General features: G+C 44.9%; 49 protein-coding genes, 5 tRNA genes, 1 pseudogene and 1 other annotated feature (1 of these 56 running past the window's edge). Of the genes and pseudogenes, 37 read left to right on the top strand and 18 right to left on the bottom strand.

Translation table 11 applies throughout. The features are described from left to right. Window positions 1-95 carry the 3' portion of a phosphate-starvation-inducible protein PsiE gene (locus tag ABUE30_RS11945; RefSeq protein ID WP_408624012.1) on the top strand. 307 nt of this gene lie to the left of the window's left edge, so the window shows 95 of its 402 coding nt (coding positions 308-402); its start codon lies beyond the left edge, outside the window; its stop codon occupies window positions 93-95. A gap of 54 nt (window positions 96-149) precedes the next feature. Here ABUE30_RS11945 and ABUE30_RS11950 read toward each other — a convergent pair whose 3' ends face one another. Continuing rightward, complete coding sequence (locus ABUE30_RS11950) at window positions 150-1,658, bottom strand: glycoside hydrolase family 28 protein (RefSeq protein ID WP_408624013.1); 1,509 nt, start codon at window positions 1,656-1,658, stop codon at window positions 150-152. Between the two features lie 503 nt (window positions 1,659-2,161). Between ABUE30_RS11950 and mazG the strand changes: the two genes are divergently transcribed. Next, complete coding sequence (mazG, locus tag ABUE30_RS11955) at window positions 2,162-2,962, top strand: nucleoside triphosphate pyrophosphohydrolase (protein ID WP_408624014.1); 801 nt, start codon at window positions 2,162-2,164, stop codon at window positions 2,960-2,962. 56 nt (window positions 2,963-3,018) lie between these two features. On the opposite strand, the gene acs is transcribed toward mazG, so the two are convergent. After that, window positions 3,019-4,935, bottom strand: coding sequence for an acetate--CoA ligase (acs, locus tag ABUE30_RS11960; protein WP_408624015.1), 1,917 nt, complete (start codon window positions 4,933-4,935; stop codon window positions 3,019-3,021). A gap of 462 nt (window positions 4,936-5,397) precedes the next feature. Here acs and ABUE30_RS11965 point away from each other — a divergent pair, with 462 nt between their 5' ends. The 11 genes from ABUE30_RS11965 (at window position 5,398) to rpoS (ending at window position 14,867) form a co-directional block, all read left to right on the top strand. Further along, a complete protein-coding gene (locus ABUE30_RS11965; protein WP_408624016.1) occupies window positions 5,398-7,035 on the top strand; it encodes a CTP synthase in 1,638 nt (545 codons plus the stop codon). 47 nt (window positions 7,036-7,082) lie between these two features. Beyond that, window positions 7,083-8,381, top strand: coding sequence for a phosphopyruvate hydratase (eno, locus tag ABUE30_RS11970; RefSeq protein ID WP_408624017.1), 1,299 nt, complete (start codon window positions 7,083-7,085; stop codon window positions 8,379-8,381). Window positions 8,382-8,535: 154 nt separating this feature from the next. Further along, window positions 8,536-8,826 (top strand): cell division protein FtsB, encoded by a 291-nt coding sequence (gene ftsB / locus ABUE30_RS11975; RefSeq protein ID WP_408624018.1) that lies wholly within the window; start codon window positions 8,536-8,538, stop codon window positions 8,824-8,826. After that, window positions 8,819-9,505, top strand: coding sequence for a 2-C-methyl-D-erythritol 4-phosphate cytidylyltransferase (gene ispD, locus ABUE30_RS11980; protein WP_408624019.1), 687 nt, complete (start codon window positions 8,819-8,821; stop codon window positions 9,503-9,505). Before ftsB ends, ispD begins: the two co-directional genes overlap by 8 nt. Before the next feature lie 3 nt (window positions 9,506-9,508). After that, window positions 9,509-9,988 (top strand): 2-C-methyl-D-erythritol 2,4-cyclodiphosphate synthase, encoded by a 480-nt coding sequence (gene ispF / locus ABUE30_RS11985; RefSeq protein WP_408624020.1) that lies wholly within the window; start codon window positions 9,509-9,511, stop codon window positions 9,986-9,988. Next, window positions 9,981-10,997, top strand: a complete 1,017-nt coding sequence (truD, locus tag ABUE30_RS11990) for a tRNA pseudouridine(13) synthase TruD (protein WP_408624021.1) — start codon at window positions 9,981-9,983, stop codon at window positions 10,995-10,997. The genes ispF and truD overlap by 8 nt, the downstream gene beginning before the upstream one ends. Before the next feature lie 9 nt (window positions 10,998-11,006). After that, the gene (gene surE / locus ABUE30_RS11995; protein ID WP_408624022.1) at window positions 11,007-11,759 is read left to right on the top strand and encodes a 5'/3'-nucleotidase SurE; all 753 of its coding nucleotides are present in this window, start codon (window positions 11,007-11,009) and stop codon (window positions 11,757-11,759) included. 5 nt (window positions 11,760-11,764) lie between these two features. Next, window positions 11,765-12,400 carry a protein-L-isoaspartate(D-aspartate) O-methyltransferase gene (locus ABUE30_RS12000; protein WP_408624023.1) on the top strand — a complete coding sequence of 212 codons (636 nt, stop codon included), beginning with the start codon at window positions 11,765-11,767 and terminating at the stop codon, window positions 12,398-12,400. Further along, entirely contained in the window at window positions 12,397-12,975 is a 579-nt protein-coding gene (locus ABUE30_RS12005; RefSeq protein WP_408624024.1) for a YqaA family protein, read from the top strand. The genes ABUE30_RS12000 and ABUE30_RS12005 overlap by 4 nt, the downstream gene beginning before the upstream one ends. A gap of 16 nt (window positions 12,976-12,991) precedes the next feature. Next, complete coding sequence (locus ABUE30_RS12010) at window positions 12,992-13,837, top strand: peptidoglycan DD-metalloendopeptidase family protein (protein WP_408624025.1); 846 nt, start codon at window positions 12,992-12,994, stop codon at window positions 13,835-13,837. A 127-nt stretch (window positions 13,838-13,964) separates the two neighbouring features. Further along, window positions 13,965-14,867, top strand: a complete 903-nt coding sequence (gene rpoS, locus ABUE30_RS12015) for an RNA polymerase sigma factor RpoS (protein WP_408624130.1) — start codon at window positions 13,965-13,967, stop codon at window positions 14,865-14,867. A 98-nt stretch (window positions 14,868-14,965) separates the two neighbouring features. On the opposite strand, the gene mutS is transcribed toward rpoS, so the two are convergent. Beyond that, on the bottom strand, window positions 14,966-17,545 hold the full coding sequence (gene mutS, locus ABUE30_RS12020) for a DNA mismatch repair protein MutS (RefSeq protein ID WP_408624026.1): 2,580 nt from the start codon (window positions 17,543-17,545) through the stop codon (window positions 14,966-14,968). A gap of 449 nt (window positions 17,546-17,994) precedes the next feature. Here mutS and ABUE30_RS12025 point away from each other — a divergent pair. The 15 genes and pseudogenes from ABUE30_RS12025 to luxS all read left to right on the top strand — a co-directional run bounded on the left by ABUE30_RS12025 (window position 17,995) and on the right by luxS (window position 30,566). After that, window positions 17,995-18,914: pseudogene (locus ABUE30_RS12025) on the top strand (bile acid:sodium symporter family protein). A 319-nt stretch (window positions 18,915-19,233) separates the two neighbouring features. Then, entirely contained in the window at window positions 19,234-20,373 is a 1,140-nt protein-coding gene (recA, locus tag ABUE30_RS12030; protein ID WP_408624027.1) for a recombinase RecA, read from the top strand. A gap of 123 nt (window positions 20,374-20,496) precedes the next feature. Then, the gene (locus ABUE30_RS12035) at window positions 20,497-20,955 is read left to right on the top strand and encodes a regulatory protein RecX (RefSeq protein ID WP_408624028.1); all 459 of its coding nucleotides are present in this window, start codon (window positions 20,497-20,499) and stop codon (window positions 20,953-20,955) included. Between the two features lie 331 nt (window positions 20,956-21,286). After that, on the top strand, window positions 21,287-23,902 hold the full coding sequence (gene alaS / locus ABUE30_RS12040) for an alanine--tRNA ligase (protein ID WP_408624029.1): 2,616 nt from the start codon (window positions 21,287-21,289) through the stop codon (window positions 23,900-23,902). Between the two features lie 34 nt (window positions 23,903-23,936). Next, entirely contained in the window at window positions 23,937-25,175 is a 1,239-nt protein-coding gene (locus ABUE30_RS12045) for an aspartate kinase (protein WP_408624030.1), read from the top strand. A 103-nt stretch (window positions 25,176-25,278) separates the two neighbouring features. Then, complete coding sequence (gene csrA / locus ABUE30_RS12050; protein ID WP_131913677.1) at window positions 25,279-25,470, top strand: carbon storage regulator CsrA; 192 nt, start codon at window positions 25,279-25,281, stop codon at window positions 25,468-25,470. 514 nt (window positions 25,471-25,984) lie between these two features. After that, window positions 25,985-26,077: transfer RNA gene (locus ABUE30_RS12055), tRNA-Ser, on the top strand. Between the two features lie 26 nt (window positions 26,078-26,103). Then, window positions 26,104-26,180: transfer RNA gene (locus ABUE30_RS12060), tRNA-Arg, on the top strand. Window positions 26,181-26,215: 35 nt separating this feature from the next. Beyond that, window positions 26,216-26,292 (top strand) — tRNA-Arg (locus ABUE30_RS12065). A gap of 42 nt (window positions 26,293-26,334) precedes the next feature. Next, window positions 26,335-26,411: transfer RNA gene (locus ABUE30_RS12070), tRNA-Arg, on the top strand. A 29-nt stretch (window positions 26,412-26,440) separates the two neighbouring features. Next, window positions 26,441-26,517, top strand: a tRNA-Arg gene (locus ABUE30_RS12075). Between the two features lie 456 nt (window positions 26,518-26,973). After that, window positions 26,974-27,567, top strand: a complete 594-nt coding sequence (locus ABUE30_RS12080) for a beta-phosphoglucomutase family hydrolase (RefSeq protein WP_408624031.1) — start codon at window positions 26,974-26,976, stop codon at window positions 27,565-27,567. Window positions 27,568-27,762: 195 nt separating this feature from the next. After that, the gene (gene gshA, locus ABUE30_RS12085) at window positions 27,763-29,325 is read left to right on the top strand and encodes a glutamate--cysteine ligase (protein WP_408624032.1); all 1,563 of its coding nucleotides are present in this window, start codon (window positions 27,763-27,765) and stop codon (window positions 29,323-29,325) included. Continuing rightward, window positions 29,288-29,950: a transglycosylase SLT domain-containing protein gene (locus ABUE30_RS12090; protein ID WP_408624033.1), complete on the top strand. Its 663-nt coding sequence runs from the start codon at window positions 29,288-29,290 to the stop codon at window positions 29,948-29,950. Before gshA ends, ABUE30_RS12090 begins: the two co-directional genes overlap by 38 nt. A 106-nt stretch (window positions 29,951-30,056) precedes the next feature. Then, complete coding sequence (gene luxS, locus ABUE30_RS12095; RefSeq protein WP_408624034.1) at window positions 30,057-30,566, top strand: S-ribosylhomocysteine lyase; 510 nt, start codon at window positions 30,057-30,059, stop codon at window positions 30,564-30,566. Between the two features lie 59 nt (window positions 30,567-30,625). On the opposite strand, the gene ABUE30_RS12100 is transcribed toward luxS, so the two are convergent. Together ABUE30_RS12100 and ABUE30_RS12105 are read right to left on the bottom strand one after the other, a co-directional pair. Beyond that, complete coding sequence (locus ABUE30_RS12100; RefSeq protein WP_408624035.1) at window positions 30,626-31,906, bottom strand: HlyC/CorC family transporter; 1,281 nt, start codon at window positions 31,904-31,906, stop codon at window positions 30,626-30,628. Between the two features lie 185 nt (window positions 31,907-32,091). Further along, the gene (locus tag ABUE30_RS12105; protein WP_408624036.1) at window positions 32,092-32,877 is read right to left on the bottom strand and encodes a cytochrome C assembly family protein; all 786 of its coding nucleotides are present in this window, start codon (window positions 32,875-32,877) and stop codon (window positions 32,092-32,094) included. Between the two features lie 225 nt (window positions 32,878-33,102). On the opposite strand from ABUE30_RS12105, the gene ffh reads away from it, so the two are divergent. Next, a complete protein-coding gene (ffh, locus tag ABUE30_RS12110) occupies window positions 33,103-34,482 on the top strand; it encodes a signal recognition particle protein (RefSeq protein ID WP_408624037.1) in 1,380 nt (459 codons plus the stop codon). Window positions 34,483-34,849: 367 nt separating this feature from the next. On the opposite strand, the gene ABUE30_RS12115 is transcribed toward ffh, so the two are convergent. Beyond that, window positions 34,850-35,779, bottom strand: coding sequence for a DMT family transporter (locus ABUE30_RS12115; protein ID WP_408624039.1), 930 nt, complete (start codon window positions 35,777-35,779; stop codon window positions 34,850-34,852). A gap of 93 nt (window positions 35,780-35,872) precedes the next feature. Here ABUE30_RS12115 and ABUE30_RS12120 point away from each other — a divergent pair, with 93 nt between their 5' ends. Further along, window positions 35,873-36,775, top strand: a complete 903-nt coding sequence (locus ABUE30_RS12120; RefSeq protein ID WP_408624041.1) for a LysR family transcriptional regulator — start codon at window positions 35,873-35,875, stop codon at window positions 36,773-36,775. 231 nt (window positions 36,776-37,006) lie between these two features. On the opposite strand, the gene ABUE30_RS12125 is transcribed toward ABUE30_RS12120, so the two are convergent. The 7 genes from ABUE30_RS12125 to hpf form a co-directional block, all read right to left on the bottom strand. Next, window positions 37,007-37,588 (bottom strand): DUF502 domain-containing protein, encoded by a 582-nt coding sequence (locus ABUE30_RS12125; RefSeq protein WP_408624042.1) that lies wholly within the window; start codon window positions 37,586-37,588, stop codon window positions 37,007-37,009. A gap of 286 nt (window positions 37,589-37,874) precedes the next feature. Continuing rightward, window positions 37,875-39,554, bottom strand: coding sequence for an alpha-keto acid decarboxylase family protein (locus ABUE30_RS12130; RefSeq protein WP_408624043.1), 1,680 nt, complete (start codon window positions 39,552-39,554; stop codon window positions 37,875-37,877). Between the two features lie 407 nt (window positions 39,555-39,961). After that, on the bottom strand, window positions 39,962-41,146 hold the full coding sequence (locus ABUE30_RS12135; RefSeq protein ID WP_408624044.1) for an amino acid aminotransferase: 1,185 nt from the start codon (window positions 41,144-41,146) through the stop codon (window positions 39,962-39,964). Window positions 41,147-41,155: 9 nt separating this feature from the next. Beyond that, a complete protein-coding gene (locus ABUE30_RS12140) occupies window positions 41,156-41,785 on the bottom strand; it encodes a YitT family protein (protein WP_408624045.1) in 630 nt (209 codons plus the stop codon). A 140-nt stretch (window positions 41,786-41,925) separates the two neighbouring features. Further along, window positions 41,926-42,399 carry an Lrp/AsnC family transcriptional regulator gene (locus ABUE30_RS12145; protein WP_408624046.1) on the bottom strand — a complete coding sequence of 158 codons (474 nt, stop codon included), beginning with the start codon at window positions 42,397-42,399 and terminating at the stop codon, window positions 41,926-41,928. Window positions 42,400-42,445: 46 nt separating this feature from the next. Beyond that, window positions 42,446-44,455, bottom strand: coding sequence for a prephenate dehydratase (gene pheA / locus ABUE30_RS12150; protein WP_408624047.1), 2,010 nt, complete (start codon window positions 44,453-44,455; stop codon window positions 42,446-42,448). A 31-nt stretch (window positions 44,456-44,486) separates the two neighbouring features. Continuing rightward, window positions 44,487-44,613, bottom strand: a sequence feature (Phe leader region). Window positions 44,614-44,728: 115 nt separating this feature from the next. After that, a complete protein-coding gene (hpf, locus tag ABUE30_RS12155) occupies window positions 44,729-45,067 on the bottom strand; it encodes a ribosome hibernation-promoting factor, HPF/YfiA family (RefSeq protein ID WP_408624048.1) in 339 nt (112 codons plus the stop codon). A gap of 241 nt (window positions 45,068-45,308) precedes the next feature. Between hpf and ABUE30_RS12160 the strand changes: the two genes are divergently transcribed. Then, complete coding sequence (locus ABUE30_RS12160) at window positions 45,309-47,510, top strand: putative bifunctional diguanylate cyclase/phosphodiesterase (protein ID WP_408624049.1); 2,202 nt, start codon at window positions 45,309-45,311, stop codon at window positions 47,508-47,510. 63 nt (window positions 47,511-47,573) lie between these two features. Further along, window positions 47,574-49,520 carry a transglycosylase SLT domain-containing protein gene (locus tag ABUE30_RS12165; RefSeq protein ID WP_408624050.1) on the top strand — a complete coding sequence of 649 codons (1,947 nt, stop codon included), beginning with the start codon at window positions 47,574-47,576 and terminating at the stop codon, window positions 49,518-49,520. Here ABUE30_RS12165 and pdxH read toward each other — a convergent pair. Then, window positions 49,501-50,160, bottom strand: a complete 660-nt coding sequence (gene pdxH, locus ABUE30_RS12170; RefSeq protein ID WP_408624051.1) for a pyridoxamine 5'-phosphate oxidase — start codon at window positions 50,158-50,160, stop codon at window positions 49,501-49,503. The genes ABUE30_RS12165 and pdxH overlap by 20 nt on opposite strands. 213 nt (window positions 50,161-50,373) lie before the next feature. Here pdxH and ABUE30_RS12175 point away from each other — a divergent pair, with 213 nt between their 5' ends. From ABUE30_RS12175 to ABUE30_RS12195, 5 genes are read left to right on the top strand one after another with little or no spacing between them, the layout of a single operon-like run. After that, window positions 50,374-51,210 (top strand): SDR family oxidoreductase, encoded by an 837-nt coding sequence (locus tag ABUE30_RS12175; RefSeq protein ID WP_408624052.1) that lies wholly within the window; start codon window positions 50,374-50,376, stop codon window positions 51,208-51,210. Next, on the top strand, window positions 51,207-52,223 hold the full coding sequence (gene ltaE, locus ABUE30_RS12180; RefSeq protein WP_408624053.1) for a low-specificity L-threonine aldolase: 1,017 nt from the start codon (window positions 51,207-51,209) through the stop codon (window positions 52,221-52,223). The genes ABUE30_RS12175 and ltaE overlap by 4 nt, the downstream gene beginning before the upstream one ends. After that, window positions 52,220-52,648: an acyl-CoA thioester hydrolase YciA gene (gene yciA, locus ABUE30_RS12185; protein ID WP_408624054.1), complete on the top strand. Its 429-nt coding sequence runs from the start codon at window positions 52,220-52,222 to the stop codon at window positions 52,646-52,648. Before ltaE ends, yciA begins: the two co-directional genes overlap by 4 nt. 42 nt (window positions 52,649-52,690) lie before the next feature. Further along, the gene (locus ABUE30_RS12190; protein ID WP_408624055.1) at window positions 52,691-53,959 is read left to right on the top strand and encodes a CinA family nicotinamide mononucleotide deamidase-related protein; all 1,269 of its coding nucleotides are present in this window, start codon (window positions 52,691-52,693) and stop codon (window positions 53,957-53,959) included. Then, entirely contained in the window at window positions 53,956-54,153 is a 198-nt protein-coding gene (locus ABUE30_RS12195) for a hypothetical protein (RefSeq protein ID WP_408624056.1), read from the top strand. Before ABUE30_RS12190 ends, ABUE30_RS12195 begins: the two co-directional genes overlap by 4 nt. A gap of 12 nt (window positions 54,154-54,165) precedes the next feature. Here ABUE30_RS12195 and mltC read toward each other — a convergent pair whose 3' ends face one another. The 4 genes from mltC to ABUE30_RS12215 all read right to left on the bottom strand — a co-directional run bounded on the left by mltC (window position 54,166) and on the right by ABUE30_RS12215 (window position 57,542). Further along, entirely contained in the window at window positions 54,166-55,338 is a 1,173-nt protein-coding gene (mltC, locus tag ABUE30_RS12200; RefSeq protein WP_408624057.1) for a membrane-bound lytic murein transglycosylase MltC, read from the bottom strand. A gap of 9 nt (window positions 55,339-55,347) precedes the next feature. After that, a complete protein-coding gene (locus ABUE30_RS12205) occupies window positions 55,348-55,620 on the bottom strand; it encodes an oxidative damage protection protein (RefSeq protein WP_408624058.1) in 273 nt (90 codons plus the stop codon). 376 nt (window positions 55,621-55,996) lie between these two features. Beyond that, a complete protein-coding gene (gene mutY / locus ABUE30_RS12210; RefSeq protein ID WP_408624059.1) occupies window positions 55,997-56,998 on the bottom strand; it encodes an A/G-specific adenine glycosylase in 1,002 nt (333 codons plus the stop codon). Between the two features lie 73 nt (window positions 56,999-57,071). Continuing rightward, window positions 57,072-57,542: an Lrp/AsnC family transcriptional regulator gene (locus ABUE30_RS12215; RefSeq protein ID WP_408624060.1), complete on the bottom strand. Its 471-nt coding sequence runs from the start codon at window positions 57,540-57,542 to the stop codon at window positions 57,072-57,074. Between the last annotated feature and the right edge of the window lie 129 nt (window positions 57,543-57,671).

The raw sequence follows: 57,671 nt of genomic DNA on the forward strand, positions 1-57,671 counted from the left end.
TTGCTGGGGCCATGTTGGTGATTGCTTTAGCGGTGCTGGTGATTCGGTTTGGTCATACTAAGTATCCCTATCATGATGGTGATGATGATGACTAGTGCGTTGTCTGAGATAAGTAAGCCATGCGGCAAGGACTCTGCCGCATGGGTGATTTAAATATGGCCTAATGCCTCAACTTTTGCTTTCGGTGTTACTTTGACATTGGTCAGGGTTATTTCTCCTGAAACATCAATGATGTCACTGTGTTCAGTATTGTTGAATTCACACTGATTAAAGTGGATCTGATCGAGCACCGCGCCTTTGAATGAAACGATGAACATTACCCTTGGGCTGTTGTCACTGGTGATGCCACTGATGTTGACATTTTTAATCACTGGCATGAAATCACCGTGCGAGCCTTCGCCATAGAGTAGATCGATGGTCAGGAATGCTTCTTCAACGAAACCGACATGACTATTGCGTAGATAGATATTTTCAACATGCCCGCCTCGCATGGCATTGTCTTTAAAGCGTAACGCCCGTTGCAAGTGAGGACTGCTCATATCACAGTCATGGGCAAACACGTTGAAGATATGCCCCGAGCATTCACTGCCAAATACAATCCCACCATGGCCATCAAGCATTTTGCAGTGACGAATAATAATGTTTTGCGATGGCGTGTGAACTCGTCGGCCATCATGATTTTTCCCCGATTTAATCGCAATACAGTCATCGCCAGTATTAAATTGACACCCTTCAATGAGAACATCGCTACATGACTCGGGATCACAGCCATCATTATTGGGTCCATACGATTGAATAGTCACATCACGAATCGTCACATTTTTGCTCAACGTTGGATGAATTTCCCACATCGGCGAGTTTTTGATAGTGACGCCTTCAATCAGGACGTTGTTGCAGCTGTGTGGCTCGATAAAACAAGGTCGCAAATAATGGCCTAAGCCAAACACGCGCTGCGATACCGGGACATTGTTATCCGCCATCTCGATCAGTTTGTTACTGTCAGGTGATTGTTGGTAGGGTTTGGGTTGGGTCGTATTTTTCCATGCCCACCAATTGGAGGTGCTGGCTTGTCCATCTAAAGTGCCTTTACCTGTCACCGCCACATCATGTTGTTGATATGCATAAATGAGCGGGGAATAGTTCATGCATTCCGTTCCTTCAAAACGGGTGAGTACTAGCGGATAATCTTTAGGATTTGTGGAAAACTTAATGATTGCTTGAGCGCTTAGGTGCAATTCAACCCTGCTTTGCAGATGAATCGCGCCACTATAAAACAGACCAGCTGGAATAATGACCCGTCCCCCTCCCGCCTGATGGCAGTGCGAAATGGCATCATGAATGGCTTGCGTACAATCTTGGCCTGTTTTTGCGCCAAAATCGGTGATTTTAAATGTCCGATTAGCAAATATAGGTGCTTGAATGCGAGCGAGGATCTGCTGATAGAGTGTTTCATCCCAATGGCTTGCTGCTATGGGCACGTCAGATGAAGACGTTGTTCGTATCGATTTTTTGTCCGTTGATGCAAAGGCTAATTGTGCTGGCAACATAGAAGCAAGCGCCGCACCAGAGAGGCCAAGTAGGGTAGACTTAAGCGCAAGACGGCGGCTGGGATTACTTAACGAGGGGCGCTTGTTAGGTAGTAAAGAACGACGACTCATAGAGAGTTCCCTATCTTTATTGAATAATTAAAGAGTTATATCCTTACTCAAAATGAAACACCGTTCCGTGATGTTATTTGCAAAATTGTTACAAATATGGCGAACTGGCTGCCGGTAACTCGTGCTTATATCTGCGCGTCAATTGGCATTGATATCTACTTGGGATTTGTTCGATGAGCGTCTGCGATCGAATAGGGAGATATGGGATGCGCAGTTATGTTATTTTTGGCACTTTACGTTATATCAGCGTTGCATCTAGAGTTGTCATTGATGGTTGCAACACGATGTGGCAAAGATGCCTTTGTACTCAAAATAGATACTTTTCGGGTTGTTTTTTTGCTCAAAAAACATGGGTCATCCAGGGAATAAATTCTTTATTGTGCTAGTTAACCATTTGAATCGTGCTCTATCCTGCGGAGATAAGCGGTCGTAAATGCGTGCTAATTTGGTGGGTGTTTCTGTTATCATAACCGCATCAATAGATTGTGTATTTAGGATTCAATATGTCTGCTTTTGTACCGCCTTATTCATTGGATACGCTGCTGGCTATTATGGAAAGATTACGCGATCCCGAACAAGGATGCCCTTGGGATCAGCGGCAAACGTTTGATAGTGTTGTGCCACATTCAATCGAAGAAGTCTACGAGGTCGCGGAGGCGATTCGACAACAGAATTTCTCTGAACTTCGGCTGGAATTGGGGGATCTACTCTTCCAAGTCGTTTTTTATGCGCAGCTAGCTAAAGAACAGCAGTATTTCGATTTAAACGGCGTTATTGATGGCGTATGTGAAAAATTAATTCGCCGCCACCCTCATGTGTTTGGTGAGTGTGAATTTGCCAATGAAGCGCAAATCAATACCAATTGGGAAAGGGAAAAAGCCAAAGAACGCGAGCAAAAATCGGCGCAAAGTGTGCTGGATGATGTGCCCTTAGCCTTGCCCGCGTTGAGCCGTGCGCAAAAGCTACAAAAGCGTGCAGCGAATATTGGTTTTGACTGGCCAGACGCTGAGATGGTCAGTGATAAGGTTGCCGAAGAACTTGACGAAGTCAGAGCCGAGCAGCAAAGCAAAAACCAAGAGGCGTTGGCCGAGGAAATCGGCGATTTGATGTTTGCATGTGTTAATTTAGCTCGTAAACATCACTTTGATAGTGAAACGTTACTGCGCCGTGCTAATGACAAATTTGAACGACGTTTTCGCCAAGTTGAAGCGAAAGCCAAAGCCAGTAATAAATCAATAGATGAGCACACCCTTGATGAGCTAGAAGACTATTGGCAGCAAGTAAAATGCACCGAAAAAAACTAACGGTGCATTTTGTGTATCGCTCGATTTAACGCCGCTAAAGCCAAGCGGCGTTAATTTTAAGAGCGTTTTACCTCAACCAGTGCCCCTTGAATGATCTCGTCGATCACCTGTTCATCGAGTAGGGTGGATGTATCGCCAAGGCTGGATGCATCGCCTTCAGCGATTTTGCGCAAGATCCGGCGCATAATTTTTCCACTGCGGGTTTTCGGCAGGTTTGAAACAATTTGAATGTAATCAGGTTTGGCAATAGGCCCAATTCGTTTGTTCACCCCTTGTTTAATACTTAATTTAACGCCTTCTTCACCGCCAGTAGAGGTTTGCGGGCAGACGACAAAGGCATAAATACCTTGCCCTTTAATGGCATGTGGACAGCCTACCACCGCCGACTCGTTGACTAATGGATGCTCGTTGATCGCATTTTCTATTTCTGCAGTGCCAAGGCGGTGCCCCGATACGTTAATAACATCATCGACACGTCCAAGAATGCGGTAATAGCCATCTTCATCACGGCGAACACCATCACCGGCAAAATAGACATTTTCATAATTGGCAAAATAGGTCTGTCGAAAACGTTCGTGATCACGCCAGATGGTGCGTGCCATACCAGGCCAAGGGTAGCGAATACATAGATTTCCCTCGACTGAATTACCTGTTTGCTCAACGCCGTCATTGTCAATAATGACTGGTTGGATCCCAGGCAAGGGCAGCGTCGCAAATGAGGGCTTGGTTGGTGTTACCCCGGCTATAGGCGAAATCATCACGCCGCCTGTTTCAGTTTGCCACCACGTATCAACGACCGGACACTGACTTTGTCCCACGTGGTCATGTACCCAATGCCAAGCATCTTCGTTAATTGGCTCGCCAACGGTGCCAATCACTTTCAGTGAATCAAGGTCTTTATCCAATAGATACTCATTTCCCATGGAGAGTAATGAGCGAATAATTGTTGGTGCAGTATAGAACTGATTGACTTGATATTTAGCGATAATATCCCACATTCTTCCTGCATCTGGCCAAGTTGGAACCCCCTCATACATGACTATTTTGGCACCGTTAAGCAGGGGACCATAGACGAGGTAGGTATGGCCGGTAATCCAACCGATATCAGCCGTGCAAAAATATACATCGCCATTATTATATTGAAAGACATTGCGGAAAGTGTAAGCGCTATAGACCATATAGCCGCCTGAGCTGTGGACAATCCCTTTGGGTTGTCCTGTCGACCCCGAAGTGTAGAGAATAAAAAGTGGATCCTCACTATCCATTTCAGTCGCCACACAGTCATCACTGGCATTGCTAATGAACTCTTGCCAAAAAACATCTCGACCGGGTGTCATCGACACGTCCACATAAGCGCGTTGATAGACCACCACTCGCTCGACCCCTTGGCATTGGCTTAACGCTTCGTCGACAACGGTTTTCAAAGGCGTGACTTTATTGCCCCGATACCCTTGATCAGCGGTAAGCACTAATCGGGCCTCGGCATTGGTGATGCGATCAGCGAGTGCCTGTGCTGAGAATCCAGCAAACACCACCGAATGGATGGCACCGATGCGGGCACAGGCTAACAGTGCAATGGTTAACTCTGGAACCATTGGCATATAGATGATCACGGTATCACCTTTGCTGATCCCCTCTCTTTTTAGGCTGTTGGCCATCTGATTGACTGCGTGAAATAACTCTTGGTAGGTATATTGGCGCGGTGCGTCGTTGGGATCATTAGGTTCCCAAAAAATAGCGGTTTGATCGCCGTGGGTATAAAGATTTTTTTCAAAAATATTTTCAGTGATATTGAGCTTTCCGCCATCAAACCAGCGAATTGATGGTGTTTTAAATTCCCACTGGACAACATGTTGCCAGCGTTTTCGCCAAAAAAAGAATTCTGCTTGCTGTGCCCAAAAACTTTCGGGGTCCAGAGTGCTTTTTTGATATTCGTGAAAATATCCCCCTAATGTATTGATTTTATTTATCATTTTTAAAATTACCCATATCCACCTTAGTATGAGTAACGATAGATGGATTGGTGTTAACAATCAAATAACATTATTAATTACGATATTTTATTACGAAATTCTCATCCATTTGATTTATATGAAAATATTGACAAATTATGTGTAATTTTAGTGAATTGGTTTGACCAAAAAGCCAGCAGTTTATTTGTGAAATGTGATAGTTATCGGAAATTTATCAAGAAAACAGGCGAGTAAACGTGAAAGTATTGCAGAATTTTGTGAAATAAAATTACAAAAATTGATTTGTAACAAGACAATGGCATAATCACACTGCTATATTGCCAGCGAATCAAAAATGGATAGAGGCAAAACCCGTTGGATGTGGATGGTATGAATTGTGGATAGAGCGGCTGGCTGTTATACTACTACCCCGTCTTTTGTTATTCCTTAATTCACCGTTTTATCCTTACTTTCAGGTTCGGCATGACTACGAAATATATGTTTGTTACCGGGGGCGTCGTGTCCTCGCTTGGGAAAGGTATTGCTGCTGCATCATTAGCGGCGATCTTAGAAGCCCGTGGTTTAAAAGTCACTATCATGAAGCTGGATCCATACATCAATGTGGACCCTGGTACGATGAGTCCGATCCAACATGGTGAAGTGTTCGTCACTGAAGACGGAGCTGAAACTGATTTGGATCTGGGGCATTATGAGCGGTTTATCCGCACTAAAATGTCACGTCGTAATAACTTTACGACCGGACGCATTTATGCCGATGTACTGCGCAAAGAGCGTCGTGGCGATTATTTGGGAGCCACTATCCAGGTTATTCCACATATCACAAATGCCATTAAAGAGCGGGTGATCGCGGGTGGCGAAGGTGTCGATGTGGCCTTGGTTGAAATTGGTGGCACCGTGGGAGATATCGAATCGCAACCGTTTTTAGAAGCGATTCGTCAGTTAGCCACTGAGCTTGGTCGTGAAAATACCATGTTTATGCACCTCACCTTAGTGCCTTATTTGGCCGCATCTGGTGAAGTTAAAACCAAACCCACTCAGCACTCGGTCAAAGAGTTGCGTTCGATCGGTATTCAACCCGATATTCTGATTTGCCGTAGTGAACATCCAGTTCCTGCCAATGAACGTAGTAAAATTGCGTTGTTTACTAATGTGGCGGATCGCGCAGTAATTACGCTGCGTGATGTCGATAGTATATATAAAATCCCTGCACTGCTGAAATCTCAAGGCCTTGATGAGCTGGTCACACAGCGGTTTGGTTTAAATTGCCCTGAGGCAAATTTGAGCGAGTGGGAGCAGGTGATCTATGAAGAAGCCAATCCAACTAAAGAGATCGTGATTGGAATGGTTGGTAAATATGTTGAATTGCCTGATGCCTATAAATCAGTCAATGAAGCACTCAAACATGGCGGATTAAAAAATCGCCTAAGTGTTAAAATCCAATATATCGATTCGCAAGATGTTGAGATTAAAGGCACCGATCTATTAGCTGAGTTGGATGCTATTTTAGTTCCGGGTGGTTTCGGTACTCGCGGCGTTGAAGGCAAAATTATGGCTGCCCAATATGCCCGTGAGAATAAAATCCCTTATCTTGGCATCTGTTTAGGCTTACAAGTGGCATTAATTGAATTTGCCCGTAATGTTGCCGGTCTAGAACATGCACATTCGACGGAATTTGATCCAAAAACACCTTATCCGGTGGTTGGGTTGATTACCGAATGGATCAATGAAGATGGTGAAGTTGAAGTTCGTGATGAAGCCTCTGATTTAGGTGGAACTATGCGCTTGGGTGCGCAGTTATGCCATTTAAGCGAAGGCAGTAAAGTTCGTCAATTATATGGCAGTGAGACCATCTATGAACGTCATCGTCATCGCTATGAAGTCAATAATAATCTGTTGCCTAAACTTGAAGCGGCAGGTTTGCAAGTGACTGGATTGTCGGCGGATAAAAAATTGGTCGAAATTATTGAAAATCCAGATCATCCTTGGTTTATTGCAGCGCAATTCCATCCGGAATTCACTTCAACACCTCGTGATGGACATCCATTATTTGAGGGTTTTGTTGCAGCAGCTGGGGAATACAATAAACAACGTAATTGCTGAATGTAATATAAATTTGAAATTCGTATCTATAACTAGAGGAAATATAAATGGCTAACATTACTAAAGTCATTAGTCGTGAAATTATTGATTCACGTGGTAATCCAACTGTTGAAGCAGAAGTTCATTTAGAAGGTGGTTTTGTCGGTATGGCGGCAGCTCCATCTGGCGCATCAACTGGTTCTCGCGAAGCATTGGAACTGCGTGATGGCGACAAAACTCGCTTTATGGGTAAAGGCGTATTGAAAGCCGTTGCCAACATTAAAGATAGCATTGCTCCTGCGCTGCTGGGTAAAGATGCAACTGACCAAAAAGCAATTGACCAAATCATGTTAGATTTGGACGGCACTGAGAACAAATCAAATCTGGGTGCGAATGCAATTTTGGCTGTTTCTTTAGCTAACGCAAAAGCTGCCGCAGCATCAAAAGGAATGCCTTTGTATGCTTGGATCGCTGAACTGAACGGTACAGCGGGTGTTTACTCGATGCCATTGCCAATGATGAATATTCTTAATGGTGGTGAACACGCTGATAACAACGTTGATATCCAAGAATTCATGATTCAACCTGTTGGTGCCAAAAACTTTAAAGAAGCTGTGCGTATCGGTTCTGAAGTGTTCCATAACTTAGCAAAAGTATTGAAAGCGAAAGGTTTGAACACGGCTGTTGGTGATGAAGGTGGGTTTGCGCCTAACTTAGCATCAAACGCTGAAGCACTGGCAGTTATTAAAGAAGCAGTTGCTAACGCAGGCTATGAGCTGGGTAAAGACGTTACTTTGGCGATGGACTGTGCTGCATCTGAATTCTACAATAAAGAATCAGGTAAATATGAACTTAAAGGTGAAGGTAAAACCTTCAGTTCTAATGAGTTCTCTCATTACCTTGAAAAACTGACTGAACAATATCCAATCGTTTCTATTGAAGATGGTTTGGATGAGTCTGATTGGGATGGTTTTGCTTATCAGACTAAAGTTCTAGGTGACAAAATTCAGTTGGTTGGTGACGACTTATTCGTAACTAACACTAAAATCCTGCAAGAAGGGATCGACAAAGGGATCGTTAACTCAATCCTGATTAAATTCAACCAGATCGGTTCTCTGACTGAAACTTTAGCAGCAATCAAAATGGCTAAAGATGCAGGTTATACAGCGGTTATCTCTCACCGCAGTGGCGAAACTGAAGATTCAACTATTGCTGATTTGGCAGTGGGTACTGCAGCAGGCCAGATCAAAACTGGTTCAATGAGCCGTAGTGACCGTGTTGCTAAATATAACCAACTGATTCGTATCGAAGAAGCTCTGGGCGAAAAAGCACCATTTAACGGTTTAAAAGAAGTTAAAGGTCAATAATTATGTCACCGTTTATGCGGTGATTACTGATTGTTGATGATCAAAAGCCTAGTTTACTCATGTAAGCTAGGCTTTTCTATTTTGTCTATCATTGATTAGGGTGGTGTATTCATCTTGAATGTGGGATGATCAGCAGCAGTTGTGAGGAGGCTTCATGCGATTGTTAACCTTGATGTTATCGGCCTTATTGCTATTGCTGCAATATGACCTTTGGTTTGGAAAGAACTCGCTGACTGATTATTTTCAGGCAAAACATGAAGTGGCCGAACGAATGCAAGATAATCAGCAGCTCATACAGCGTAATAAGGTACTCAAAGCCGAGATCGATGACCTGCGTACTGGGGATGCGGCAGTTGAAGAGCATGCGCGCAATGAGCTGGGCATGATCCGTCAAAATGAGACTTTTTATCGATTTATCCAAACCCCAGCTAATAAAAATGATTAAACAAAGATTTTCAGCAGTTATTCCTGCAGCTGGGATCGGTCAGCGTATGGCAGCCGATTCCCCAAAACAGTATTTGCCAATTAACGGCAAAGCCATCTTAAGCTATAGTGTTGAGCTTTTTTTAGATGAACCGTCCATCGCTCAAGTGGTGATTGCGTTACATCCGGATGATCACTGGTTTAATCAACTCGCTATTTCTAAGCATCCTAAAGTCACCACTGTCATCGGTGGCGCTGAGCGTGTTGATTCGGTGTTAGCGGCTCTTGCACAACTCTCTGATGACGATTGGGTTTTAGTGCATGACGCGGCCAGACCTTGTTTAACGCCAACTGATCTGCATAAGTTACTCACATTAGCCCAGAAGGGCGAGAGTGCGATTCTAGCTTGTCCTGTACGCGATACCATGAAATGGGCAGGTGCGACGGGACTGATTGAGCACACGGTTGATCGGCGGGCACTTTGGCATGCGATGACACCGCAAAGTTTTAACTGCGGGCTATTGCGTCAGGTTCTTAAAGATGCGGTTAATGCAAACGTGCATGTGACTGATGAAGCTTCTGCGATGGAGTGGGCAGGATTTGCAGTTCGCTTAGTGCGTGGGCGTTATGATAATCTCAAAGTGACACATCCTGAGGATCTTCCATTGGCTGAATTTTTAATCGCAAGGCAGACGAGGTAATAGATGATCCGTATTGGTCATGGTTATGATGTACATCGTTTTGGTGGCACTGGGCCCTTGACGGTTGCCGGAGTGAAAGTTCCTTTTGAGCAAGGGTTCATTGCCCATTCAGATGGTGATGTGGCACTACATGCTATTTGTGATGCGTTACTTGGTGCACTTGCTTTAGGCGATATTGGGCATCACTTTCCCGATGATGATCCTGCTTATGCGGGCATTGATAGTCGTCAATTATTGCGCCATGTCTATGCAGATGTTCGTCAACGCGGTTTTCAATTGGTTAATCTTGATCTGACGATCATCGCCCAAGCGCCTAAAATGGCACCCCATATTTTGCTGATGCGTGAGCAAATTGCTGAATGCCTAGCTTGTCAGCTTGATCAAGTGAATGTTAAAGCGACAACGACCGAACAGCTTGGATTTACCGGACGTAAAGAAGGTATTGCTAGCCATTGTGTCGTCTTGGTGAGTCGCGATGTATAATGAACTTGCTTGGTTGCATGGTCAACCGACCGTCAATTGCCTATTTAAACAGCAATTAGATGATTTTCAAGTTACCGAAATACTTCCCTTTAGCGCCGATGGCCATGGGGAACATGTATTGGTTGAAATAGAGAAAAGCGGTGAGAATACTCAATGGGCCGCCGCTCAGCTGGCTAGATGTTTAAATGTATCAGTCAAACAGGTGAGCTATGCCGGCCTCAAAGATCGCCAAGGTATCACTCGGCAATGGTTTAGCGTTCAACTCCCCTTTTCAAAATCACTTAATTGGCAGAAGTTACCTGCTTCGTTGCGCGTTCTCCAAGCGCATCGTCACTCCAAAAAATTGCGCCGTGGTGCACTGTCGGGCAATCAGTTTAACATCTGTTTGCGACAGATCAGTGATAAAGATGAGGCACAGCGGCGTTTAGCATTGATTCGCCAGTTTGGTGTTCCTAACTATTTTGGTGCGCAGCGCTTTGGGCATGAAGGGAATAATCTGCTTAAGGCGCAGCAGATGTTTGCTGGTAAACGTATTCAAGATCGTGAAAAACGTGGGCTTTACTTGTCTGCGGCCCGAAGTTTGCTGTTTAATCAAACGGTCAGTGGGCGTATTGATGCAGGATTAGATAAACAACTTATTGTTGGCGATTGCCTAATGCTCGCAGGCAGCCGTTCTTTTTTTGTTGCTGAAACCATCACCGAGGAGCTAAATGAACGATTAGCCAATGGTGACATCCAATTGTCAGGGCCGCTGGTTGGGGATGCTCAATTACCGAGTCAAGCCGCAGCACTGGCTTTTGAAAGTGAACAATTAAGTGCTTATCAAAGTTGGTGGCAAGGGTTGGCTAAGGCAGGGCTTCGTCAAGAACGCCGACCTTTATTGGTTCGCCCTGAGCAGTTTTCTTGGCAGTGGTTAGATGATTGCACGTTGCAGTTGAGTTTTATATTGCCTTCTGGGTGTTATGCAACGAGTGTGATTAGAGAGCTTGCAAATATTCAATCTATTTGAAGGAACAGCATGAAAATATTGGTAAGTAATGATGATGGCGTTCATGCTCCGGGTCTTCGAGCATTGAGCGATGCATTATCTGAAATTGCTCAAGTGACCACCATTGCACCTGATCGTAATTGTAGTGGCGCGAGTAATTCATTAACGTTAGAGCATCCGTTACGTGTACAGAAGCTAGAAAATGGTTACTTTTCAGTGAATGGTACTCCAACTGATTGCGTTCATTTAGCTATTAATGCACTGCTTTCTGAGCAACCCCATTTAGTGGTGAGTGGGATTAACCGCGGCGCTAACTTAGGTGATGATGTACTTTATTCAGGCACCGTTGCCGCCGCAACAGAAGGACGGATGATGGGCTTGCCGGCGATTGCAATTTCGCTTGATAGCGCAAAACCGGTGCATTATCAAACTGCCGCGCAAGTAGCATTAAAGCTGGTGCAACATGTGATGGAACATGATTTGGCTGCAGGGACTATTCTTAATGTTAATGTGCCAGATTGCCCTTATGAAGACCTTAAAGGGATACGGGTAACCCGTTTAGGCAATCGTCATCATGCTGAACCGGTTATCGTTGATGAAGACCCGCGAGGGCAGGCGATCTATTGGATCGGTCCTCCGGGTGAATTGGCTGATGCCGGACCGGGCACTGACTTTGATGCGATTGAGCGTGGATTTGTTTCTGTCACGCCATTGAGCATTGACATGACTGCTCGGCAACAACTCACACCAGTGAAAGAATGGGTTCACCAGTTGGAGATATAAACGTTATGCAGTTAGGGAGAACGCCGCAGAGTATCTATCTGTGTCAGCAACTGCGGGAACAGGGAATTTGTGATGAAAAAGTCCTTGATGCGATTGCCAATATTCCAAGGCAGCTATTTGTCGATGAGGCATTAGCTCATCAGGCATGGGATAACGCCGCACTGCCCATTGGCCAAGGACAAACCTTATCACAGCCTTACATTGTGGCTCGGATGACGGAGCTACTGATGCAGGCAAATATTAAACGAGTTTTAGAAATTGGCACGGGTTCTGGTTTTCAAACGGCTGTTTTAGCACAGCTATTTGATGAAGTGTATTCAGTTGAGCGGATCAAAGTATTGCAGTTTCAAGCCAAACGGCGTTTGAAAAATCTTGATCTGCATAATGTGTTTACTAAACATGGTGACGGTTGGCTAGGATGGCCCACGAAGGCACCATTTGATGCTGTGATTGTTACTGCGGCAGCGGCCTTGTTACCTGAGCAACTTGTCGAGCAGATGCGCGATGGTGGCTTGCTGGTGATTCCGTTAGGCAGTGAGCAACAATCATTGTTTAAAATTGAGCGTCACGGCCATAGCGTTACACAGACTTATATAGAGCCGGTACGTTTTGTTCCTTTGGTAAATGGTGAACTTGCTTGAAAATTTTTACAGCTCTATATGATTGGTCGCTGCGTTGGTCGCAGAAGAAAAATGCGCCGTTTTATTTGGCTGCAATGAGTTTTATTGAGTCTATTTTTTGGCCTATTCCAGTGGATGTAATGCTTGCCCCAATGGCGCTTACTCAGCCTAAACGCGCATGGCAGTTTGCACTAATTGCCACTTTCTTTTCAGTGATTGGCGCTGTGGTTGGTTACTATTTAGGCCGTTATTTTTATGATTTATTAGAACCCGTGATTCAAGCTGTTGGGTATCAGCATGAAATGCAGTTAGTCGAACATTGGTTTACCCGTTGGGGAGTGTGGATCGTGTTTATCGCTGGTTTTTCACCTATTCCTTATAAGGTTTTTACGATTAGTGCTGGGCTCTTGCAGATGCTATTTTGGCCTTTTATTCTGGCTTCTTTGATTGGACGAGGAATGCGTTTTTTCCTTGTTGCGGGTTTAATGAAGTGGGGGGGAAAGCGGATGGAAGAAAAACTGCGTCATTATATCGATTGGTTGGGGTGGCTCGTTGTTGCGGCGGTGGCTATCGCAGTCGTAGTCTATTACTACTAAACGGGCATTATTGTTGATGCGCTGCAGGTCATTACTCATTGCATTGGTCGTTGTGCTCTGCAGTGCCTGCAGTAGTGGCCCTCATCCAGTACCAGTGGTCTCGGCTGGAGCCTATAACCAGTATAATCAAGGTGTATTGGATCGAACTTGGTATCGGGTAAAGCACGGTGACACGCTTTATTCGATCGCTTGGCGTGCTGGTCATAAAATTAAAACACTGGCCCGCCTAAATCATCTCAAATCCCCATATATTATCTATCCAGGGCAGCGACTGCGCTTAAAATGGTCTACGACCACCTCAACAATGAATAAGTCTAAAGCAATCAATCATGTAAAACGATTACATTTGTTAGTAAAACAACCCTCTTCGCATAATAATCATGATCAAGTTCAAAAAAAACACAAATCAGCAGTTGTAACTCATGAAACAAAACAGTATGTTGAGAGTGTCCCAAGCAAAATTAAGCTGGATGTCAATAGTGATGAAGCCGTTAAACGTTGGGTTTGGCCCGCGACAGGACGCATCCTAAGTGGATTTTCCAGCCAAGTAACAGGCAACAAAGGCATTGATATTGCCGGTCGTCGTAATCAAGCAATCTATGCAGCAGCAGCTGGTCGGGTTGTTTATGCGGGTAATGCGCTCCGCGGTTACGGTAACTTAATAATTATTAAGCATAATGACGATTATTTAAGTGCATATGCACACAATAGTCGTATTTTGGTGAAAGAACATCAAACGGTTAAAGCAGGACAGCACATTGCCGATATGGGTGAAACGGGGACAACAAGTGTCCGGTTACACTTTGAAATTCGGTACAAAGGTAAATCGGTTGATCCATTAAAGTATCTGCCGAAACATTAAACTTGGTTGCCTTCGTGATCGCAGACAATCAGGCTATTAGGGAGATTACCTCATGAGCCAAGCTAGAAGTACTGTTGATGTTAAAGTCGCTCGTTTAAGTGAGTATAAACATGCCACAAAAGGAGCTGTGGTAAAAGACGATCATTTTGCCGATTTTGATGCCCATGAAGAAGTGATGGTGATGGAACAAGCGAAAAGCTTAGATGCCACTCAGATCTATTTGGGCGAAATAGGTTATTCCCCACTATTGACTGCTGAAGAAGAAGTGTTGTTTTCACGGCGTGCACTGCGCGGTGATGAAGCTTCTCGACAACGTATGATCGAAAGTAACTTACGTTTAGTCGTAAAAATTGCTCGACGTTACAATAATCGAGGGTTGGCCTTATTGGATTTAATCGAAGAAGGTAACTTAGGCTTAATCCGCGCTGTCGAAAAATTCGATCCCGAACGGGGATTCCGTTTTTCAACCTATGCAACGTGGTGGATCCGTCAGACGATTGAACGGGCCATCATGAATCAGACTCGTACCATTCGCTTACCTATTCATATTGTTAAAGAACTAAATGTTTATTTGCGCACAGCTCGGGAATTAGCCCAAGAGCTTGACCATGAGCCAACTGCTGATGAAATCGCAGAACGACTGGATAAATCAGTTGATGATGTTACAAAAATGCTGCGGCTAAACGAGCGAATTGGGTCGATTGATACACCTATTAGCGGTGAAAATGATAAGGTATTGCTTGATATTGTTGCTGATGAAAATGCCGGTGGGCCTGAAGATACGACCCAAGATGATGATATGAAATCGAGTATTGTTCGTTGGCTTGAAGAATTAAATAGCAAACAACGGGAAGTTTTAGCTCGTCGTTTTGGTCTACTTGGCTATGAACCTTCTACCTTAGAAGATGTCGGGTTGGAAATTGGGTTAACTCGTGAACGGGTGCGGCAAATTCAAGTTGAAGCGCTGCGGCGGTTGCGTGATGTGCTCAGTTCTCAGGGGTTATCCTTGGAATCTATTTTTAAAGTATAAATTCTCTATTTTAAACTTATTGCTATGAAAAACAGCGCCTTCAGGCGCTGTTTGTGTATAACGAGCTTTTTATCCAAATAGAGTATCAGAATTATTATTTATGCATTTTCAGCTAGTCGTTTAAGTGCATAGAGCACATCTAATGCTTCACGAGGGGTGAGTTCATCAGGCTCTAATGCTTGAAGCTGTTCGATGACCGGGTGAGTCATTGGCGTCATTGGTTGTTGTGCTGGAGAATTTTCTAAAACAGCGGTGACAGGTTTAGTGATTCGCTGTGATGATGACTCTAATTGGCTGAGTTTTTTTCGCGCCATTGTAATCACATCGAGTGGTATTCCCGCGAGCGCTGCAACTTGCAGTCCATAACTTTTATTTGCAGCCCCAGGTTGAACTTGATGCATGAAAGCAATGGTATCATCATGTTCGATAGCGTCGAGATGAATGTTCATACTGTGATTTAAGTGTTCAGCCAATTCGGTAAGTTCGAAATAGTGGGTCGCAAATAATGTCAACGCTCCGATTTGAGCGAGTTTTTCTGCACATGCCCAAGCGAGCGATAACCCATCATAGGTACTTGTTCCGCGGCCAATTTCATCCATCAAAACTAGGCTGTGACGGGTCGCATTATGGAGAATATTGGCGGTTTCAGTCATTTCAACCATAAAGGTTGAGCGTCCACTTGCCAGATCATCTGATGCCCCAATTCGCGTAAATATTCGATCAATTTGACCAATGTGTGCTTGTTCTGCGGGGACAAAACTTCCGATGTGAGCTAGCAGTACAATGAGTGCACTTTGGCGCATAAAAGTGGATTTACCCCCCATATTTGGTCCGGTAATCACCTGTAGCCGTTGTTGTGCATTAAGATGCGTTGGGTTGGCAATAAAAGGTGAACTAATGGCCTGCTCAATGACCGCATGGCGTCCCGCTTTAATGTCTATTTGTTCACTGTCATCAAGGGTGGGGCAGCAGTAGTTGAGCGTAAGCGCGCGCTCAGCCAGATTGGTCAGGACATCTAACTGGGCTAATGCATCACTACTTTTTTGTAATCTCCCGATGCTGGGTAGTAGCAGGTCTAGTAGCTCATCATAAAGGCGTTTTTCAAGCGCTAGCGCTTTCCCTTGACTTGATAGTACTTTATCTTCGTACTCTTTGAGCTCAGGGATAATATAGCGTTCCATGTTTTTTAACGTTTGGCGGCGTACATAGTAATCTGGGACAAGATGTGATTGCCCACGACTGACTTCAATGTAATAGCCATGAACTCGATTGAACCCTAGTTTAAGTGTATTAATCCCAGTGGTATTTCGTTCTCGCTGTTCAATTTGGCTTAAGTAATCACTGGCACCACTGCTTAAATCGCGCCACTCATCGAGCTCAGCGTGGTAGCCTGTTGCAATCACTCCGCCATCTCGAATCAACACTGGTGGATTGTCGACAATCGCACGTTCAAGCAGATTCAACAGCTCTGGAAATTCGCCAATATCTTCAGCTAACTGTTGTAATTGATGGTTTTGGCTATGAACTAATATAGGCTGCAGAAGAGGTAACTGGGTAAAGGCGTTGCGCAGTCGCACTAAATCGCGCGGACGAGCACTTTTCAAGGCAAGACGGGCTAAAACCCGTTCAATATCACCAATGTTACGCAACAGCGGTTGCAGGGCATCAGTCAGACTTTCATCAATCAGTTGTTGTATGGCTTGTTGACGATTGGCTAAAATACTGCGATTGGTAATCGGTTGATGGATCCAGCGCTTTAACAGGCGACTCCCCATGGCCGTTACACAACAGTCAATCACCGAGCTTAAGGTGTGTTCACTACCACCGGCGAGATTTTGCGTCAGTTCTAGATTTTTACGGGTGGCGGCATCAAGCTGTACATATTGTTGCGCTTGTTCAATCGTAATGGCGCGAAGGTGGGGGAGCTGCGTGCGCTGTGTATCCTTGACGTAACCGAGTAAACACCCTGCTGCTGCGAGTGCCACAGGATACTGGCTAACCCCAAAACCATCTAAGTGTTGGGTCCCGAATTGTTGATTGAGTAATTGGGTGGCTGTTTGGGTATCAAATTCCCATTCCCCCCGGCGACGTAACCCTTTATAAGGTTCTAGTAGTGACTCATAGGCAAACATTTCTGGGTAGAGAATTTCAGCGGGATTAAGGCGCTGTAATTCGGTGCAAAGTTGCGATTGAGTTTTAAACTGCTGGACAACAAAACGACCACTGCTGATATCAAACCAAGCTAGTCCAAACTGTTCTTGCTGATAGCAAATACTCACTAATAAATTATCACGGTGCTCATCCAGGAGCGCTTCATCACTCACCGTTCCTGGGGTGACAATTCGGACCACTTTGCGCTCTACCGGTCCCTTACTCAGTGCCGGATCACCAATTTGCTCGCAGATAGCGACAGATTCGCCCTTATCGACTAAGCGCGCTAAATAGTTTTCCACCGCATGGTAGGGAACGCCCGCCATTGGAATCGGTTCACCACCGGATTTGCCGCGTTTGGTCAAGGATATATCCAACAATTCGGCCGCTCGTTTGGCATCATCAAAAAAAAGCTCATAAAAATCCCCCATCCGATAAAACAATAAAATTTCGGGGTGTTCTGCCTTAATACTTAAGTACTGACGCATCATTGGTGTATGAGAGGCTAGGGTGTCGGTAGAATTCATAAAAATTGTATGGTTACCTTACTCAATTCAACAGAGAGTTTGCCTTGATAAGCGGTGTACCAAGGCATGTGACACGCACAAATATCGCTATAATACCGGACTCGAGCGTTTGGGAAAACTAACCAAATGTTTATATGTTGTTACTCGGGCTGGACTGGTTCATTTTTTCATCGCGTAGCTGGGCGTCGCGAATCAATTTTTCCAAAAGACGCGTTAACTCACGTGTAGATTTGATTTACCAATGGTTAAGAGCCAAGCAAACGGAACCCATAAACCAATAGCGATCAGAAATAGTGAGTTAGCCAAAATATCTGGACGGAATCATTACTCAATATTGTTGTACTTATCTAAAAAAAGAACATTAAAGTTAATTTATGTTCTTTTTTTGGTTTTTTTGTTATGAATCCACGTAGTATTAGCGCCATCAAAAACAATGGAAGTTGTGAGCTATGTTAAGGAAGATTATTCGGCTATTTCCACTATGGGCCGTGTTATTATCGGTATTAGCTTATATACAACCGCAATGGTTTGTAGCGCTCAAAAGTCAGATCATTACGCTGTTAACCATCATTATGCTCTCAATGGGATTAACGCTGCGAGGCAGTGACTTTGTAAATGTCGTGCATAATAGAAAAGCCATCATAGTTGGTTTGATTTTACAATTTACAGTGATGCCAGCCGCTGCATGCTGGTGAGTTACCTGTTAGGATTTGGTACAGAGCTGGCTGTGGGCATGGTGTTGGTGGGGAGTGTAGCGGGTGGCACCTCTTCCAATGTGATGTGTTATCTGGCCAAGGGGGACGTCGCACTATCGATTACCATGACAGCGATATCAACTTTAATTGGTGTGGTCATGACGCCGCTTTTGGTTGAACTATTAGCTGTGCATAGTGTTAATGTACCCGTATGGGGGATGTTGTTAAGCTTGGTGAAAATTGTGCTTATCCCTGTTGCTATCGGAATTGTTGTCAACAGCCAATGCCATCGCCTAACGCAAAAAATCGAGCCCATTTTGCCGCTTATCTCCATGGTTGTTATTGTCATGATTATCGCGATTGTAGTGGCGTTAAATCATACTAAACTGGCTGTCATTGGGCCGATGGTTGCTTTGGCGGTGATACTGCATAACGGGATTGGTTTAACCGCCGGATATTGGGTATGCAAAGCGTTACGATTTAATGAAACCATCTGTCGAACAGTAGCCTTTGAAGTCGGATTGCAAAATTCTGGTTTAGCGACGGCCTTGGCGATGAAATTCTTCAGCGCGACGTCAGTTGTTCCCGGAACACTGTTTTCGGTATGGCATAATATTTCAGGGTCGTGTCTAGCGGGGTATTGGTCTCGGCGATCCAACGTGGAACCCAAATAATTGATATGCGTTGCGTCTTATTGTCCCTTCTTGAAGTGGGCGTAGGAAAGATTTGGCCATGGCGCTGCCGTTTAGATATAATTGACTTTTTTGTCACCCCGTGAATAGTTTATACGCCGCACGACTTGGGTGTCGTCAATCTATCTCGTGGATAAATTTGTTATACATGCTATTAGTGTTATCGGTATGATACTAAACTAGTATTTTTTTAGTCTATGGAAGGTTGAGCATAAGTAACTAAGATTGTTGCTTGATACTGTATGTATAACCAGTATACTTAGTCTAAGTTAAGTCAAATTTCAGCTTTGATGAGGATCGAATGGATCAAAACAAACAGAAGGCTCTGGCTGCCGCGCTAGGTCAAATTGAGAAACAGTTTGGTAAAGGCTCTATCATGCGGTTAGGCGATGGCTCTGCGGCAATGATGGATATTGAGTCGGTATCGACGGGTTCTTTGGGGCTGGATATTGCCTTAGGAATTGGTGGGGTGCCTTATGGCCGAGTTGTCGAGATCTATGGTCCTGAATCATCCGGTAAAACAACACTGACCTTGTCGATTATCGCCGAAGCGCAAAAACAGGGAAAAACGTGTGCCTTTATCGATGCTGAGCATGCACTGGATCCCATTTATGCGCGCAAATTGGGTGTGGATATCGATGAGTTATTGATCTCTCAACCGGATACAGGTGAGCAAGCTCTAGAGATTTGTGACATGCTAGTTCGTTCTGGCGCGGTCAATGTGGTCGTTATTGACTCTGTGGCTGCATTAACCCCTAAAGCTGAAATTGAAGGCGAAATGGGCGATAGCCATGTTGGCTTGCAAGCGCGCCTGATGTCACAAGCACTGCGTAAGCTGACCGGGAATATCAAACAATCGAATTGCTTAGCTATTTTCATCAACCAAATCCGGATGAAAATTGGCGTGATGTTCGGTAATCCTGAAACTACTACAGGTGGTAATGCGTTAAAATTTTATTCATCGGTTCGGCTAGATATTCGCCGGATTGGTGCCGTGAAAGATGGCGATGAAGTCATTGGTAATGAAACCCGCGTGAAAGTGGTGAAGAACAAAGTATCACCGCCATTTCGTCAAGCTGAATTTCAGATCATCTATGGTGGTGGGATCAACCGCTTAGGGGAGTTAGTCGACCTTGGCGTTAAAGAAAAACTGGTGGAAAAAGCGGGCGCTTGGTTCAGCTATAACGGCACCAAGATTGGTCAAGGCAAAGCGAATGCTTGTAAATATCTCACGGAACACCCACAAGATGCACAAGAGATTGAAACAAAATTACGTGAATTATTGCTCAGCCAGCCAGGGGCAACAGACAAAGCTAATGCAGCTAAGTTAAATGAAAAAAATGCCGTAACTGCTAAGTTAAACGAGAAAAATGCCGCAGCCGCTAAGTTAAGCGAGCAAACTGATGTTAAAGCGGTCAAAACTTCGCAGGAAGATGAATAATAAAGCGAATCATTTTTTGTCTTAAATTTGTGAGTAATGGAAAGGGCCTTATGGCCCTTTTTGCATTAACAACAAAGACTTTTTAGCTAGCATCTTGTTTATCATCAACTATAAAGTGAAATCATGAGGTATAAACAAAAGCTATCGGCCAAAGGTGCCGTAGTTGAGCTGTTATCTCGGCGGGGCTATAGCCGAGCGCAACTTGTTAAAAAACTCAAAGAGAAAGAGTATTCAACTGACGAAATTGAGCAGGCCCTCGATTATGCGCAGCAACAAGGCTGGATTAATGACTTTGAATTTGCCATGGGTCTGACCCGTAGTCGATTGCAAAGTGGTTATGGTGGTGCCTATATCCGTCAGTATTTGACCAGTAAAGGGGTGAGTTCAGAAATTGCAGCCCAAGTGATTGCCGATGAGCAGTGGGATTGGTGGCAGGCACTCGAGCGCGCCTTTAGCAAAAAGTATCGCCAGCTCCCGCAGACTTGGCCCGAGCGACGAAAGTGCCAAGCTTATTTATATCGGCGTGGATTCGATAGCGACCTTATTCGCCAATTCTTCGAAATACAATCGCAGTCACAATGACATGCAGTATTTAGCGTATCTATTGATAGCTTACAGGAATGGTTTTAAATGGGTTAACCAATCGTTTTAAGGTGGTAGACGTCAGCTTGTTGAATATTGATGATATTAAGGCTTTTTAAATCCCTATTTATTCATCAGTTGTCGTTGCTCCTGCCTTTCTAAGGCGCTTAGGCCATGCTATATTGTGGCTCATTTACGCATTCCTCATGGCAGGGATGTCGAGCAGAGTTTGCCGATGAATTGGCAATGTTGCAATTGTTTGACAAACGCTTTGTGCAGACTCTAAGACTCATGCTGACAGGCAGTATTGCAAGAATCAGGATTGATATAAATGAACATGACTTCCGCTGAAATTCGTACAGCGTTTCTAGAGTATTTCCAGCAACATGGTCACCAGATTGTTCCAAGTAGCTCTCTGGTCCCTCATGACGACCCGACATTACTATTTACTAACGCTGGGATGAACCAATTTAAAGATATCTTTTTAGGATCGGAAAAGCGTGATTACACGCGCGCGGTAACCGCGCAGCGTTGCGTGCGCGCCGGTGGCAAACATAACGACTTAGATAATGTCGGTTATACTGCTCGCCACCATACTTTTTTCGAGATGATGGGTAATTTCAGCTTTGGTGATTATTTTAAGCATGATGCGATTAACTTTGCCTGGGGTTTTTTAACCGAGATCTTAAAGTTACCTAAAGAGAAGTTGCTGGTTACTGTGTATGCGGAAGATGATGAAGCGTATGATATTTGGAACAAAGAAGTGGGTTTGCCAGCCGAGCGTATTGTCCGCATAGGGGACAATAAAGGGACGCGTTACGAGTCAGATAATTTCTGGCAAATGGGCGACACCGGACCGTGCGGACCCAGTAGTGAGATCTTCTTTGATCATGGCGAGCATATCTGGGGTGGGCCTCCAGGATCGCCAGAAGAAGATGGCGACCGTTTTATTGAGATCTGGAACTTGGTGTTTATGCAGTTTAACCGCCAAAGTGATGGTCAGATGCTTCCATTGCCTAAACCGTCTGTTGATACAGGGATGGGATTGGAGCGGGTCTCTGCGATTATGCAAAATGTTCACTCCAATTATGAGATTGATACTTTTCAAGATCTTATTCAAGCTACGGCTCGTTTAATCGGGTGTGATGACCTGAGCGATCAATCTCTACGGGTCATTGCGGATCATATTCGCTCGTGTAGTTTTTTAATCGCCGACGGGGTGATGCCATCGAATGAAGGGCGTGGGTATGTGTTACGACGTATTATTCGCCGCGCGGTGCGCCATGGCAATCGCTTAGGATGTAAAGATGTTTTCTTTTACAAATTGGTTGCACAACTAGTGCGTATTATGGGGGCAGCCTATCCTGAGTTGCTGACTCAACAGCCAATGATTGAAAAAGTACTGCGTCTTGAAGAAGAACAATTTGCTAAAACACTCGATCGTGGTTTGTTAATCCTTGATGACGCATTAGCTAAAATTGAAGGAACAGAGGTTCCTGGCGAGCTTGTGTTCAAACTTTATGATACCTATGGTTTTCCAGCTGATTTAACCGCTGATGTAGCCCGCGAACGTCATTTCACGATTGATACAAAAGGCTTTGAAGCGGCAATGCAAGCGCAGCGTGAGCGAGCTAAGCAGGCAAGTCAATTTGATGTTGACTATAGTCAAACCATCCAAGTGGATGGCAAAACTGAGTTTGTTGGCTATCAGAGTTTAGCCGCAGATGCCAAAGTTGTTGCTCTTTTTAAAGATGGACAATCGGTGATATCGGCCGAGGGTGATGTGCAAATCGTATTAGATAAAACCCCATTTTATGCTGAGTCGGGCGGTCAAGCGGGTGATAAAGGTTCCATGACTTTTGCTGGTGGTGAGCTAGTTGTGACTGATACCAGCAAAGTGGGCAATGCCTTTGTCCACCATGCGCAGCTTACGCATGGCATGATTCAGATTGGTGATACGCTACATGCCAGTGTTGACTCGCGTAAACGACAAGCAACTGCACTGAACCATTCGGTGACACACTTATTGCATGCTGCACTTCGCCAAGTATTAGGTGAGCATGTGAGTCAAAAAGGCTCGTTAGTGGACGCCAATCGTTTACGGTTTGACTTCTCGCATTTAGACGCGATTGATAATACAACGCTTGAGCATATTGAACAGCTGGTTAATCAACAGATTCGAGCTAACCTTGATGTATCGACCGTGATTATGGGACTTGATGATGCCAAACAAGCGGGTGCAATGGCGTTATTTGGTGAAAAATATGGCAATGAAGTCCGCGTTGTAAAAATGGGTGAGTTTTCCACTGAATTGTGTGGCGGAACCCATGTAAAAACCACCGGTGAGATTGGTTTATTTAAGATCCTTCATGAAACTGGAATTGCTTCAGGGGTACGCCGTATTGAAGCGGTGACTGGTCAGTTTGCGGTTGATTATGTGCAAAAACTGCAACAACAGTTACACATTGCAGCCAGTGAACTCAAAGGGGATATCTTTACTGTTGCTGAGCGTATCGTGCAGCAGCAAGAACGCACTCGCGGATTGGAAAAAGAGTTAGCACAATTACAAGCTAAGTTGGCCGCGCAAGCTGGCGCTAATATTCTTGATCAAGTCCAAGAGGTCAATGGTGTCAAAGTTCTAATCGCTGACTTGGCCGGCGTGGAAGCTAAATCGCTGCGAACTACACTTGATGATCTGAAAGTCAAACTCGGCAGTGCCGTTATTGTGTTAGGGACTGTTAATGGCGAGAAAGTTAATCTTATCGCTGGGGTGACTAAAGACCTTTGCAGCAAAGTGAAAGCGGGCGAGTTGGTCAATGTTGCTGCTCAACTGGTCGGCGGTCGCGGGGGCGGTCGCCCCGATATGGCGCAAGCGGGGGGAACACAACCAGCACAGTTGCCAGCGGCTTTACAGGCGGCGAAGTTGTGGTTGAATGACCAGCTTTAGGTCTCATTTTTTAATAAACGAATGGGGATGATTCGTGGCTTTATTGGTTCAAAAATATGGTGGAACATCGGTTGGTTCGCTAGAGCGAATAGAAGCTGTTGCCAAACGTATTAAGCGACATCGCTTGCAAGGTGATGATGTGGTCGTGGTGGTTTCGGCGATGTCTGGTGAGACGAATCGACTTCTAGAAATGGCTAACGCGTTGGATGAAAATGCACCGGCTAGAGAAACTGATGTGTTGGTTTCAACCGGTGAACAGGTCACCATTGCATTGTTGACGATAGCGTTGCAAAAAATTGCGTGTGATGCGGTATCAATGACAGGTGATCAATTGCGTATGCACACCGATGATGCACATGGTAAAGCACGAATCAAACGAGTCGATGATGAGCCGCTACGCAAATACTTACAAGACGGCAAGGTGGTCGTGGTTGCCGGATTCCAAGGCCGAGCATCTGACAACAGTATCACCACTTTAGGTCGCGGTGGCAGTGATACCACCGCTGTGGCAATTGCCGCGGCGATCAAAGCCGATGAATGTCAAATCTATACCGATGTCGATGGTGTTTATACCACTGACCCTCGGGTTGAGCCCAGAGCTCGCCGATTAGAAAGTATCACTTTTGAAGAGATGCTCGAAATGGCAAGCCTTGGGGCAAAAGTCTTACAGATCCGTTCTGTTGAGTTTGCGGGTAAATATAATGTTCCGCTGCGCGTGCTATCTTCTTTTGAAGAAGGTAGCACAGGAACCCTAATTAGCTATGAGAGGAAAGGGATGGAATCACCAATTATTTCAGGAATTGCGTTTATGCGCGATACAGCAAGCCTGACTATTTTAGGGGTGCCAGATAAACCTGCAATTGCAGCAACCATTCTCGAACCGATTGGTGACGCTCATATCGATGTTGATATGATTGTGCAGAATAGCATGGGCGATGGTACGGCGGACTTTACCTTTACGATCAACCGCAGTGACTATAAGAAAGCGAAAGTTTTGGTGGAACAATCGGCAGAAAAATTAGGTGCACGACGGGTTCACGGGAACAATTGCATTGCCAAGTTGTCTATTGTTGGTGTTGGAATGATGAACCATCCAGGCATTGCTAAAAAGATGTTTGATACGCTGGGTCAAGAAGGCATCAACATGCAATTAATCTCAACATCTGAGATCAAAGTATCGGTCGTGGTCGATGACAAATATTTAGAGTTGGGCGTTCGAGCTTTGCATCGTGCGTTTGAATTAGAAAATGTTGCAGTAGAAGAGAATATTTAGATACCGCGATATTGGATTGTCCATATAGAGTCTGCCTAGCAAAAGGCTTTATGATAGGACCATCTGTTTTAAGGCGAATTTTTCAGGATTTAAGGAGCAACGAATGCTTATTTTAACACGTCGGGTTGGGGAAACATTGATGATTGGTGATGATGTCACAGTAACTGTACTGGGCGTCAAAGGGAATCAGATCCGTGTTGGTGTGAATGCTCCAAAAGAGGTGTCTGTTCACCGAGAAGAGATTTATATGCGGATCCAGGCTGAAAAGAAAGCAAGCCAAGCCGCTAATAGCTAAACGATGAGGTTTAGCTATCAGTAGCCCCTTAGCAAAAAAGGAAGCCTTGGCTTCCTTTTTTATTGCGGGCGCATCGAGTGGGGTGAAACATTGTGGTCTCAGCGGCACTATTAGCTCCGTGTTGCCAATCTGAATAGGATGGAGCCCCATTAGACGCGCATATTTTAGGAAAAGGCTGTGGGCGACTGTGGCCTTTACAGACGCATGAAAGACAGCGATATTTGTTTGGTTTTAATCGAGTTGCTTTTGCGAGGGTGATGACCTTTGGAATACAAAAAGAGGTTATGTAAGAATTTTAGATAAAGGAATAACCAGCAGAATATTATAAGTTCAGGGGATGGCAACAGCTGTGTTCAAATATTCAAAAAGTAATGTGAATTGATTCCGTATCTTTTTTTTGATCGCTTATGCGTTGCGCTATGTTAAATTGCTCGTTTGCTGAGCGAATAGCCATGAATAGTAAAAAAAAGTTTGACTATATTTTTTAAGGCAGTAATATCTGCACCCGAATCGTGGTGAGGTGGCCGAGCGGCTGAAGGCGCTCCCCTGCTAAGGGAGTATAGGGTTTATAGCCCTATCGAGGGTTCGAATCCCTCCCTCACCGCCATCATTCGAATAATATAGTTTTAAGATGCGTGTGTAGCTCAGCTGGATAGAGTACCTGGCTACGAACCAGGCGGTCGGAGGTTCGAATCCTCCCACACGCACCATACTGCTATATTATTATGTCATTTTAATGGCACATGCGTGTGTAGCTCAGCTGGATAGAGTACCTGGCTACGAACCAGGCGGTCGGAGGTTCGAATCCTCCCACACGCACCATTTCTTGATATATGCATTAAAGAGTTAAGTTGTTACGGTAATGCGTGTGTAGCTCAGCTGGATAGAGTACCTGGCTACGAACCAGGCGGTCGGAGGTTCGAATCCTCCCACACGCACCATCGCTACTAATTTATTCTCTATCGTCTTTGCGTGTGTAGCTCAGCTGGATAGAGTACCTGGCTACGAACCAGGCGGTCGGAGGTTCGAATCCTCCCACACGCACCATCATTTATCTCTATTATTATCAACTTTTCTCGTTTGAGCTATTTGGCTGAAACCATGATAGTAAATGGTTTGAACTAATCAGATCAACTCGATGTATTCTCCTTGTCAGCAATATTCTGTATTGATTACTATCAACTCGTCAAAGCGATCATGAGTGTGAAAAAAGCGATAAGAGCTAAACTTGCGCCTGAAATCCAATAAAATCCAATCTGCACTTGTTTTCGCGGAAGCTGAAAATAGAGGCTGATAGCACTCCAAAGCAATGTTAATATCAGTGGCAGTAGAAACAGTCGCGTCATAATGAACGATATTAATTGGGCTATCTTTCCATTCTAGTTCAAGTCGTTTGTTTTCCCAGTCTTTTCCAATGTGTCAGCGATCATATGTTATATATCCAAGGATACTTCTACTAGACTGGCTTTAATGACGGGAAGCTTAATTGAACGAAGAGGCCTTATGTACGACCATTATTTAGCATTGATCTTTGATATGGATGGCACCGTGATTGATTCACTTCCTGCCCATCAAACAGCTTGGGAGCAGATCCTTGGCCAGTACCACATCCCTTACACTGGCGCGCAAATGAACTACCTTAATGGTTGGCCAGCGCTGCAAACAGTTGATTACTTATGTCAGCATGCCAGTATTCACTCATTAGACATCGCAGCGATTAGCGCTGAAAAAGAAGCGTTATATCAAAAAATCGCTCGAAAAATGGTTGTCCCTACACCTATCGTGGATATCGTTAAACGCTACGCACATAAGCCGATAGCGATTGGAACGGGGGCCACAACTCTCGAAGCATCTACATTATTGGCTCACCTTGGCATAGATACCTTATTTCCAGTGATTGTCGGTTCAGATCAAGTCAAAGCACATAAGCCATCACCTGAAACCTTTTTACGTTGTGCCCAATTGCTGGATGTTGCCCCTGAGCACTGTGTAGTGTTTGAAGATGCGCAGGCGGGGTTTGATGCAGCAACTGCCGCTGGCATGACTTATGTTGATGTTCGTAATATATGGCAAGGCCACTATTTTGATGGCATCTAGCAGATTATGAGCGGGCGGTCTGGTGTGTAATTATATCCACTGTTGGTAAAATCACATCGGTCTACATTATCCATTGTATTGACCAATTGAATTGATAGTCTTGACCAATGAGTGTGATTAGTGGTGCTGATTGGATCTTTCAGACTATTCCCGATATGCTTGCTCAATACATATATTAGTTTAATGAGATATCGTTTGAATCAAGATTATGCAGACCGCTTAGACGGTCTAAGACAGCTTACTCAACCCGATCTAGGTAACCAAATTGGTCGTGGTATTGAACGTGAAGCACTGCGTATTCAACCTAATGGGCTTTTGGCAACAACGCCGCATCCTCGTCAAAAGCTTGGTAGTAATTTAACTCATCCATTAATTACTACTGACTATGCTGAAAACTTACTTGAGTTTGTTACGCCTGTTGCACATTCACATCAGCAGTTAATGGCTTCGTTGCAAGATATCCATCATTACGCCATGAGTAAGATGGACGGCGAACTATTGTGGCCGATGAGTATGCCGTGTTTTGTCGGTAACGATGATGATATTCCATTAGCTGAGTATGGTTCATCACATGTTGGCGTGATGAAGCATTTATATCGACGTGGGCTAAAAAATCGTTATGGCAGTACTATGCAGATCATTGCTGGTATTCATTATAATTTCTCGTTGCCAGAGCGTTTTTGGCCGCAATGGCAAAAGCAACTTGGCAATACGCAACCGTTGCAAGATTTTATCTCTGATCAATATATGCACTTGATCCGAAATTTCTATCGCTATGGTTGGGTGATCCCGTATTGGTTCGGTGCATCGCCTGCATTGTGTCATAGCTTTGTCCAAGATCATCCATCACCGTTGGCTTTTAAAAAAGTGGGTAAGGGGTCGCTTTATTTACCTTATGCGACATCACTGCGTATGAGTGACTTAGGCTATACCAGCAGTGCCCAGTCAAAATTACAAATCAGTTATAATTCACTTCAAGAGTATGTGTGCAGCGTGCGCCAAGCGACACAAACCACATCGGATGAGTTTGCCAAAATTGGTGTAAAAGTCGATGGTGAATATCGACAGCTCAATAGCAATATTTTACAAATTGAAAATGAGTTATATGCTCCAATTCGGGCAAAACGAGTGACGCAATCGGGTCAGACGCCGTCTCAAGCATTGTATGAAAAAGGCATTGAGTACATTGAAGTGCGCTCATTAGATCTGAATCCGTTTTCTGCCCAAGGCGTGACGACCCAGCAGTTACAGTTTATCGATACGCTCTTGCTATGGTGTTTGATGATGCCATCAGAACCGTTTGCCACTGGCGAGTTGCAGCAGTGCCGCGAAAACTTAAACCAAGTGGCAACGCAGGGTCGTGACCCACAACTCCAGTTAACGATTGGCAATAAAAAACAATCCGTTGTGCAATGGCGCGATTATATTATGAACGGGAGTACGCAAGTGGCTGAACTGTTGGGCGAGGAGTTTTATAGTGCACTTGATCGCGTTCGGCATCAAGCCCCGCTTTCTGAGCAGCTGTTAGGGCAACTACAAGCCAATGATGAAGACAATGGGACGCTGGCATTAGAACTGGCGCAGAATCATCGTTTAGCCTTGCAAGAGCATGCGTTAAGCCAATGGAGCACTGACCAGTTAGATGCATTAGTTCGTGAGAGCTTAGCCCGTCAGCAAGCGATTGAAGCCGCTGATCATGGCAGTTTAGATGAATACCTTGATGAGTACTTTCAGCGTGCTATGCAGCCGCTTGATTAATCTGAAACGTCTACCTTGGCGGGTCGGTGTCTTGGCCACTGGGGCGTTACTGCTAACCGGGTGCGCCACATCGCCGCCGCGAAACCCGAATAACTTATGTGATATTTTTCGTGAATATCATGGGTGGTATGAATCAGCGAAAGCGATGCATGAGCGCTGGGGAACCCCTGTTCAAGTGCCGATGGCCTTTATTTATCAGGAATCACGTTTTCGCGCGAAGGCGATACAACCTATGAACTATTTTCTTGGGTTTATTCCAACTGGGCGAAAAACGTCAGCGTATGGTTACGCACAAGCCCAAGATGACGCTTGGCATGATTATCAGCGTGAAACCGGTCGCTATAATGCAGAGCGCGATGATTTTTCAGATGCCATTGATTTTATTGGTTGGTTTACCTATAAAACGTACGAAATTAATGGTGTTTCAAAATGGGATGCGAAAGATCAATATCTGAATTATCATGAAGGATGGGGAGGCTATCGGCGTGGAACATACAAGAAAAAAACTTGGTTAATACATGTCGCCCAACAGGTTGATAAGCGTGCTCGTCGCTATGGAGCTCAGTATCGTCAATGTAAAGACGAGCTTAATCATGGCTGGCTTTATCGTTTGTTCTTTGGCTAGAAGGCATGCCCTGAAAGGGTTTAAGAGACAAAGTGTGGCTATTTTCCCACGTGATACTGAAGCCTGATTTGTAGAACCGCCGTAAGGCCTAACAAGAGAGATTTTTATGCCATTATTAGATAGTTTTACCGTCGATCATACTCGCATGCATGCTCCTGCTGTACGGGTAGCAAAAAGTATGACGACGCCAGGTAAAGACACGATCACTGTATTTGACTTACGCTATTGTGTCCCTAATCAAGAGATTTTACCTGAAAAAGGAATTCACACACTAGAGCATTTATTTGCTGGTTTTATGCGCAATCATTTGAACTCCAGTCAAGTTGAGATCATTGATATCTCACCGATGGGATGTCGCACAGGCTTTTATATGAGTTTAATTGGTCAGCCGAGTGAACAGACAGTCGCCGATGCTTGGTTGGCATCAATGGCTGATGTATTACGTGTTCAATCTCAAACAGAGATCCCAGAGCTAAATGAATACCAGTGTGGTACCTACCACATGCACTCATTAGATGAAGCCAAACAGATTGCACAGTCGATTATAGACCGTGGTGTACAGGTGAATAAAAATGATGAGTTAAAACTTTCACCAGAGCAGCTTGCAGCTCTCTAACGATGAAAGTTATAAGAATCCGGCTGTTAGCCGGATTTTTTGTAGCGTGTGTGCAACCATTAATTTGTATCATTCCGAGCATAGAACTCAGGCAAAATACGAGCTTGTCGGATCGCATTGTTATCTATTTCTAAAACCTCGATAGGATAGCCTGCAATGCGCATACTAACCGGTGATTTTGGAATGTCTTCCAAATACTCGACAATGAGACCATTGAGAGTACGAGGCCCATCTGTTGGCAGATCCCATCCAAGCTCTTTGTTAAGATCACGAATATTAGTCGTGCCTTCAACGATATAACTGCCGTCCGGTTGTGAGTGGATCTCTTCGCTTGGCGTCGGTGCGATCGTTGTTGTAAAGTCACCGACAATTTCCTCGAGAATATCTTCAAGTGTCACTAACCCTTGAATATCACCATATTCATCGACAATCAGGCCAATCCGTTCTTTACGGCGCTGAAATTTACCTAACTGGATATTGAGCGGGGTATTTTCAGGGATAAAGTAAATCTCTTTGACCGCGCGTAGCAGCGTGGTTTTATCAAACTGGTCTTTGACTAACAGTCTCAGCGCATCGCGAGCATGAACAAAACCCACGGCATCATCTATTTTGTCACGGTATAATAACAAGCGTGTATGCGAGCTATGCGTGAGCTGTTTGAGGATAGACTCCCAATCATCATTGATGTCGATGCCCGCAATATCATTGCGTGGGACCATAATATCATCAACGGTCACATGCTCTAAATCGAGAATACTGAGTAGCATATCTTGGTGACGGCGGGGAATTAAAGTTCCTGCTTCGTTGACCACGGTGCGCAGTTCTTCGGGATTAAGCGCCGATGTGGCCATTTTCTTAGGATTTATACCAAATAGTCGCAACAACGTGTTGGAGATACCGTTGATAAGCCAAATGATCGGAAAAAGAAACTTCATCATTGGGCTTAAAATCCATGATGAGGCAAAAGCAAAACGCTCAGGATACAGAGCTGCCATCGTTTTTGGGGTGACTTCTGCAAAAATAAGGATAACCAGAGTTAAGCCGAAGGTTGCAATGACCAGTCCATAGTCACCAAAAAGGCGCATGCCTAAGACTGTGGCAATCGCTGAAGCTAAAATATTGACTAAGTTGTTGCCGATTAGGATCAAACTAATGAGTCGATCAGTACGCTTTAGCAGCGCGTCTGTGCGTTTAGCACTGCGATTATTGCTTTTTACCAAATGTTTCAACCGATAACGGTTGAGCGACATCATGCCTGTTTCAGAACTAGAAAAGAAGGCTGAAACAGCAATCATCAAAACGAGTATGATTAGTAAAACACCCGTCGAAATATCATCCAAGAAAGTTACTCCTATTAAACACCAACGCCCATTAAAAGTGTTGGCTTGGATCCTGTCAAGTTACAAATAAATCATAAAGGCAACAACGCAAAATTAATGAGCTGTTTTACGCTTAGATAGGCCGCGAAGGTGAGCGCCCTTATTACATGATTAACGCGTAAAGAGTGCATAAGCCGTGCACATGGTTAATATAAATTGGCGAAGATCCGGCTACCAAAATAGGAAAGGATAAGTATAAATGCACCTAAAAGCGTTAGTATCCCTACTATCCGTCCGCGCCAACCATAACGATAGTGACCAAATAATAGGACTAAATAGACCAGCCAAGCAATGACTGCAAGCACGGCTTTATGCGCCCGGCCATGCTCAAAAATATGATTTAAAAATATAAATCCGGTGAACAGCGAGATAGTCAGCAGCACTACTCCAATACGGATTAGTGCGATCAATTGGTTTTCTATTTTAATTAATGGTGGCATGGATAATTGTAGCGCATGGGGACGATGGCGCTTCAGCGTGTGATCCAAATATCCTAACTGCAATGCAAATAAGGCTGCAATCATCATAATGGTAAACGCTACTAGGGCAAAACCAATGTGCACCATCACTTGAGGGTAGATCCCTAAGTGCAAAATATAAGGGTTGGAAATAAATGCTGAAAGCAGCAGTGTGATACTGCTAGCGACATAGACAACTGGCAACATGACCCACAGTTGAAAATGCGAACAACCCATTGTCACCGATAAACCAAGCAATAGGCACAATAATACCGCCACGTTGATGATACTTAGATCTTGCCCGTTGGTGAGCAACATACTTTGGCTGACCCATACTCCATGAAGTAGTAAAGCGATCCCCCCGCAGATTAAAACCCAGCGGCGATAACGCTTTTCCTGCGTTAGCATCGATTTACAACATGCGTAGGAAGCAGCAAGATACAAGGCGATTACTGGAAGTAGCAGTAATTTCATGGTGATTCAGCGATTCATTGATTGCGACATAATTTTTACAGTATAACGTTCTGTCTAAAGCTCGGCTACCCATCAGATCAAGCTGCGCATTAATGATGCCAAGAAATGCGTTGCTGAGCTGTGTCGATGCGGGCAAAATCAGGTACAATGGACAGCAATTAAGCGAAGGGCAAATCGGGAACGATCAGTGATTGATTTGCACAACCGGTCATATTAAGGATTACCATGTTTGAAAATCTCTCCGAGCGATTGTCAAAGACGCTCAAAAACATAAGCGGCCGTGGCCGGCTGACCGAAGATAATATCAAAGCAACGCTGCGCGAAGTTCGCATGGCGCTACTGGAAGCTGACGTGGCGTTGCCCGTGGTGCGTGATTTTGTCAACCGTGTCAAAGAGCGAGCTGTTGGCCAAGAAGTCTCCAAAAGTTTAACACCAGGCCAGTCGTTTATTAAGATTGTTCAGTCTGAGCTTGAGCAGTCGATGGGGGAGGCCAACGAAGCGCTTGATCTCTCCGTAACGCCGCCAGCGGTGATTTTGATGGCCGGCTTACAGGGAGCGGGTAAAACCACCAGTGTCGCTAAGCTAGCGAAATTTTTAAAAGAGCGTGAAAAGAAAAAAGTATTAGTGGTGAGTGCTGATGTGTATCGTCCCGCGGCGATTAAACAGCTAGAAACATTGGCAAGTGAAGTGAATGTCGAGTTTTTTCCAAGTTCCACTGCTGAAAAACCAGCAGATATTGCATTAAGTGCATTGGATTATGCTAAACGGCACTTTTTTGATGTACTGATTGTCGATACTGCGGGTCGGTTGCATGTTGATGAAGACATGATGGCTGAGATCCAGCAATTGCATCAATATATCACGCCTGTTGAGACGTTATTTGTCGTGGATGCAATGACGGGGCAAGATGCGGCGAATACCGCTAAAGCGTTTCATGAAGCATTACCATTAACCGGGGTGATTTTGACCAAAGCTGATGGGGATGCTCGCGGTGGCGCTGCATTGTCTATTCGGCAGATCACCGGTAAACCGATTAAATTTATCGGTATGGGTGAGAAAACTGATGCACTAGAGCCATTCTATCCTGATCGAATAGCATCACGCATTCTAGGAATGGGTGATGTGCTCTCGCTGATTGAAGAAGTTGAGCGTAATGTTGATCGTAGCCAAGCTGAAAAATTAGCGGCAAAGGTGAAAAAAGGCAAAGGGTTTGATTTGGCCGATTTTCGTGAGCAATTGCAGCAGATGAAAAAAATGGGCGGCATGATGGGGCTGATGGATAAATTGCCCGGTATGGGACAGCTTCCCGCTGGTGTGAAAGATCAAATGGATGATAAAGTAACCATCAAAATGGAAGCGATTATCAACTCGATGACTCCCGCTGAGCGTGCTCACCCTGATGTGATTAAAGGCGCGCGTAAGCGACGTATCGCCGCAGGCTCTGGTACACAGATCCAAGACGTAAACCGTTTGCTAAAACAATTTACCCAAATGCAGAAAATGATGAAAAAAATGTCTGGTAAAGGCGGTATGCGCAAAATGATGAGCCAGATGAAAGGCATGATGCCTCCTGGAATCGGGGGCGGTGGTCGCGGTCCATTCTAAATGCGATCATCCATCTAAACGCTGCTATTCGTGAGCCATCCAATCAATCCGAGTCTAGTTATCTAGGCTCGGATTTTTATTAAAAAACGGTTCGATCATGCTCCATTGTTCTGGACTGAACGTGGTAAGTTGTTTGATCGATTGTCCTAACTCATCTGAGCAGAACAAGTGCTCGGGCCGTCGCTATAAGAGCGGGGAATATCATGAAACAGCTTTTGCATGATGTGTCATTCACCGCATTAATTTTTAAAGTAGCATCGATATCCGACGTCGGATGAAGAGAGAATAGAACAGCATTGTGAATCTTGCGTCGGAAAACAAAGCGGAAGCCTACCGTTTTTCTGGATTAATAAGTTGAAGCCTTGATTTAGGATTCGGAGCAGGTTTGCAGCATGCGTTTAATTCGTCGAATATAGGGGAGTAATAGCCCTGCAATCACAATAACAATGCCACACAGTTGCAATCGAGTAACTGCCTGTCCGAGTATAAAGGAGGTCAGCACTGAGAAGATCGGTACAAAGTTGAAAAATAGCGACGCATTTGCTGAGCCGAGGTGATGCACACCATTTAACCACAATAAATAACCGGCAACTGTACCAAACACTCCGATATATACCAATTCCGATACCCCTAACGTACTGCTATTCCAAAGCTCAGCGAGTGGATGCACTTCTGGCGATACTAGACACATTGCGCCAATCACCGTTGCCCCGCTTAACATGCCGACAAAGGTATAAGGAATAACGGGCATCCATCGGCCGATGCCTTGGCTGAAGTAAGTATACAAACTCCAGGCCAGCATGCCGCAGAAGATTAACTTATCGCCGTGGTTGATCTGCATTGAGAACAGTGTTTCTAGGCGGCCGTTGGTGATCACTATCAGCACGCCAGTCAGGCTGACCAGTAGGCTAAAGCACTGGCCAACGGATGGTCGCGTTCGCAGAGCAATACATGCAATCAGCGAGGTCATTAGCGGGCTGAGCGCCATGATTAACGAACCATTGGTTGCATTGGTGTAAACGAGGCCGGTAAACAGGCCCAGATTGAGCCCACCCACGCCCACTGCGCTAACCATAATTACCCAGAGCCATTGTCGTGAACTTAAGTGAGGCATGGGCCTACGCATCGCTTTGATGTATAGCGCCAGACACATCGCTGCAATCACAAAGCGCCAAAATACCAGTGTCAGCGCGTGTACTTCGTCTAATACGTGTTTCCCTATAGGAAAGCAACTTCCCCAAAAGAAAGTACAGATAATGAGAAGAATAACGGCTTTCAAAGTTGAATCAAATTTCATCGTCACTCCGAATGACTTGTCAAAACGTATTACCTAGTGTATTGATTTCAATAATTGGATAAACAAGCAAAATTAAGACGGTAAATACCATTAATGAAACCTAATTATTCGTTAGACGATCTACGTTGTTTTTGTGCGGTAGCTCGTTCAGGCAGTTTCAAAGGTGCAGCCCAATCTTTAGGGATACCACTTTCGACTTTAAGTCGTCGCATCCGTCATTTGGAATCTAATTTGCAACTTCGCCTGCTAAACCGCGACGCACACCGAGTGGTTCTGACCAGCATTGGCGTACAGTATTTTCAACGCTCAGTCGCATTATTTGATGAGCTTAATCATATTGACGAAGACCTGCATCGAGATAAATATCAACCGCAGGGGAAAATTCGTGTATCGGCGCCAATCAATGCAGGTTCGCAATTCCTGCGCATGATTTTTTATGATTTTCTACTTCAGTATCCGGATATTCAGTTGGATCTAAGTTTTTCCAATTCTTTGATTGATATAGAGGCCGAAGGAATGGATGTGGTTTTTCGGATTGGAACTCCAGTCGTCGATAACTGGATTGCTCGACCGTTAAAGCACATTCACTTTATCTTGTGTTCTCATCCTGATTACGATATTTCAACAATAACCACACCAGACAAGTTGTTGGGGCACCCGACCATTATTTGCCACCCGATGACGCCATGGCAACTGGTACACAAAGAGAGTGGCGAAGAGTTCGACTATTACCCTCAAAAGGGAGTCAGACTAGAAGTCGATGAAATCACGATGCTAACTCATGCCATCAAGACGGGTCTAGGAATTGGATATGTCCCCGATTACTTTGCGTTGCCGATGATGGTACAGGGGAAAATGAGTCATGTTTTGCCTGACTGGCGCAGCAAAGTACGCACACTGTTTATGCTCTATCGTGATCGGGATCATCTGCCAATGCGGGTACGCCTGTTTATCGAGTTCGTTATGCAGCGCTTTGGTGCATGCAAGCTTAGCTAGGTCACTTTTCTAAACTTCTATGGCTAAACTGGATGTGGCTAATTGTCATTGATGGAATTCAAAGGGGTATTTCCTTTAAACTACTTTGATTGAGGCAGAACTGAGGTGCTGTTCGTCTGCCTGCTTGCGTTTGGAACGTTAAAAATAACCAATTTTATCTAATTGTTCAGATTTTATGATCATGGGTATATTGTTAGTTGGTCCTAGTGTCTACTGACTGATCTACATAACTTATTTGCGAGGTGTAGATTGAATGCCCGCGGTGAGCGCTAAACGCATTGCTTCTTCTACTCCGATATCTAATTCGGTGAGCCGATCTCTGGCAATATAGATAGTGAGGCCGCCAATTTGGTAACTCAATGGCACATAAACACCCACCAAATTTTGTTCGCCAAATAACCGCTCGCCAGTTTGCTCGCCAGTGATAAATCCAATCACTTGAGCCCCATCATATTCAATGGCAACGACGCTTTTCATCTCTTTTTTATCGGAGAGATTAAAGACGGCCATCATGTCTTTAAAAGCCCCATAAATGGATTTAACTAATGGGATCCGTTCAAAAATACGTTGGCTTAGCGTGACTAGATAACGGATGCCGTACAGGTTGACTAAAAAGCCAATTAAAACAAGGGCTCCAATGCAAAAGATAAGTCCCAATCCTGGAAAGTAGACCACATCTGGCAGTATCCAAAGTACAAACGGTTTGGCCAGTGATTCGCCAGTCGCGAGTAACCAATAGATCAGGTAGACGGTCAGACCAATTGGTAATACTGCTGCAAGCCCTTTTAACAAGTACGAAAGAATTTTATGCATAACTTCACCTGTATGAAACCCCGCCCAGCATACCTTAAGGCAAAGGCCGGGGGGAATCATTTTTCCTGTTCAAAGCGATTGTTGCTATTACACTGAAAAATGTTGGATGGTGTCAGGTGAGAAATTTGAACTGGTTGGCAAGCAGGGTTAGGTGAGAGGGCAAATGTCGTATGGCATAGCGTAGGAGAAGCGTGAGGGAGCGCGCCTTTTAATGATCTACAATGGCTATGACACCACACCCTCATATGATGTTGTATGTAGGTGTGGTTTAGCTAAAAATAGCTCTTTATGTGGTTTTCTTGGGGTGTTGTGGGCCGCGAGGACCGTAATCAAACTCGGCAAACGATGCGCCGAATTGTTGTAGCCGAGCTGGCGCATCGAGTGGATCAAGCTGTATTTCGATAAAGGTTGCCTGCTCGTTTGTTAATGCGTCAAGAGTTTGTGCGAGCTCTTCATGCGTGTTCACTTTTTGATAATTGACCCGAATATTTGGTGCTAATGCATCTAGCAATGCTTGATAATTCCACTGGGCGATGTCGTTATAACGGGCCTGCTTGCCAAAAATATAGCGCTCGATGGTGTAACCTGCATTATTGAGTAATACAATGACGGGTTTCAACCCCCGCTGAAGCAAGGTTGACAGTTCTTGGGCTGTCATTTGGAATGACCCGTCGCCAATAAATAACCAATGCCGTTTGCTGGGTTGTGCCAACATACTGCCAAGTAAAGCGGGAAGGGTAAAACCGATAGAGCCCCAAATAGGCTGCGCGATGTAATGACAACCCTTAGGAAATGGCAAGGTTTGTAGCGCGATATTAGCACAACCATTTTCCCCAATGACGATATCTGTGCCGCGAAAATATTGGCCAATTTGAGGCCATAGCTGTTCATGGCGCAGTGGTTGTTGTGCTTGATAGGTAGCGCCTCGGCGAGATGGCGGCTTGGGATGGTCGCTTCGATGAGTACATGTTAAGCCCTGTTCTAGCATGCTATCGAGTAATACTTGGGCGTTGACGCCTTCATAAACGTCACCTGCGATAGTCACTTCGAAGCCTTGTAGGTAGATTGTCTGTTCAGTGGGCAGCCCTACAGCTATTGGACTCCCTTCTTGGTAGCAGGGTGCGGTGGCAAGGATAAGATCAGCCTGATTAAGCCACTGGGATAGTGATGACTCGGCGCTGGCGGGGTAATAGCCTAACCACAATGGTGATGTTTCATCTAAAATGGCTTTACCTGTTAAAAAACTGGCATAAGGGATGTTGTAGCGATCAGCAAGCTGTTGTAACTGGTCACTAATTTGAGCACGTTCGGCGTCCATATCAATGAGCATCACTGGGCGTTTTGCCTTCGCAAATTTCGCTTGTATTGCCCCCATTGCGCTTTGCTGCTGGCGCGAGTCAAAGCCTGCGGGAGCTCGCGTTATGGGAACATCATTGGTTTTAATTTCAAGATAGCTCAGATTCGATGGAACTTGCAGATAAACAGGACAACGTTCTTGCCAGCAGTAGTTGAGCGCCCGGTCAATTTCTTGGCTAGCATTTGCGGGGGTTAGACAGGCATCAGTGAGGGTAAACTGCTTGAGTGCAGTGCGCACATTATCAAAATTGCCCTCTGCCATCGTATGATGCAGTTGTAATCGGTTTCGGATGGCATACATCGGTGGTACACCGCTAATCATCACGACTGGAATATGTTCGGCAAAACTACCTGCAACGCCGCATAACGCACTAAGATCGCCAACGCCATATGTTGTAATCAGCGCAGCGATGCCATTGCTGCGCGCATATCCATCAGCCGCATAGGCGGCATTGAGTTCATTGCAGGTGCCGACAAATTCAATACCATCGACTTCACTGAGCTGTTCTAATAGTTGTAAATTGAAATCTCCTGGAACGCCAAAAACGTAACGAATGCCCATCTGTTTTAATCGTTGCCAAAGATAATGGCCCATGGTGGTTTGTGTCATCACATGCTCCTTTAACGCGCGTACGGCTAACATAGTGATAAATATGCCGTTTTGTGAGTAATAGCCCCAAAAATGATAAATATAAGCATATGGGTACTAAAAATAATAAAACTGCCCACAATATACATGTTATTGCCTGCTTAATATTTTGCCTCGATCGACTTTTAGGCGAAAAAATGCACAAACACTTCTATTGGTATTCAAATTATCTATAGGGGAGCATCAAAATAAAGCCGAATAATGAGCTAGTTTGTAAACAAATATTTATTCATAACGAAACATGCTGGGGTAATAATGAATTGCTGATGATAACAGCGCTCATGGGGCAATTAGATAGGTTAGAACTGTGGGACATCGGTATAGCAATGAGTCAAAAGCCACTAGCGGCTTTTGACTCATTGTGAGCATTATACTGCCGCAAACGCTTTGGCGACCTGCTCGACATTGTGATGATTAAGCCCCGCAATGCAAACTCGGCCATTGCCGACTAAATAGATCCCATGTTGCTCACACAGTGTATTGACCTGTGCGGCGTTAAACCCGGTATAACTGAACATCCCATTTTGACGAAGGAAATGACTGCAATCGATATTGGGTTGAACTGTTTTCATGGTGTCGACCAAGGTGTGGCGCATGGCGATAATCCGTTCTCGCATGTGGGTCACTTCTTGACGCCATAACATATTGAGCTCAGGGGTATTGAGAACCATTGATACCACCTGGGCACCAAATGCAGCAGGGCTTGAGTAGTTACGCCGAACGGCTGCTTTAAGCTGACCTAGCACGCAGAGCATATCGTTTTTATTGTCACAGACGACCGATAATCCACCCACGCGTTGACCGTAAAGGGAAAATATTTTAGAAAACGAGTTAGAGATTAAACAAGCCACGTCGGCGCGGGCCATTTCTCTGATGACAAATGCATCCTCATCTAAGCTATGAGCAAAACCTTGGTAGGCGATATCCATAAATGGGATCAGTTGGCGGGCCTTGGCGACTTCAATGACTTGTCGCCATTGTGTTTGAGTCAAATCAGCCCCTGTTGGATTATGGCAGCAAGGATGCAGTAGTATAATACTTTTTGCTGGCAGTTGATTAAAGCAGGCTAACATCCGTTCAAAGTCAACCCCTTTGGTTTGAGGGTTGAAATAAGGATAGCGATTTACTTTAAACCCAGCGCCTGCGAAAATTGCTTCGTGATTATCCCATGTCGGATCGCTGACCCATACTTGAGAATCACTAAAATAGCGCTGTAAAAAATCAGCCCCAACTTTCAGTGCCCCTGAGCCCCCTAAGCTTTGAATGGTCGCCACACGCTCTTCGGTTAAAATGGGATGGTCATCACCAAATAGTAAGCTTTGCACCGCGCTGCGATAAGGTGCGAGACCTTCCATGGGTAGATAGCTGACTGCTTGGGTTAAATCTAAGCGTGTGATGGCTTTTTTAACTGATTCAAGCTGTGGAAGTTGAGCATTTTGGTCGTAGTAGAGGCCAATGCTTAAGTTAACTTTGTCAGGACGCGGATCATCTTTAAACTTTTCCACTAATGACAAAATCGGGTCGCCTGCATAGGGCTCGACGTGTGAAAACATGAATTTCTCCTAGGCTAGATAACGGTTGGGTCGATGGTTTAACGCGATAATTAAATTGAGCACAATCGCGCCCGCAATTGAAGCAAATAAGATCGGTAGCTTAACAATGTAAAGAGACGCTAAAACAACACAGATATCAACCCCCATCTGCAATTTTCCTGCTCGGATCCCATGATTTTTCTGCAAAAATAGCGCTAAAATATTTACTCCGCCTAAGCTGGCTTTATGTCGGAACAGCACGACAAACCCCATTCCCATAATGACATTACCAAAGAGCGTCGCATACAGTGGGTTTAGATTGGAAAAATGGACAAAATCTGGGTGCAACTCAGAAAATAATGAGACCATTGCAACTGAGGCGAATGTCTTGAGCGTAAACTCCCAGCCCATACGTTTAATCGCTAAATAATAAAAGGGCAAATTGATGATAAAAAAGATGCTTCCAAAGGAAAATGACCAAAGGTAATGGAGTAAAAAAGCGATCCCTGCGGTACTGCCTGTTAGCCCCCCAACCTGTTTAAGCATATCGATGCCAAAGGAGATCAATAGACATCCCATGACGATCGCTAACGCATCCTCAATCCAGCTGTGTGGCGCAACTTGGATAGTTTTACTGCAGCTGTGAGCTGTATTAGTCATGATTCACCCTTGCGATTAAAGTCACCCAATAGTGTGTAAAATACCTCAATATAATTTATTTGTGCATTATTTTTTATAATATGGTTAAGATGCTCGATATTTAATTATATTTTGCACAAAATTGGTGATTTTGCTCTTTTTTAGGGCAAGTTGTTTTCTTCATTCACAATCTGATTCTCTTTTAATCGATCTAAAATGACCGCCGTCTTGATCTGGCTCACCCCCTGATAACCTGACAGTGTCGTTAATAGTTGGTTTAAACCGTTTAAATCAGATGCAGCGACCTTCAACTGATAATCATACTCTCCAGTAATTTTATAGGCATCGAGGATGGCGTTATTGCAGTGGATTTGCTGATGAAAGTACTCCACTGCATCGGGGCTATGATCGTTTAAGGCGACTTCAACTAACCCCTGTACTTGTAATTTCTGGGCTTTGAGTGCCAACCGCGCTTGGTATCCTTCAATATACCCTTGTTGTTCTAGTGCAATACGTCGTCTTGAGCATTGTGATGTGGACAGACCAATCAATTGACTGAGTTCTTGATTTGTTAGTCGGCCATTACGCTGTAGTAAGCTTAAAATCTGGCAATCATAATTATCGATAGCGTTCATCGAATGCGTTCCTTTTCTAAAGAATGAGAATACTCATCTTTTTAAATTATTGATAAAGCTTGGTCATCAATTGGGCAAATTGGTCAAAATCGAGTGATTGTTTGGGGGCCACTTTGGCTTGGCTTGGGTTCGGGTGGATATTGAGCATGATCCCATCGACGCCGAGCAGGCGTGCAGCGCAGGCTAAAGGTGCAATATCTAAAGGATCACTGACACCATCGCAAGGATTTAGCAAAATAGGAAGGTGGGTTCGCTGGCGCAATAATGCAATTGCACTTAGATCAATAATTGAGCGGGTTTGGTGATCCGCGCTGCGAATACCTCGCTCACATAAAATGACCTGTTGATTGCCTTGAGCAAGCAGATAATCAGCCGCGCTGAGCCATTCATCTAATGAAGCGACACTGCCTCGCTCTAACACGATGGGACGGGTGGTATTTCCCGCAGCTTTGAGCAATGGATAATTTTGCATGTTGGCGGCGCCAATTTGTAAGATATCCACATGAGCGACAATTTGACGAAGGTGCTCTAGATGAGAAACTTCGGTCATATTGAGGAGCCCTTTCCCGTGGGTAGCTTGTTGTAACCAATCAAGTCCTGCCAGTCCCGGCCCTTGGTAATCATATGGATTACTTGATGATTTAAAGCACGCACCGTGGATCACTTGGGCGCCATGATCCCCTGCCATCTCGACACATTGCTCTAAACGTTCTTGGTCTTCGAGTGTATCTGGACCGGCAAACACCATGAAATGGCCCGCACCAATGGTCTGATTACCAACGGTGATGGTGGTTTGCTCGGGTTTATGGATTAAACTCGAAAGTGGAGCTTCTTGCTGGCGACTAATCACTGAAGGGCGATCTTGAATTGCATTGATGGGTTGACTTGCCAGCATAGGGGGTGACAGATGCGCAGATTTGAGCTCGGCGGAAGGGTAACAGCCGAGTACTTTAATAAACTGAGTTATCCGCGTGAGCTCAGCTAATGCTTGCTGCATCGATTGTGATTCAACATTTTCAGCAACATCTATATAAAATAGCTCTTGCCATGGATTTCCTTGCATAGGGCGAGATTCCAAGCGTGTCATATTAATTTGCCGGCTTGCTAATACCTGCAATGTATCAGCTAATGCGCCAGGATGTTGGCCGGTGGACATGACTAAGGTGGTTTTGGCTGGGATCTGTTCGGAGACTTCAATAGGGCGGCGAGCGACCGCAATAAAACGGGTATAGTTTTCTTTTTGATTGGCAATGTTGCCCTGAATGCTATGCAACTGATACATTTGCCCGCCGGTTTCACTGCCAATGGCAGCGATACCGAGATCATCACTTTGTGCGACCAACTGCATCGCTTTTGATGAACTATCGACAAATTCAAATTTCAGATGCGGGTATTGTGCTAAATATTGGCTACATTGTGCGAACGGTTGAGGATGGCCATAGAGCGTATGGATTTTCGTTATTTCGATGGGGTGTTTGACTAATATTCCGTGATCAACAGGGAGGTTGAGCTCACCTATGATCGACAGGCTCGTTTGTTGTAGTAAATCATAAACTTCATTAATGCTACCTGAGCTGGTATTGGCAAGCGGCAGTAGGGCATAGTCTGCTTCGCGCTGCTCAACTTTATGGATAATGCTGTTAAACGTCGTACAGCCGATCTCAACTAACGGTTGTGAATGCGCTTCAAAGTAATGGTTCACTGCAATATTACTGTAAGAGCCTTTATTCCCTAAAAAAGCCACGCGTAATGGTTCATCTTGTTGTGGGAGCTGTTGATGATGTTGTTGAACCTGTCGATGCTGGGCGCGTACTGAGTCATCAATAATGAGTTGAAAAAGGTTGGTTACATAGCGGGGGCTGAGTTGATACACGCGTGCTTTTTGAGCAAGCGATGCTAACAGTGTTTCTTCCCGAGATAAATCGCGGATGGGTAACTGCCGGGCCAATTTATACTCACCGACTTGTGTTGTCAGTTGCCGGCGAGCGGCTAAAAGTTTTAGGAGCTTCTCATCGAGCTTAGTAATTTGTATGCGAAGTTGGTTTAATTCGGTCATTATTATTGCTCTAATTATATATATAAAAGGTATAAAAAAAGCCTCCCAAATGGGAGGCTTTTCGAATTGCTATGGTTTCTTTATGAACGCAAGCATTCGGCCTCCCCGGATGGGGTGGTAAAAAAGAAACCAAAAAAGAAAGTGCGATTTATATATTGCATAATGCCAGACTAAAAATCCCTCTATAAAAAGTCAAGTATTAAACGCAAAAATTACTGAAGGTTTAGATAAAATAAGCCAGCAATGCTGGCTTATTGATCATTCGTAGTTATCTTAAACTCCGCTACTGGGGGTCGTCTGCTGAATGTCGAGGCTACTATCAACACGTTCAGCAATTGGCTTGTTGTGGTGCCGTCGTAATTGACGTTCCAATTTTTGTCCTAAGCCGTTGATCGCTGCATACAGATCGGCATGTTGTTCAGAGGCAAACAGTTGACCATTAGGAACCCCAATTTTAGCTTCAACTTTGTAATCGAGCTTTTCTCGCGTGATGATAATTTGAGGTTTAATGAGTGGAATTTGGGGTTTTTCTAACTTTGCAAAACGGTGTTCAATCCGTTCCCGGATGGTAGGCGTGATATCGATGGATTTACTAGTGATATCAATGATCATATTAAGCCCCCTTTAGCTTTAGGTTGGGTCGAGAAATGACTAGATTACAGATGTTCAAAAGTTATGTTCTATATCTCACTGTAACCATATCTCACCTTTAGTTAAGCAAGTTTTATCTCAATGTGCCATCTCTTCGACGCTTTTTATAAAAATAAATATGAATCGCTTGTTCTTGGTGGCGAACTCAGGCAGATTGGTAAGTGTATGTTCAATAATAATTCGGAATGGGCATAGCGCAGCTATGGCTGAATCACGATGTGTGGGGGAAAAAATCGGCGATTACTTCCAAGATAGGGGGCTATCGGCGCGAGTGTTAAAGGCTCGGACCATACTCGCGGGTGGTTTGGCCAATCAGAGCTCTGATCAATTTTTCTCACGATTTTGTGAGTTATTCATTTATCTATCCCAAGCTGATAGCGCAAGTATTGCGCTGGTGGAAATGCCTTTAGAGCACGACGACAAGCAGTTATGTTTTATCGATCATGCTCCGAGGATACAAGCACTGCACCGCAGTTTTTACCGTCTTCAACTCAGTCAAACACCATTTTCAACTGAGCAGATGCTTGTTGATCTCAGTGCCCCTCGTTTTGCAGCTTTTGTGGCGCAATACGTGACGCCTGCGCGCTGGGCGTGGAGCATCCCTATTACTGCCGATGGCGTGACGATTGGGTATTTCAGTGTACACTTTCAACGTGTGGTTGATGCCAGTGAGTTGATCGCGATGCTGGCTCCTTTTCGGCTGCGTTTAACCCAAGAGTTACAAGGTGTTAAGCGCAATATATTTGCATTTTTAGGCCAACAATCGAACTTCTGCTCTGCAGGGTTATTGGTCTCTGACTCAAAGTGGCATGTTTTGCAGGTCAACGATAGCTACTGTCAACAGTCTGGCTTTTCTCGAGAGGAATTGTTATATCGAACTCTCCCAGAGATTATGCCTGGGCTCGTTGAGAGTTATGATCATGATTCGATTCGCTGGCAAGGAGAGTTTAACCGTACCCATAAAGATGGACGTAGTTATCAACAACAAGAAACAATGATGGCTATTGGTCCTGGATCTGAACCGGCTTTTTATCTCATTCGCAGTGATGTGTTAAGTGCGTCATCAGTTCCAAATGAGCAAGTATACCAATTAGCTTTTTATGATGAGCTGACAGGCTTGATGAATCGACGCAAGCTACTGCTTGAACTAAACAAAGCGTTTACGTTGGCGCAGCAGCGAGCTGAAATTGGAGCGCTGCTGTTTATCGATCTCGATCGGTTTAAGAGCATCAATGACTCGCTTGGCCATGATGTTGGCGATTGGATTTTAATCCAAGTGGCAAAGCGTTTAGCGAATATCGTTCGAGGGGACGATATCATCGCTCGTTTAGGTGGCGACGAATTCGTGTTGCTGCTCACTCAACTTGGGGTCAATCCAACTTCGGCGGAACATCAAGCTTACTTGGTCGGAGAGCGTTTAATCCGCGATATTACCCAACCATTTCAATATCAAAAACAACTCTTGCATTTAGGGGCTAGCGTAGGGATCAGTTTGTTTCCTGGGAAAGGGCAAAGCCCCGAAGATCTTCTTCGACAAGCGGATACGGCGATGTATCACGCTAAATCAAACGGTCGTCAATCGGTATGCTTTTTTGAACAAGGGATGCAGTATCAAGCTGAACATCGTTTGCAAGTCTATAGCCAGTTACGGCAAGCTATTGATAAAGAACAATTCTGTTTATATTTTCAGCCTCAGCATCTGACTGAAAATAATGCGTTAATTGGAATAGAAGCACTGGTGCGTTGGCAGCCACCAGGACGGGCGTTAATCTTACCCTCTCAGTTTATCGCGTTTGCTCAAGAAAGTGATCTCATTGTTGAAATCGGTCGTTGGGTACTCGAGCAAGCTTGTTCGAGCTTTGTACGTTGGCAATCTCAAGGGTTAACGGTGGCTAAACTATCGGTCAACATTAGCGCACGTGAGTTTACGCAATCAAATTTTGTCGATATGGTTCAATCGGTGATCCAAGAGACTCAGATGGACCCCCGGCATTTGCAGTTGGAATTGACTGAGTCGATTTTAGCTGTCGATGTTGAAAATGCGATCAGCAAAATGAATGAGCTAAAGGCCTTTGGGGTTCGTTTCTCAGTGGATGATTTTGGCACGGGTTATTCATCGCTGACTTATTTAAAGCGATTACCGATAAATGAGCTGAAAGTTGATCGTTCTTTTGTCCGTGATGTTCCACACGATCAGCAGAATATGGCTATTATCGAAGCAATTATAGCACTGGCTAAGCATCTTGACTTTCAAGTGACAGCTGAAGGGGTGGAAACACACCCGCAGCTTGACTTTCTTCGTCGTCAAGGGTGCTTATGTTATCAAGGTTTTTTAGTCAGTAAACCATTAGCACTTGCAGCGACAACGCGATATTTGAGACGACATCAGCCGAGCAATGTTTAAACCTTGATCTTAGTTGCTGTCGCCATGACACTGATCGAAATGATCGATAACGGGTGAAAAATGATGAGTCAGAAGCTGCTAAGAATGGTTTTATTGCTGATAATCACGCAATTGCTTGTCGTGAGTAGCAGTGTAGCCGAAAGTTTAAGCCAGCAGCGTCTTGCTTATCAACAAGCTCGTCATGCGCAGCAAGCAGGTGACTGGCCTAAAGCTCGACAGATCATGGCAACGCTGCGCGACTATCCGTTATACAGTTATCTGCGCTATTACGATTTAGCTGAACACCTTGATTTAGGCCATTTTCAGCAAGTTGTCACCTTTCGAGCACAACATTACGGTTTACCAACTGCAAATGCGTTAGAGCGCAGTTACCTGGATTATTTAGTTAGCCAGCAACAATGGTCATTGTTATTGAAGTTTTATCCCAAGGAGCCTAATAGCGAATCACTACGCTGTAGCTATTATTATGCCCAATATCAAGTCGGCTCCAAGCAACTGGCATGGCAGGGCGCGAGAAAATTATGGCTAACGGGCAACTCTCGTCCCAAGAGTTGTGATCTATTGTTTGAACGGTTTCGCCGCGCGGGCAAACTAACTCAGATATTGATCTGGCAGCGTTATTTATTGGCTTATGGTGACTATCAAGGCCGTCTGCAACATTATTTATCCAGCCAATTAAAAGGGCACTATTTAACGGCAGCCAAACAGCTGGAACAAGATGATGCAAAACCTGAACGGTTATTACATCGCACAGTGAAATTAACCGAATTGCATCGGCAAGGATTGCGGTTAGTCTTGATGCGCTTGACTTGGCATCAACCCGAGCTTGCTATTACAATCTATCGGCGATTTGCCAAGGCATTACGCCGTCACAACGAGCCAGATCGCGCGTTAATTGTGCAGCTGATTCGCTCCGCAATTCGTTATCCTGAGGCCGGTCAGTTAGCTTGGGCTGATCAGCAATTATTACAACTAGTTGATGTAATCACGGTGCAGCGACGCATCCGTCTGGCCTTAGCTCAGCAAGACTGGCCTTCGGTGAGCCGCTTCATTGCAATACTGCCTAAGCGTGTGCGTGACCAAACGAAGTGGCAGTATTGGTCAGCACGTGTCATCGAGCAAAAAGGTGATCTCCAGCGAGCTCGGCAAATTTGGCAGCGCATTGCTACCGAGCGCAGCTATTATGGCTTTTTATCCGCCGAGCGTCTTGGCAACAATTATCAACTTAATCGCACTATATTGCCTGCCAATTTACCGCCTAAAGCGCTTGCCAATATAGGGTGGCTACAAGTTCAAGAGCTGATGGCACAGCAACAGTATCGTGATGCTTATCGCCGCTGGCGAACGTTTTTGTATAGTCGTCAACCTCAGCAACGTGTGCGCTGGGGGATTGAAGCGCTGCAGCGTGACTGGCCTGAGTTAGCTGTAGCTAGCACTATTCAAGCTAAAGCTTGGGATATGTTAGAGTTGCGCTTCCCTTTTGCCTATCAAGATATCTTTACCCATCAAGCAAAGCGCTATGGCATTGACCCATTATTGAGTATGGCCTTGGCCCGTCAAGAAAGTGCGTTTTATCGCTATGCCAGTAGCCGAGTGGGGGCTCGAGGGTTAATGCAATTGACACCAGCCACCACGCGCGATCTCATGGCTAAACGCGGCAAACAAGTCCACTCGTACGATAGTTTGTATCAGCCTCAAACAAACATTTCGCTAGGCAGTCAATATTTGGCAGATTTGCTGGATCGTTATCAAGGGAATCGTTACTTGGCAATGGCCGCATACAATGCTGGGCCTCGACGGGTGAGTCAATGGTTTAAACGCTTTGGCTCGTTGCCAGCAGATATTTGGATTGAAGCGATTCCGTTTAATGAGACGCGTCGTTATGTGAAAAATATCCTGAGTTATGAACTTATTTATGCTCATAACTCGGGATTATCACGCGCGTTGATTAAACCTACAGAGTGGCAAGTGAGCGTCGATCAGCTCAATGCTAAGGACTCAGCCGAGTGATCTGCCAGTTTTCTGTTGGTGTTTGGCGCCGATAGACATAACGGTCATGCAGACGATCTGCTTTACCTTGCCAAAACTCAATCACTTCGGGGATTACGCGAAATCCCCCCCAAAATTCAGGGCAGGGGACGTCTTTATTGTGAAATTGTTGCTCGATGTCACGGACTTGTTGTTCTAGCTGCTGACGATTGCCAATCGGTTGACTCTGATGACTGGCCCAAGCGCCAATGCGGCTGCCTCGGCCACGGGATTGGAAGTAACCATCGGAATGTTCATAGCTGACTTTTTCGACGCGCCCTTCAATGCGAACCTGACGCTGTAAGATATTCCAATGGAAGGTCAGACTAGCAAATGGATTATCAATTAGCTCTTGGGCTTTACGGCTTCCATAGTTGGTGTAGAACACAAATCCTTGTTCATCGACCTCTTTGAGCAGAACTACCCTCGCTGACGGGCGCCCATCTGTGGTTGCAGTTGCGACAAGCATTGACTCGGGCAGGACAATCCCACTGGCTTTGGCACTGTCAAACCACTGAGAAAAGAGCGCTAACGGCTCTTCATCGCCTTTGGGTTCTGGTAGATTAACTAATACACCTTGACCTAAAGTAACGGCGCAGCGTAATTTACTAAACAGAGACATAAATCCTTCTTCTTTGTTGATCTTAAGATCATTGAGCACCACCTTGGGTGGGCTGGCAATCGATTGGTGAGTCTTCGACTTTAGTTATATCGACCCTGATGAGGCTTGTCGAGTTTAAATCACCATAATCTAAGCGAAAATTATCAAAAATTCATTTGGAAAATGATTACTTAACGCCCCGTTTCCATGATAATAGGTTTTGAGGAGAGTGCTATGACAAAACAGATCCAACGAGTCGCAGTGATCGGATGCGGATGGTTAGGTACACCGCTTGCCTATCATCTGGTCGCTAAAGGCTATCAAGTTCGAGGCAGCCGTCAACATACCAGTTCCAGAGCGGAGCTAACCCAAGCGGGCGTCATCAATGCCGCATTATCATTGACCCCGACTTTGCAATGTAGTGAATCGTTGCGATTATTTAATGACTGTGATCTATTGATCATCAATATTCCTCCTAAGCGTAAAGCGCATGATGCCCCTTTTTACATTGCCCAAATCGATGCGTTGATTGCGGTTGCGATTGAGTATCAGATCCCTCGCGTTTTGTTTATTAGCTCCACATCAGTGTACGGTGAACAGCAAACGCAGGTTGATGAAACACTGCGCCCTGAGCCCAGCAGTGACTCAGGGCACACATTGCTGGCGATTGAGCAAAAGCTCATGTCGAATCGCGCTTTTCGTACTAGTATCTTACGTTTTGGTGGGTTAATTGGCCCTGGTCGTCATCCGGGGCGTTTTTTAGCTGGGCGTACCGTCGATGGTGGTGATACGCCTGTTAATCTGATTCATCAACGCGATTGTATTGGTTTGATTAGCGCAATCATTAAGCAAGATACCTTCCCTGGGGTCTTTAATGCTTGTTGTGATGGCCATCCAACCCGACGTGATTTTTATACGGCTGCTGCCAATGTTTTGCAACTGGCCCCTCCGTTATTTAGTGATGTTCCCGGTATTAGCAAAGTGATTGGTAATCAATTAATTAAACAAACGCTCAATTACACGTTCCAAGTACCTGATCCAGTCTGCTGGATTGAACAGGAGATCCCATGATTGATTTTCGTAGTGACACGGTCACCCAACCGACCATTGAGATGCGACGGGCCATGGCTGACGCCCCTGTTGGGGATGATGTTTATGGTGATGACCCAACGATCGCGCATTTGCAACGTAGTGCGGCAGAGCGAATGGGCACTGAAGCCGCACTTTTTTGTACCTCTGGTACGCAAGCTAACTTACTGGCATTAATGAGCCATTGTGGCCGTGGTGATGAGTATATTTGCGGGCTGCAAGCGCATAATTTTAAATATGAGCAAGGCGGTGCTGCGGTTCTCGGCAGTATTCAACCACAGCCAGTGGTGAATCAGGCTGATGGCAGCCTCGCTATTGATGATATTCGCGCTGTGATTAAGCCTGATGATGTTCATTTTGCGCGAACTAAGCTGGTTTCCGTGGAAAATACGATTGGTGGACGCGTATTACCCATGAATTATTGGCCTGCGATACAACAGCTTTGTCACTCGCAGCAATTAGCACTGCATATTGATGGCGCTCGGTTGTTTAATGCGAGCGTGCAACTGGGCGTCGATATTCAAAGCATTACCCGTCATGTCGATACCTTTACCATCTGTTTATCCAAAGGACTTGCTGCGCCAGTGGGAGCCTTACTCTTTGGCTCCAAAGACTTTATTCAACAAGCCACGCGTATTCGCAAAATGCTCGGTGGTGGGTGGCGCCAAGCTGGCATATTGGCTGCCGCGGGACAGATCGCCTTTGATGTGATGCCCGAGCGTTTAAGCGACGATCACGTACTCGCCCATTATTTAGCCAAACGATTAACCGAGATTGACGAATTTGAGGTTGACCCGCTCAGCGTTCAGACCAATATGGTCTATGCACGCTGTATGCAAGGCCGTTCCCGGGAGTTACAAATTTATCTACAAAGTCGCGACATCCTTATTTTTGGTGGGGATCCGATTCGGTTTGTGACTCATTTAGATGTAAATCAAGCGAGTGTCGATACCTTAATTAAAGGTATAAAAGATTTTTATACGAGGTCCATATGATAGACAAAACAGCTTCCCCAGAAGGACAGATGCTACTGAGAACCCTAGCAATGCCCGCGGATGCAAATGCCAATGGTGATATTTTTGGCGGTTGGATCATGTCACAAATGGATATCGCTGGGAGCATTTTGGCCAAAGAGATTGCGCTGGGGCGAACATGTACGGTGGCGGTTAACGGCATGACATTTTTAGAGCCGGTGCAGATAGGAGATGTCGTCTGCTGTTATGGCTCATGTTCGAAAGTGGGCAATAGTTCGCTGACGATTCAACTCGAAGTTTGGGTAAAACCAGTATTGCGCCAAAGTAGTCCTGAAGAGCGCTTTTGCGTCACACAGGCAACATTTACCTATGTGGCGATTGATGATGAAGGTAAACCACGACGGATACCTGAACAAAACCGTGCAATATATAGTCAAAAAGATTAACAAAGCAGACTGTGCCTGCTTTGTTCTAAAGAAGGAAGACCCGTGGTTATAGAGATGCTAAGCACCGGCGATGAAGTGCTTCAAGGTGATATTGTAGATACAAATGCAGCATGGGCAGGGCAACAACTTGCAGAATGTGGACTTAAATTTGCCCGGCGACAAACTATCGCTGATGATCTTTCGACATTAGTCAGTGTGCTTGATGAGTGTTGTCGACGTGCGGATTGGCTGCTCGTTAATGGTGGGCTCGGGCCGACCAGTGATGACCTCAGTGCACAGGCTGCTGCCGTTTTATTAGATGTGCCACTAGAGCTCAATCAGTTTTGGTTAGAGAACCTCAAGCGCTGGTATGCAAATAAGCAGCGGGAGATGCCAGAGAGTAACATTAAACAAGCCATGTTACCTGTCGGCGCTGAGTTGATTGATAACCCTATTGGAACCGCTTGTGGGTTTGCTATTGTTCACCATGATTGCCAAGTCTTATTTACGCCCGGTGTTCCCAGCGAATTTAAACAGATGCTGAGCCAACAGTGGTTACCTCGTCTACCGAAGGGCGACCATGCGCCGATTAAGCGTTTTTTTACTTTCGGTTTATCCGAGTCTGGAGTCGATCAGCGACTTCAACAATTAGTGTTACCTGCTGGGGCGCGCTTAGGTTTTCGCGCTGCACGTCCTAGTATTGAAATTAAAGTCTTTGCCCCGAGCGCTCTGCAATCAGCATTACGTGAGGTCCATCAGCAGATCCGAAATATATTGGGAACGGAGTTATTTAGCGAAGATAGTGGTGATTGGGCAGCGCTCATTCAACAACTGATGTTAGCCAAAGAGTTAAAGCTGGCCTGCGCCGAATCGTGTAGTGGTGGCCTATTGGCCAGTCAGTTGATTAAAGTAGCCGGCAGCTCTGGTTATTTTGAGCGTGGATTTGTCACTTATACTAACCTTGCCAAACAACAAATGCTAGGTGTTAGTGAGTCATTACTAACTCATTTTGGCGCTGTATCTGTAGAGGTTGCTCAAGCAATGGCACAAGGAGCGTTAGCGCACAGTGATGCCGATATAGCTTTGAGTATCACTGGTATTGCGGGTCCTGATGGGGGCAGCGATGAGAAACCTGTCGGCACGGTCTGTTTCGCGCTGGCAACTGAAACGCAGTGTTTTAGCCAATGCTTACAATTAACCGGGCGAACTCGTACGGCTATTCGTGAAACTGCTGTAGCAACAGCGTTAGATATGTTGCGTCGCTATTTACGCCAGCAACCCATGTGGGGTGAGTATGATTTGATTAAGCGGATACGAGAGGAGCAGTCATGAACGATTTTAAAGCGCTTAATCAGCGCCAAAAAGATGGCTTTGCTCAGCAACAGCGTTGGCTCAAACAGGTTTTAGCAGGCAAGCTGGTAAACTGTCCAAGTTGCCAGCAAACTATCAGCGCGGATCGTCAAGGGGAACTGTTGCATCTACACTGCTGCAAAGGTTGTACCGATGTGGTTTTAACCCTTGGCTGAGTGCTTCACTGTTTAGCTGGCGTTGATAAATTGTTGTTCAGCCTTATTGACTTTATACAAGTAACGGCGAGATTCTGTTCTAGGGTGTTGCTTGGTCAGTGCGCGATAAACCGCTTGAGGGCTGAGTTGATTGATACGCTGAATGGCTGATGATGGGCGACTTGAAAAGGTGTTAAAGACATTACCCGCTCCGCCGTTGTAGGCTGAGATCATGCTATAGCGACGTGATAGTGGATTACGGATATCTTTCAAATAGATGCTTTTGAGAATATGCAGATAGGCGGTGCCAATATCTAAGTTAAATGCTGGGCGTAGCAGCTGCTGGCCAGTGGGGCGTCCACTTCGTTTTTTTATGCGCTGATAAACATCGGACCCTGCGGTAGTCGGGACCACTTGCATCAATCCATAGGCATTCGCGTGGCTGACTGCATAGGGGTTAAAACTACTTTCAGTTTTGACAATGGCATACACAAGGCTCTCTTGAACGTGATAGCGCCTCGCATATTTGCGAATGAGGCTGGCATAGCGATATTCACGAATTTGTAAGCTGTCGCGGGTCAGTGGAAAATCGACATACCAGATCTTTTTATAGCCTAACTGGCGCGTTTTGAGGTGATATTTGATAAGGTAATCAGCATACCGATTGGCTCGCCAGCTCCATTCAATGGGTTGACCATCGTGATCGAGCACCTGCTTGTAAAGAAAAGGTTTTCCTTGGCCGAGAATGAATGCTTTATCAGAAAATAGGTCAACTTTGGTGGGATCATCTGGGGTTAATAAGGTGGCTACGATAGCTTGCTGGAGTTCCCGCTTGGGGCTCACGGTGGCAAGCGTTTCAACTTGAACCTGACCTTCATCAAAGTTAATACTTGCCCGCGTTCGATAATTATTAGTGTATTTCACGAACGTTTTTTGACTGGCGACTAAGTCATCGTTTTTTCCCCAAACTTGGTGGACATGATTAGTTAAACGATTAATCAGTCGATTGAAACCCACCACGTCTTTTTTAAGATCACGGGGGTGGGCCGCGTAATATCGTCCCTGAGATTGCGCTAATTGAGTGGCTGCCCGCGATGGATTATCCGATGTGAATACTCGAATAATCCGCTCAGGACCGACACCATTACTGCACCCACTTAGTGCTGCTAAAGCTATTACAGATAGCGCTTTTGAGCATCCCTTCACAATAGTCGATTAATTGGCTGGTGGCGTGTAACCGTCGATAGTCACATCACCTTGATTAAATAGAAATTCAATCATGGCACTTTCTAATACTTTGCGATCATCTAAATTCATTAAATTGAGTTTTTTCTCATTGATCAGCATCGTTTGTTTCGCTTGCCACATTGTCCATGCTTCTTTGCTGATATTATCATAGACACGTTTACCTAGATCCCCTGGGATCATCTGAAAATCCATTCCTTCGGCTTCTTTTTGCAAGCGCTGACAAAAAACCATCCGCGTCATATCGTCCTCTTTGTGTTTGGGGCTATCCAAATGGATGCATGAGTTATATCAAAACTAACGCTCAAGTGCTAGGGCGTGTGATGACTTCAAGGCTAGATGCGTTTGTTCTGACAGGGTATTGCTCGCAAAATAAGATACGATGTTTAATGATTTTAAATGAGTGATAAGTGTCAAATAGAATCGCTTGAGTCAGTGGTTCTTTGAGTTGCCTTTCACTGAATTTATTTTTATTCATTAAATTATTATTAATAACTGTGCGATATGTGTACTGTCTTGTATAAAAGCCCGCCAACACGCCGTAAAAATAAGCCTTGAAACATCAATGCCCCGTAGTTTTCCCGCTAGTTGCTGCGTCTTAACTGAATGGATAGGGTCGCTAGTTAAAATGGCGACTAATAAATGCTCGAATAGGCGTGGGTAATCCTAAGTTATCTAATTGAGAGCGACTAAAAAATTGACCCTTTAAATCCTCAGAAGGCGAGGCTTGCACGACTTCCGCATCTAATTTGTAGTGACTAAATACATGTTTAAATGTGCCGATCTGGATTTGCGGCTCTAATACTTGCGTGCTGTCATCTTGTGGCAAACACCACAATCCGGCCCAAATGCCTGGTGCCGGTCGCTTTTCTAAATAAAGCTGCTGGTCTTGTTCTATCCATATAAAGCGGCCGGCTTTGGTTGGCTGTTGCTTTTTAGGTTTGGGCGTTGGTAATTGTTCAACTCGCTGCTGTTGATAAGCCTGACAGCTCGTTTGCAGTGGACAAATGGTGCAGGCGGGATTTTTCGCGGTACAGATTGTTGCCCCCATATCCAACAGTGATTGTGCATAGGCTCGACAGTGGGTATCCAGTGTGTATTGCTCGGCATAATCCCAAAGTTTACGACTGACTGCGCTGGTGGATGGCACGCCATCAATAGCAAAGTATCGGCAAAACAGTCGTCGCACATTACCATCGACGATTGGGCCACGTTCATTATAAGCAAATGAGACAATTGCCCCGGCGGTATAGCGCCCTACGCCTGGGATCATCTCAATTTGTTTGAGCGTACGCGGATAATGAGCACTAAATTGTTCAAGAAGATACTGCGCGGCTTTTTGTAAATTGCGAGCTCGAGAGTAATAGCCTAATCCCTGCCAATGGTGCATGACGTGATCTTCAGTCGCATGTGCCAAGGCCTGTAGATCAGGAAAGCTCGCCATCCAGCGCTCAAAATAAGGGATGACTGTTGCTACTTGTGTCTGTTGCAACATGATCTCCGAGACATGCACAGAATAAGGCGTTGGTCTTTGTTGCCAAGGAAGATCATGGCGGCCATGAGTATCGGCCCAATCGACGAGTATTTGATGGAACGATTGTGGTTGCAGAACGCCTGTCATAACTCTCTCATTTTGAAAAACTGAGGCACTATAGCATGGTCAAAACAGAGCGAAAACCATGAAAAAAGTAGGTTTAAGAGTCGCTATGGTAATCGGTTGGCAACTGTGTTGTTGCTTTTAAAGTTTCCATCGCAAAGGCGGAACTGATATCTGCAAAATCAAGCTGTTCGATAAGTTTTTTGTAGATGCAGTCGTAGCGTTCAATATCGGGAACGACGACTTGCAATTGATAATCAGTATCACCACTCATGCGATGTGCTTCGATAATCTCAGGAATATCATTGACGAGTTGCTTGAAGCGATTAAGCCAGCTTTGCGTGTGCGATGAGGTTTTGATTGAAACAAACACGGTGACACCTAGATTGAGTTGTCCTCTATCAAGCAGCGCGACTTTAGCTCGAATCACACCACTCTGTTCTAATTTTTGAATGCGTCGCCAGCAAGGGGTGGCGGATAGCCCCACACGCTCGGCAATGGTTTGCAAGGGTAAAGTGGCGTCACGTTGTAACAGGCTTAAGATAAGTCGATCTTTACTATCAAGCATTGAATTGTTCTTAAGTTTGATATATTAGAATAATTTTACATTATTAATGCTAAATATAGAAAAATTTTCTAAAAATAAAATTATAATAAACGACTTTGCAATTTTTTTGCATGGCGATGGCGATATGCT

This window comes from Celerinatantimonas yamalensis, assembly GCF_046054155.1.
Lineage (GTDB): Bacteria > Pseudomonadota > Gammaproteobacteria > Enterobacterales > Celerinatantimonadaceae > Celerinatantimonas > Celerinatantimonas yamalensis.

Excerpts from the sequence above, each read along its gene's own strand:
- truD (WP_408624021.1), top strand. The coding sequence starts at position 9,981 with ATGTATAATGAACTTGCTTGGTTGCATGGTCAACCGACCGTCAATTGC.
- surE (WP_408624022.1), top strand. The coding sequence starts at position 11,007 with ATGAAAATATTGGTAAGTAATGATGATGGCGTTCATGCTCCGGGTCTT.
- ABUE30_RS12195 (WP_408624056.1), top strand. The coding sequence starts at position 53,956 with ATGAACGATTTTAAAGCGCTTAATCAGCGCCAAAAAGATGGCTTTGCT.
- alaS (WP_408624029.1), top strand. The coding sequence starts at position 21,287 with ATGAACATGACTTCCGCTGAAATTCGTACAGCGTTTCTAGAGTATTTC.
- ispF (WP_408624020.1), top strand. The coding sequence starts at position 9,509 with ATGATCCGTATTGGTCATGGTTATGATGTACATCGTTTTGGTGGCACT.
- mutS (WP_408624026.1), bottom strand. The coding sequence starts at position 17,545 with ATGAATTCTACCGACACCCTAGCCTCTCATACACCAATGATGCGTCAG.
- hpf (WP_408624048.1), bottom strand. The coding sequence starts at position 45,067 with ATGATCATTGATATCACTAGTAAATCCATCGATATCACGCCTACCATC.
- pdxH (WP_408624051.1), bottom strand. The coding sequence starts at position 50,160 with ATGTCTCTGTTTAGTAAATTACGCTGCGCCGTTACTTTAGGTCAAGGT.
- ABUE30_RS11965 (WP_408624016.1), top strand. The coding sequence starts at position 5,398 with ATGACTACGAAATATATGTTTGTTACCGGGGGCGTCGTGTCCTCGCTT.
- ABUE30_RS12165 (WP_408624050.1), top strand. The coding sequence starts at position 47,574 with ATGAGTCAGAAGCTGCTAAGAATGGTTTTATTGCTGATAATCACGCAA.
- ABUE30_RS12135 (WP_408624044.1), bottom strand. The coding sequence starts at position 41,146 with ATGTTTTCACACGTCGAGCCCTATGCAGGCGACCCGATTTTGTCATTA.
- ispD (WP_408624019.1), top strand. The coding sequence starts at position 8,819 with ATGATTAAACAAAGATTTTCAGCAGTTATTCCTGCAGCTGGGATCGGT.
- acs (WP_408624015.1), bottom strand. The coding sequence starts at position 4,935 with ATGATAAATAAAATCAATACATTAGGGGGATATTTTCACGAATATCAA.
- ftsB (WP_408624018.1), top strand. The coding sequence starts at position 8,536 with ATGCGATTGTTAACCTTGATGTTATCGGCCTTATTGCTATTGCTGCAA.
- pheA (WP_408624047.1), bottom strand. The coding sequence starts at position 44,455 with ATGACCGAATTAAACCAACTTCGCATACAAATTACTAAGCTCGATGAG.
- ABUE30_RS12130 (WP_408624043.1), bottom strand. The coding sequence starts at position 39,554 with ATGACACAAACCACCATGGGCCATTATCTTTGGCAACGATTAAAACAG.
- ABUE30_RS12090 (WP_408624033.1), top strand. The coding sequence starts at position 29,288 with ATGAGTACTTTCAGCGTGCTATGCAGCCGCTTGATTAATCTGAAACGT.
- ABUE30_RS12140 (WP_408624045.1), bottom strand. The coding sequence starts at position 41,785 with ATGACTAATACAGCTCACAGCTGCAGTAAAACTATCCAAGTTGCGCCA.
- ABUE30_RS12120 (WP_408624041.1), top strand. The coding sequence starts at position 35,873 with ATGAAACCTAATTATTCGTTAGACGATCTACGTTGTTTTTGTGCGGTA.
- mutY (WP_408624059.1), bottom strand. The coding sequence starts at position 56,998 with ATGACAGGCGTTCTGCAACCACAATCGTTCCATCAAATACTCGTCGAT.
- ABUE30_RS12160 (WP_408624049.1), top strand. The coding sequence starts at position 45,309 with ATGGCTGAATCACGATGTGTGGGGGAAAAAATCGGCGATTACTTCCAA.
- ABUE30_RS12215 (WP_408624060.1), bottom strand. The coding sequence starts at position 57,542 with ATGCTTGATAGTAAAGATCGACTTATCTTAAGCCTGTTACAACGTGAC.
- ABUE30_RS12145 (WP_408624046.1), bottom strand. The coding sequence starts at position 42,399 with ATGAACGCTATCGATAATTATGATTGCCAGATTTTAAGCTTACTACAG.
- recA (WP_408624027.1), top strand. The coding sequence starts at position 19,234 with ATGGATCAAAACAAACAGAAGGCTCTGGCTGCCGCGCTAGGTCAAATT.
- yciA (WP_408624054.1), top strand. The coding sequence starts at position 52,220 with ATGATAGACAAAACAGCTTCCCCAGAAGGACAGATGCTACTGAGAACC.
- ABUE30_RS12000 (WP_408624023.1), top strand. The coding sequence starts at position 11,765 with ATGCAGTTAGGGAGAACGCCGCAGAGTATCTATCTGTGTCAGCAACTG.
- ltaE (WP_408624053.1), top strand. The coding sequence starts at position 51,207 with ATGATTGATTTTCGTAGTGACACGGTCACCCAACCGACCATTGAGATG.
- ABUE30_RS12010 (WP_408624025.1), top strand. The coding sequence starts at position 12,992 with ATGCGCTGCAGGTCATTACTCATTGCATTGGTCGTTGTGCTCTGCAGT.
- ABUE30_RS11950 (WP_408624013.1), bottom strand. The coding sequence starts at position 1,658 with ATGAGTCGTCGTTCTTTACTACCTAACAAGCGCCCCTCGTTAAGTAAT.
- ABUE30_RS12205 (WP_408624058.1), bottom strand. The coding sequence starts at position 55,620 with ATGACGCGGATGGTTTTTTGTCAGCGCTTGCAAAAAGAAGCCGAAGGA.
- ABUE30_RS12125 (WP_408624042.1), bottom strand. The coding sequence starts at position 37,588 with ATGCATAAAATTCTTTCGTACTTGTTAAAAGGGCTTGCAGCAGTATTA.
- ABUE30_RS12115 (WP_408624039.1), bottom strand. The coding sequence starts at position 35,779 with ATGAAATTTGATTCAACTTTGAAAGCCGTTATTCTTCTCATTATCTGT.
- ABUE30_RS12035 (WP_408624028.1), top strand. The coding sequence starts at position 20,497 with ATGAGGTATAAACAAAAGCTATCGGCCAAAGGTGCCGTAGTTGAGCTG.
- ABUE30_RS12105 (WP_408624036.1), bottom strand. The coding sequence starts at position 32,877 with ATGAAATTACTGCTACTTCCAGTAATCGCCTTGTATCTTGCTGCTTCC.
- mazG (WP_408624014.1), top strand. The coding sequence starts at position 2,162 with ATGTCTGCTTTTGTACCGCCTTATTCATTGGATACGCTGCTGGCTATT.
- csrA (WP_131913677.1), top strand. The coding sequence starts at position 25,279 with ATGCTTATTTTAACACGTCGGGTTGGGGAAACATTGATGATTGGTGAT.
- ffh (WP_408624037.1), top strand. The coding sequence starts at position 33,103 with ATGTTTGAAAATCTCTCCGAGCGATTGTCAAAGACGCTCAAAAACATA.
- ABUE30_RS12175 (WP_408624052.1), top strand. The coding sequence starts at position 50,374 with ATGACAAAACAGATCCAACGAGTCGCAGTGATCGGATGCGGATGGTTA.
- ABUE30_RS12080 (WP_408624031.1), top strand. The coding sequence starts at position 26,974 with ATGTACGACCATTATTTAGCATTGATCTTTGATATGGATGGCACCGTG.
- eno (WP_408624017.1), top strand. The coding sequence starts at position 7,083 with ATGGCTAACATTACTAAAGTCATTAGTCGTGAAATTATTGATTCACGT.
- luxS (WP_408624034.1), top strand. The coding sequence starts at position 30,057 with ATGCCATTATTAGATAGTTTTACCGTCGATCATACTCGCATGCATGCT.